Source organism: Stenotrophomonas sp. AN71 (genome assembly GCF_050435725.1).
Taxonomy (GTDB): Bacteria; Pseudomonadota; Gammaproteobacteria; order Xanthomonadales; family Xanthomonadaceae; genus Stenotrophomonas.
In genome coordinates this window covers 341754-399424 of the sequence record NZ_JBNDKU010000001.1, presented here as the reverse complement: position 1 = coordinate 399424, position 57671 = coordinate 341754, and the positions used below count along the sequence as shown (strand labels likewise).

Below are 57671 nucleotides of genomic sequence, written 5' to 3'. Positions count from 1 at the left end.
CACAGTGGAAGGCACCTGGACCGGCGAATCGCGCCTGGAGCCGTATGGGTTGGAGCGCATTGACGTATTGAAGGGCCCGGCCTCGGTCAACTACGGCGCGATGCCGCCAGGTGGCCTCGTCAACTTCGTCAGCAAGCGGCCGCACGCCAATCCCTTGCAGGAAGTGGAGCTGCAGGTCGGCAGCTACGGCCTGAAGCAGGCCGCCTTCGACATCGGCGGTGCACTCAATGACAGCGGCAGCGTTCTGTACCGGCTGGTCGGCCTGGCCCGCAACAGCGACAACGTGATCGACCAGGTTCATGACGACCGCTATTACATCGCCCCGTCGCTGACCTGGACGCCAGACGATGCCAACTCGCTGACCGTGCTGGCCCGCTACCAGAAGAACGACACGGTCGAAACCGGGGGCTTCCTGCCCTACCAGGGCACGGTGGTGCCCGGTGCCAACGGTCGCTACATCTCCCGCCATTTCTTCAGCGGCGAGCCGGGCGTGAACGACTACACCAAGGAAAGCGCTTCGCTGGGCTATGAGTTCCGCCATGATTTCGGCGATGGCACCGTGTTCAACCAGAACGTGCGCTACAGCTGGGCCGAAGTGGACGCCAGCCGCGGCAGCCTGGGTCTGTTCGGCCTGGCCTCGCCGGACAGCACCGAGCTGGTGCGTTACTACTACCCACGCTTGGACAAATCCGAAAGCGTGGCCATCGACAACAACCTGACCTTCCGCTTCCGCACCGGCCGAGCCGAACACACCGTGCTGGCGGGGCTGGACTACCGCCGCGCACGCGATGACTACGCCTCGGCGTTCCTGTTCGGCGCGCCCGGCATCGATGCCTACAATCCGGTGTACGGGGCGGCCGTGCAGGTGCCTGGCTACACCTCGCGCCAGGTGCAGACGCAGAGCACGCTGGGCTTGTACCTGCAGGACCAGATCCGCATCGACCGCTGGCTGGTGACCCTCGCCGGCCGCCAGGACTGGGTCGGCACCAATACCGAACAGCGCATCGGCAGCCCCAGCCGTGCCCACCAGAGCGATGACCGCTTCTCTGGCCGGGTGGGCGTGAACTATCTGTTCGACAACGGCGTGAGCCCCTACGTGAGCTGGTCGCAGTCGTTCCAGACCACCATCGGCACCGACTTCGCGGGACGTGCGTTCGTGCCGACCACCGGCGAGCAGTTCGAAGCCGGCGTGAAGTACCAGCCCGAGGGTGGGCGCCTGCTGCTGACCGCAGCGGCCTACCAGATCGAGCAGGACAACACGCTTACCGTCGACCCGCAGCACACGCTGTTCTCGATCCAGCAGGGCCAGACCCGCGTGCGCGGCGCCGAGCTGGAAGGCCGCTGGAACATCGGCCAGGGCCTGAGCATTTACGGCAGCTACACCCGCCTCGATGCGAAGGTCCGGCGCAGCACCGATGCTGCTTCGGTGGGCAAGCGGGTTGCGCTGGTACCGAAGGACAGCGCCTCGCTCGGCGCCGACTACACCTTCACTGCCGGCGCGCTGAGCGGGTTCGGCTTCGGTGCGGGCGTGCGCTACAACGGCGGCATCTACGGTGATGTCTACAACGACTGGTACACGCCGTCCTTCACCTTGATCGATGCCAGCGTGCACTACGACCGCGGACCGTGGCGCTTGCAGGTGAATGCTGCCAATGCCACCGACAAGAAGTACGTGTCGGCGTGCAACAGCGCGACCTGGTGCTACTACGGCTACCCGCGCATCGTCACCGCCAGCCTGCGGTACCAGTGGTGAATTCCGCTGCCCCGGGCGGCTGTGCCCGGGGCGCTGAGGGCGGACGTCCGCCTGCACCAACGGGCCGCAGGCGCTCGGCGCCCACGGCCCTTTCGACGGTTCACATGAAGTCGTAGCTGAGAGTGAAGCGGACATTGCGTCCCGGCTGCGACCAGCGACCGATGCCCTCCGGGCTGGTTGCGCCCTGGAAGATCGCGGTACCGGCGCCAGCGGTCCGCACACGGTTCCACAGGTAGTACTCCTTGTTGAACACGTTGTAGACGCCCGCCGTCAGGTTGATCCGGGGAGTGATGGCGTAGCTGCCGAACACGTCCAGCAGCGTGTATTCACGGGCCTTGTAGGCGTAGACCGGCACCACTTCAACGCCATAGCTGCCGTTGGTGATGCTCTTGCCGTAATCCGACGGATCCTTGCGCTGCTGGTGGGTGATGTTGGCGGTGACGCTCCAGCGCCGCGAGGGTGCGTTGTAGGTCAGGCCGCCCACGGCCTTGGCCGGGATGATGCTGGCCAGCGGCTGACCATCGTTGTCGGTGCCCTCGTTGTACGAGTAGGCCACGCGGGCCAACCAGTTGTCGGCCATCAGCCACATGCCTTCGGCTTCCACGCCCTTCACTTCCACTTCGCCGCGGTTGATCGGCATGGTGTAGGTGTAGCCGTTGCTGACAACGCCCCGGTTGTTGCGGTACCGGGTGCCTTCGTCGGCCACGTACTGCGCGGTGTCGATGAAGTTGCTGTACTTGTCACGGAACATCGAGACGCCCAGGCGCAGGCGGTCGCTCTGGAAGCGCCAGCCCAGTTCCAGATTGAGGCTGCGCTCGGCATCCAGGTCCGGGTTGCTCCTGCCGTCGGGCACAGTGACGGTGGCACCGTCGGACACGCGGGTGATCTCGGTGGTGGACGAGCTGCCATACATGTCATTCACGCCGGGTGCGCGGAAACCGCGGCCGCCCTGCATCCACAGCGACTGGGTGTCGGTGAACTTGAATTCGGCGCCCAGATTCCAGGTCGGCGAGGAGAACTTCGACACGCCAACGCTGCCGGCGCCGCCCTTGTAACCGGACTGGCCGTTGCCGCCGGCCGAGGTTTGCGGGGTGTACTTGTAGCTGTCGTAGCGCAGGCCACCGGTCAGGCTGAGACGGTCATCGAGCAGGCGCACGCGGTCACGCACGTAGGCGGTCAGATCGGTTTCGCGGGTGTCCGGCCACAGCGACGGGTCGGTTTCGCGGGTGAACAGGGTGCCGGTGTTGCCCCAGCGCGAGTCAACCGAGTTCCAGTGGATCTTTGCCTGCTGCCAGGCCGCGCCGTACACGATGTCATGGCGCAGGCCGGCGGCCTCGACGCTCTTGTCGAAATCCAGGGCAACGCGATTGCGCTTCTGCGTGTCCCAGCGGTTCTCCTGGCGCGAGCACAGCGCCGTGGCCGAGCATCGGGTGCCATAGGTCGCGGCCGTTCCGTTGGCCACCAGCACGTTGGTCTGGCCCTGGATGTAGTTCTTCTGATGGTCGGCGGTGGCTTCCATGCTGTCGAACAGTGCATTGCCGGCGCGCAAGGTGTACTTCAGGCCGTAGCGATCGCGGTCGCTGCGATCTTCGGCGCTGCGGAAGAAGTACGAACCCGTGCCGTCGCTGCGGGTCCAGTTGTCGACATCGTTGGTGGCGCGGGCCCGCTCGTAGACCACACCCAGGGTCTGGGTGTCGGTGGCCAGGAAGTTGACCTTGAACAGCAGGTTGTCGCTCTCGCGGTCGACCGGATCGGGCGTGCGGCGGCCCGGGCCGAGGCGGTTGAGGGTGGTGTCGTACCAGGATTCGGTCTCGTGGCCCTTCCGCTGGGTGTAGACCAGCAGCGATTCGAAGCGACCGGTGCGGTTGGCCAGGGTCAGCGAGCCCATGTTCTCATCGTTGGAGCCGGTGTAGCCGTACTTCACCGAACCGAAGCTGTCGTTGCCGCTGGCCTTGAGGAAGTCGGCCGGGTCCTTGGTGGTGAACATCACCGCGCCACTGAGCGCACCGCTGCCGGCGGTGATCGCATCGGCACCCTTGATGATCTCCACCGTCTTGACCGCTTCCAGGTCGACGCTGCCACGGCCGGAACGGAAGAACTCATACGGCTGGTAGCTGCCCGGGTCCATGCTCTGCGGGAAGCTGAGGCCATCGAGCGTGATGGAAACGCGGTCGGCTTCCAGGCCACGGATGTTGAAGCCGTTGAAGCCGGCACGGCCCAGGTCGACCATTTCGACGCCCGGCACGTAGCGGATGGCGTCTTCCATGCTCTGCGCACCTTGCTGCCGCAGGTTCTTGGCAGAGAGCGTGGTGACGTTCTGGTTGTCGGACTTCTTGCGCGTCTCGGTCACCTGGATGGTGTCCAGGGTGCTGTCCGCTTCAAGTGCGGCCGCGCGCGTGAGTGTTGGCAGGGCCAGGCTGGTGCCAATGGCCAGGGCCAGCAGTGAGGGTTTCAATTTCATCGGAGACTCCGCAGTGGTGGAAGGTGGTGTCGCCGCGGGTGGGTGGTTGCCCGGGGCGTTCCTGGCTGCGGAGCGCCGGGATGCGGCGCGGTCTGCGTTGCTGGGAGTACGTGGAAATGGATTCGGGTCAGGGCCTGGAGATCTGCACGGCACCGATCTCGCTGCTGCCCTGTGCGATTGTCGGCAGGCCCCTGCCCTGTCCGGTATCGATCGGCACGGACAGGAATTCGTGACCGCCGCCTTGGCGCGCGGCCTCGACCTGCACGCGGTAAGGGCCTGGCGGCAGGGCCCGACCGCGATCGTCGCGACCGTCCCACGCCACCGAATAGCGGCCCGGCATGCGGGTCGGGCGCGCGATGCCCTGGATGGCGGGCAGGTCGTCGCGGCCGTAGCGGCGCCACCACTGCGGCAGGTCCTGCAGATAGCGCGAGCGCTCGCCCAGCACCAGCAGCTGGCGCACCGGGCTGCCGTCCTCATGGCTGATCCACAGGGCCAGGTACGGTGCGTGGTAGCGCTCGCTGGGCAGGCTGGGCACCTGGTAATCGATGACCAGCTGTTCGGGCGCTGCGGCCTGGTCGCTGCCGGGTACCAGCAGTGCGGGCCAGCGCTGTGAAGCGAACGCGGTGCCGGTATCGCTGAGGATCAGCGCGGCGACCTCCGGCATCGCGTCGGCCAGTTCCAGGCCGGAGCGGATCGGCATCACCGACAGTGCGGTGGCCAACGCATCGGCGCTTGCGGCATCGGCGGCCACCACGGTGGCAGACGGTGCGAACTGCATGGGCCAGCCCGACCAGGGATCGAGGATGTGGCTGTAGTGGCGACGGCCCACCGTGTAGCCACGGGTAGCATGACCGCTGGAGGCGATCGCCTGCGAGCGCAGCGCCACGGTGGCCAGCGCGGGCGGGTTGTCGCGCGGCGCGCGCGCATCGGCCACACCCACCGGCCATGGCTGCCCTGCCCCGCTGGCCTGCCAGTAACGCGCATCGCCGCCGATATCCAGGCCGATGGCGGTGGCCGCAGGCGAGGCGGCGCGGGCCGCTGCCAGGGCGCGATCAATGATGTAGCCCTTGGCCAGGGCGTCCACGTCGAATACCACCGCCTGCGGACGTGTCGCCGGTTGATCGTCGTCCAGACTGATTTCCGCTGCAGCAGCGGCCGAGGCCAGCGCACGCAGCTCTTCGCGTGCTGGCAGCGCGCCACTGTCCTGCGCCTGCCGCCAACGCTGTGCCAATGCGCCCAGGCGGCAGCTGAAAAGCCCTTCGGTGCGCGCGCGCCATTCCTCGCAGAGGCGCAGCACGGCACGCAGGTCGCGCGACAGATCCTGCGGGCCGACGCTGGCATTGAAGCGGCTCAGCTCGCTGTCCCCGCGCCAACGGCTCAGCACGGCATCCAGCCGATCGATCTCGGCCAACGCCGCGCGCTCGCCGGCAGCGGCCTGGGCTGCCGGCGCATCGATGCGCAGGTCCAGCGATGTGCCCAGCACATCATCGCGGTGCAGTGCGGCTGCGCTCGTGGCGCCGGCATGCAGTCCGCTCAACGCCATGCCGGTCGCCAGCAGCAGGAGGGGAAATGGCTTCATCGAAGACTCGAGCAGGCACAGGGCCGCACGGGCGGCCCATTGCAGGCGGGCCGACCGGTATGCGGAATGGAAGGTGAGGCGATGGGCCACCCCATGTGGGCGGCCCCGACGTTCAACGACGTGGTTGCGGCGGCGGCAGCGTGGCGTCGGCCGCATCGACCACGCCATCCTTGTTGCGGTCGGCGGTCTCGAACAGACGCTTGCCCGATACCTGGTACTCGGCGAAGGTCATGTGGCCATCCTTGTCGGCGTCAAGCACACCAAAGCGCACGTGCACCTGGCGGTCGCCGCCCTGGTCCATCGCATCAATGCGGCGGTCCACGCGGGTCTCGAACTCGGCCAGATACTCCTCCAGGCTCAGCTGCCCATCACCATTGCGGTCGGTGCGGGCGAACTGCGCATCGCGCACCCGCTGGTACTCGGCGCGGTCCACCTTGCCGTCACCGTTCTCGTCGTACAGCTCCAGGAAGCCGGCAGCGGTATGGCTGGTCGGCATGCCCAGGCGGCTGCGCGGCTGGTTGTCGAAGCGCTGGGCGCCAGCGGCGGTCTTCGCTTCGCGCTGCGGCGCAGCTTTGGTTTCCGTCCCCTTGCTGGCCAGTGCCTTCTGTCCGCCCTGCCAGGTCTTCTCGCCGGCGGCGTCGAACTCGGCACGTGAGACCAGACCATTCCTGTCGGTGTCCAGCGCGGCAAAGCGCGCCTTGGTCTGTTCGACCTGGGCGGCACGCTCACGCTCGATCTCGGCTGCCACGCGGGCATCGAATTCGGCCACGTATTCGGCTTCTTCCACAGTGCCGTTGTTGTCGGTATCGGTGGCGTCGAAGCGGGTGCGGCGGAAGGTTTCGAACTCCTTCCACGTCACGCGGCCATCGCTGTTGTCGTCGTGCTCGGCAATGAAGGCCAGCACATTGTTACCGTGGCCACCCACCAGCGGGCGCGGGCCCGGCGCGGACTGTGCGGAAACAGCAGAAGAAAGCAGCAGCGCAGCAACGCACGCACTGGCAAGCACGGTGATTTTCATGTCGACCTCAAAGGCGGTGTTACGGGGAAATCAGGGATTCAGCACGCGGAATGAAAGCGTGACGCTGTTGCTGTACTCGGCCACCGGCGCGCCAGCCGGTGCAACCGTGCGGTAGCGGGTCAGCGCAATCCAGGTGCCGGCGGTAGAAAGTGGAAGCCGCACGTGCCCGGTGGCATCGCTTTTCAGGTTTGCCACCTGCGGCGTGCGATCCGAGCCCCACACCGCCTCGGTGATCTCCACGGCCTGGTCGGTCAGCGGCTTGCCGTCGTACTGCACGATGAAATCGAAGGCCTCACCCACGTACAGATCGTTGGGATGGGTGACCGGCACCAGCTCCAGGCCCTTGTTGCGTGGGGCCAGCGCGGTACGATCCGGGTTGCCCACGGTGACGTAGCTGACAGCCTGGGTGAGCGACTGGAAATCGGAAATGACCTTGGCACCGGCAGGAATCTTCACTGCCGGGTCGCGCGAGCTTTCGCGCTTGCCGTTCTGCTCCCAGGTACGGAACAGCGCGCCCAGCCGTGGGCCGGTGCTGATGCGGTAGGTGCCCGTACCCGCCGGCAGCGTGTACTCGGCCACGGTGCGGGTCTTCATCACCTGCGAGGGCAGCGGCGCTTCAGCGCCGTCCGGGCCGGTGACCGTGAACTGGCTTCCGTCGAAGGCCGCTTCCGGCACAAAGAAGGTTTCCGCGAATGACGCGTCCAGGGCGATGGTCTGGCCCGCCCGGGGAGCCACGTTGCTGGGCACCAGATAGGGGGTATGCGCGGATGCCGGCAGGGAAACAGCCAGTGCCAGGGCGGCAGTTGCCATCAGGAATGCAGTCTTCATGGGCGCCTTCGTGTCGGTGAGCGGGGCGCTGGCGAGACGAGGTCCGGGCTGGCGAGCGGAATGCTATGCCAAATGCGATTCGTTATCAATTGGTGAAATATGGCGGAATGTATCGCCTGGGGTGGGCGCCGTATCTGGTCGTTCTCCGGAACCAGCGCCCAGAACGGATCTTCAGCCCGACCCACCCACGTTATAGAATAGAACCAATTCCCATTCTCATCGCCCGGCGCGAACCGCTGTGGTGGCCCGCATTGAAGACTGCCATCGACACTTCGCGTGACCACGGACCGTTGGAAGCGATGTACCTGAGTCATGGGCGTTGGCTCACGGCATGGCTGCGACAACGAATGGCGGACCACCACGAAGCAGCCGATCTGGTTCAGGACACCTTCGTTCGACTCTGTCTGCGTGCGCGTGACCTGGAACTGGTAAGCGAGCCCAGAGCCTATCTGACCGTTGTCGCCAAGCGTCTGTTGATCAATCGATACCAGAGGCAGGCGCTTGAGCGGGCCTATCTCAGCTCGCTGCGCGAGAAGCCCGAATCGCATGCGCCATCTCCGGAGGAGCGGGCGGTGGTGCTTGAAACGCTGCTGGAACTGGACAGGATGCTGGATGGCCTTCCTCCGAAAGTCCGGCGCGCATTCCTGCTTTCGCAGCTGGATGGCATGAGCTATGCGCAGATTGCGGCGTCACTGAAGGTCAGTGTACGAACCGTCACTCGTTACATGTCCGATGCGTATGCACAGTGTCTACGGCTGGTGCTCTGCACCGATCAATGAACCAGAGCTCCCCGCCTGTCGACCCGGCGCTGATCGACGAGGCCGCCCAGTGGCTCGCGCGATCCAGGTCACCCCACTTCACCGAATCGGACGCCGAAGCGCTGCAACAGTGGCGCTCGACCAGTGCGACTCATGACTACATCTGGAATAGAGCCCTGGAGATCGACCAGAGCTTTGGTTCCGTGCCGGCGGACGTGGGCATGAGCGTTCTGGATCGGCGGCGTACAAGCTCGCGGCGGGGAATGCTCAAGATGCTTGGCGCTCTGACCCTGGCGCCTTCAGCGGGTTGGTGGCTGTATCGTTCGCCCACGGCTCAAGCCCTCCGCGCCGACCTCCGGACCGGCATCGGCGAGCGACATACGGTTCAACTGGACGGCACTACGCGCGTTGAACTCAACACCGCTTCGGCCATCGATGTTCAGGCGAACAGCCTGGCAATCAGCATCCGCCTCATCGATGGGGAAATCCTTCTGGACTCATCCGGAGCGGGCACTCGCACCCCGCCCCCCTGCGAAATCAACACCGCGCATGCAAGCGTGTCCAGCGTGGGCGCGCGCATCATGGTGCGCTGTGATGCCGGCTATACAGATCTTGCGGTGCTGGAAGGTATGGCAACGGCAGCGACTGCGTCGACGGCAGAGAGATTCACCGTACCGGCGGGCCAGAAGGTGCGGATCACCCCGGAAGGCACGGGGGAACTCACCCCCCTGCCCGACGGCGCGGACGGATGGGTCATGGGCGTTCTGTTCGCAGATCGGACGAGGCTCGACCCGTTCCTCGCCGAGCTGGCGCGCTATCGCCGCGGCATCATCCGATGCGACCCCGCCATCGCCGGCCTGCCTGTATCGGGCGCCTTCCAGCTGAAGGACCCGGATGAGATCCTGCGCCTGCTCGCACGAAGCCTGCCCATTCGGATACAGCAGCGGACGCCCTACTGGATCAACGTCACCGCCGCCTAGGTGCGCCTGGAATGTCCTGATTCTGCGCCTCGCCTGTCATGTAAGGAGAAGACGCCATCCACCTCAAGAAGGACACTCTCCCCCATGCCACGAAAGTCACTCCGGCGCGGCGCGCCCAGCCCTGGTGTCCGCCCACTCGTTCATGCCATGCAGATCGCCACATTCGCCCTGGCGAGCGCGGGCTGTGTGTCAGCGGCTTCTGCGCAGGCGATGACCGAGCCCTCCCCTCGCCAGGGAACAACAGAGGTTCGTATCGCGGCATCGCCGCTGGGTACGGCCCTGATGCGTTTTGCGGCGGCATCCGGCGTCAGCCTCAGCCTGGACCCTTCCCAGATCCAGGGTCTGCAGGCGGCGGGGCTCTCCGGACAGTTCACAGTAGAAGCGGGCTTCGCGGCCCTGTTGAAGAACACAGACTTTGAAGCCGTTCGCGCTGATCGAGGCAGCTACATTCTTCATCGGCGTAGCACCGATCAACCCTCCAGGCCCACTGCTCGCGTAGCAAAGGCCCGCCCAGACTCGCCGCGGGTCTCGGAGCTGTCGGCAGTCACCGTTACCGCACGAACCTAGAGTCCGGTGATGGCACCCACCCAGCCCGTGACGGTGCTCGATAGACAGGCGATCGAGACGCTTCGCCTCGGCTCGGATTCCATTGCAACCCTCATCAGCAAGGCAACGCCTGGCATGGCTGATTCAAGCCATACGGTGACCGACTACGGCCAGACGCTGAGGGGACGGAACATGCTCATCCTCATCGATGGCATCCCGTTGAACACCGGGCGCGATTCGTCGCGCAATCTTGCAAACATCAACCCTGCGGATATCGAGGAGATCGAGATCCTGCGCGGCAGTAGCGCCATCTACGGCAGCGGCGCGCCGGGCGGAGTGATCTCCATCCGTACCCGACGGCCGACGGGCGCGTTGCGGATGGAGTCGGCGTTTACCGCCAACAGTCCGCTCTCCCGACTTTCCGCAGCAGGCCTGGGCGGGGAGATGCAGCATTACTTCTCAGGAGGAAATGACCGTATCGACTATTCGTTCAGTCTTGGTGGACGATATACAGGGGCCTCCTTCGATGCGCGCGGGCACAGAATTGCGCCTGAGCCGAGCCAGGGCGACCTCTTTGATTCCACTACGATCAACGCAACCGGCAAGCTCGGCTTTCAGTTCGATGACGATCAACGGCTGCAGCTTTCGCTGAGCTATCTGGAGTCCAGGCAGGATAGCGACTATGCGTCGGACCCATCAGTCGCCCGTCTCCCTTCCGGGTCAACCCCCGCGCGCTCGATCAAGGGGCTCGAACTGGACAGGCAGAATCAAATCCAGAACAAGCTGGTCGGTTTCGACTACGAACATCGCGACATCCTTGGAAGCACGCTTGCAGCCCAGGTCTACTATCGGGACTTCTACACCCGGTTTGCGCCGTTCGACGCGCGCGCAGTGCCCGTGCGAGGCGCCAATATTGATCAGACAATGCAGCGCTCGGAGGTGATGGGAGGGCGACTGACCGTAAAGACGCCCTTTGGCGAGGGGGCAAGAACCCTGTTGATCTGGGGCAGCGACTTCAATCGCGAGCGTAGCGACATGCCCATCGATGTCTTTGATCCATTGGCATACGACGCAAGTGGTGGACTCATCTTCAGGAGAACCGGGCGACTCATCTACATGCCGCCCGTGACCACGCGGAACGTTGCGGCGTTTGGACAGTTCCAGCACAAGTTCAATGAGCATTTCTCTGCGGAAGCAGGCATCCGATTCGACAAGGCAAAGGCTCGATTCGACGACTTCATCCCCCTTTCGCAGTCGCGCGCAGCCAGTCCTCGGCCGGTCAAGGGTGGATCGGTCGACTACTCGTCGACGACCTACAACGCCGGCCTGATCTACACCCCGGTAAAGGGCCAGGAGATCTATGCCTCATTCCGGCAGGGCTTCGAGCTGCCGGACATTGGCGTCGTCATCCGTAACGCCACCCCGGCCTTCAGCATCTCGGCCTCCAGCCTGCAGGCCGTGAAGACGGACACCTTTGAAATCGGCTGGCGGGGCAGCTTTGATCGGGCCACAGCAAGCATCGCCGTATTTCAATCGCAATCAGACCTGGGAGCCGTACAGAGCTTCAACAATGGCTTGTCTCTGCTGCGTACAAAAGAAAAGATCAACGGCGTCGAAGCCAGCCTGGACTACTTTGATCCCAACTCGCCATGGACCGCAGGTGCTTCCATGGCCTGGCTCAAGGGCCGGGAGCGCCCGCAAACCGCCAGTGCCTACCAGGATATGACGGGGTACCGCATTCCACCGCTGAAGTTGACAGCCTACGTGGAGTATCGACCCACCGATGCCTGGACTCACCGCATCCAGGCTACGTCGTACTCGTCCAAGGACTACCGCCTGGACGGCAAAACCGGGTTCGGACGCTATGACACCCAGGGCTACACGACCGTGGACGTCATGACTCAATGGTCGATCAACTCAAACAGCCGGGTTTCCGGCGGAATAGAAAATCTTTTCAATCGCTACTACTACCCGCTGTATAGCCAGCTCCTCAGGAACAACAACAACACCAGCCACCTTCCGGCACCCGGTGCATCGTTGCGGGTCACGTACTCCCATTCCTGGTAGCCGGCACCTCCGTCGGCGGCAGTCGAGCAAGCTCGACCCTACACGGGGGGTGGGGCGAGGATTGCCGGCGTGTGGCGGGCACGATCCCGGCCCTGCTGCGTCCAAGGACGGGCTATTAATGTGATGCGTCACGCCGGGCCAAGCGCCTCGCGAGGCTCGGGACTCAACCTGCAGCCCCGAGCCCCTTGCCCGCCCCAATCATCCGCAGCGAAGCCAGATACCGGCAGTACTTGCCCACGAAGATGCCGGTGAATCCGCCCGACAACAGCAGGTAGGCGGCACTGAAGCCGGCATGGGCGGTCAGTGCCGGCGACACCGCAAAGGCTGTCTCGAAGCCGTACTTCACCAGGAAGGTGATCAGCAGCAGCGGCAGCAGGCTGAAGTCCGCACTGCGCCAGAGCTTGCCGGTGCTGCTGTCCACCGTCAGCTTCAACCGATGCAGCAGCAGCCAGCCAAGCGCGGCGCCCGCACCGATGCCGGCCAGCCACTCACCCCAGGCGCTCACTGACGCGCCAAAGCGATGACTGATCGACCATGCCCCCCAGACGGTGAACAGCGCAGGCACGATCGCCAGCTTCTGCAGCGAAGTCTCCCCCGGCTTCATGGCAGCAATGCCACGGGTGATCAGGAAGGCCAGGAGCAACCAGACCCAGATCGGCGTCTGCGAAGCGAGTTGCTGGAGCATGTTCATGAGCGGTCCCCTTGTTGAGTGGCGGCGAGGTGTCCTCGCCTTGGCGCTCACTATTCGCTTCCACCCGGATCGCAGCCAGTGACAGCTGTCAGGCGTCGCGTATTACGGGGCGGCGGGCCGGCCCGGGCGTCCGCTCATCGCCCGCCCGCCCGGGCCAGGCGCACCGCGGCCTCGAGCACGGTATCGCGCCCGCCACGATAGTCGGCCACGGTCGGATGCACCTCCACCTGCGGCATGATCCCCACGCCAACGAATTCCTTTCCATCAGGATAGGTGTCGCGCTTGGTGCAGATGAGCGCAACCACGCCGCCCGGCAGATTGAACATCATCGGGGAACCGGTGCTGCCGCCGGTCGGCTCTCCCACGATGCGCCCCCTGTGCATTGCATCGAAGGCGACGACAAAATCCTCTGCAGCCGAATAAGTGCGGGCACTGGTCAGTACCAGTACTGGTTTGGCGTAGTGACGCTTCCCATCGTGCGGCCATTCGCCCGCCCCCGCGTTGAAGTCGGGATTGCTGATGCTCCAGGCACGCAGCGCCGGCTTGTAGTCAGGCGTTCGCCACGCGGACGTCTGGAACGGCCGGTCGGTGAGCAGGGACAGGATGCGATACCCCACATTGCTGTTGCCGCCGCCGTTGTCGCGAAGGTCAAAGATGATCGCATCGGCGCGGGAAATCTGGCTGAAGGCGGCCTCGAACTGGTCGGCGGCCGTGTTGTCGGTGAACGAGCGCAACGTTACCTGGGCGACATTCCCGGGCAGCAGCTTCCACTCGAACGGCGCTGGCTCCTTCCTCGCCGCCGTGTACTCCTTGGACGGCATACGCCCGACCTTCACGACGTGCTCTTTGCCACGGGGGTCACTGAAGCCAATGCTCAAGGATTTGTCGAGCGCCCCCTGCAGCAACGAACGCTCATACATCTGGGAGCGCAGATCCTGCGGGGTCGATGCGGACGTATATGGCCGAAGCTCACGCTCGGCATAGACGGACACCGGTTCGCCGTCAATCGTGAGCAGTTCCCAGCCACGCTTGATGCCTGCGGCGCGAAGCGCCGGATCAAAGACATCCCGGACGAGAACCCGCCCTTCCACATAGGAGGTGCTCAGCCCGGGGCGTGCCTGGAAGCGATCCCTGACGGAGGCCGACCTCAGTACCAGCGTACTGTGTCCATCCTGCAATCGTGAGATGAATGCCTGCAGCTCCCGGTAGTAGGCATAGGTGTCAGGTGCGGCGCGCACCTTCGGCAAGGTCTCCAGGTACAGCGCATCCCAGTCCAGGTCCGGCACCCGATCGAAATTGGCGAAACTGAACTTTGCTTCGGACCACAGCCGGGATAGCCCGGCAACGCGCTGGTCTTCGCTGAGGGACTCGCTGTAGGCCACGGCGAAACCCGGGCTGTTCCAGATCTTGTCGCTGCGTGCCTTTCTGGTCGCAATGTCCGTCAGCAGTGCTTCCAGGCGAGGATCCCCTTGCAGGGAGGCCAGGCTGGCATCGTGGCGGATGCGGTCTGCCTGCATGAGCCCGGCCTTGACCGCCCGCTCCAGGAAATCCAGCGCCTGGTCCCGGTTGCCGGCCATCGCAGCGGCGCTGGCGCCACTGTAGAGCAGCTCCTGCTCGAAAATGCCGCCATTGTCGGCGAGCGAGCCTGCGACTTCCCCGTAAATGCCTGCACTCGCACCATAGTCGCCCGCCTGATAGGCCAGTTGAGCACGTGCGACCTGCTGCTTTGCGGGCTCACGGACTGCCGCCTGCCCTGTGGCCGTGAACAGAAGAAGCGACAACAGCAGAGCTTTCTCTTTCATGCATGGGTTCTCAGGTAATGGGTGCTTGCAGGCATGCCGACATTGGCTGCCATTCCAAAGCGCCGACTCCTGGCCGGGCTCCCGGCAGATGAGATGCAGCGTGCGTGCTGAAGGTTTAAACGGAAGCTCCGATCAGGGAGCGTAATGTTTGGAAGTGGCCACCCGCTCCCGGTACTGCTCCACCCATCCCAGCGATGGCGCAATACCGCCGAACGGGAAAAGGTGAGGGCTGACCTGGCCATGGGCCTCCGTCAGCCCCTGCACCAGGCGATCCACGAACACCTCCGGCCCCGCCGTTCCGAGCAACCGGCCGATGGAGATGCCGTACCTGGCCAGCATGGATGCACTGGCACCCACGCCACACATCGCGGCGTAGCGCACCAGCCGTGCAATGCTTGCCGGCCCCGGCACGCCAACCAGCACCGGCACGCTGATGCCACGGGTGCGCAGTGCATCCAGCCACGCCAGAACGAGATCGGCATCGAATGCGAACTGGGTGACGATCCACGGCGCCATGCCGTGTGCTTCGATGCCCTCGCATTTGCGCTGAAGCACCTGCCAGCGCTCGTCACTGTTCATCACCGGGTGGCCCTCCGGATGCCCGCCGATGCCGACGACCTTGATGCCGCAGCGCTCAAGAAGGCCGCTTTCGATGATGGAGGCACTGTCAGCAAACGGCCCGGCAGGCGCAGCCAGGTCGCCGGCGATCAACAGGCAGCGCTCAACCCCTGCTTCGCTGGCGGCACGCTCCATGAAGCGTTCAAGTGTTGCGCGCGATGCGATGCGGCGCGCGGAGAGATGTGGCATCGGCTCGAAGCCAAGTTCGCGCACCGCACGCGTGGCGGCCAGTCGCGCGTCGTCGTCCTCGTTTGCCAGGTAGGGAATGGAGATGGTCGTGCCGCGCGGTATGCGGGCGGCTTCGGCATGCAGCGCGGGCATGGCCTTCGCGCTGACTTCCAGTGAAAAGGCATTGATGAAGGTTGCCGCCCGCGCTGAAGTACGTGCGGACATCAACGCGCCCCGCGCGTGTTGCCAGCAAGCGGCGAGCTGTTCCGGGCCAGTTCGATGAAGGCCTGCAGGTAGTCGATGCCGGTATCGGCCTCGCGCGCGCCCAGATAGATCTGTTTGGGGATGCCCTTCGCGCCCAGGCGCACCGGCACCACGTCCATGCGGGCTGCATACTCCTCCACCAGCCAGCGCGGCATGGCCGCCACACCGCGGCCGCTGGCCACCATCTGCATCATGATGTCGGTGGTTTCAATGGCCTTGTGCCGCCGCGGCGTGATGCCGGCCGGCAGCAGGAACTGGTTGTAGATATCCAGGCGCTCGAACGGCACCGGGTAGCTGATCAGCACTTCCTGGCTGAGCTGGCGCGGCTTTACGTGGTCCACCTTGGCCAGGGCATGGTCCTTGGCCACCACCAGCACCTGCTCGTAATCGAACACCGGGATGAACTTCAGGCCTGGCTTCAACAACGGGTCGGGCGTGACCAGCAGGTCGATCTCGTAGCCGAACAACGCGCCGATGCCGCCGAACTGGAACTTCTGCTTCACGTCCACATCCACATCCGGCCACGCGGCAAGATATGGCGAGACGATCTTCAGCAGCCACTGGTAGCAGGGGTGGCATTCCATGCCGATGCGCAGCGCGCCGCGCTCGCCCTGGGCGAACTGGCCCAGCCGCTCCTCGGCCAGGTCCAGCTGCGGCAGCACCCGGTTGGCCACGGCCAGCAGGTACTGCCCGGCCTGGGTCAGCCGCAGGCTGCGGCCCTCCCGCAGCCAGACATCGGTGCCGAGCTGCTGTTCCAGCTTCTTCATGCTGTGGCTCAGGGCCGACTGGGTCAGGTTGAGCACGCCGGCAGCGGCGGTGAGCGACCCCTGCTGCTCGACCTGCTGCACAATGCTCAGGTGGATGCGTTCCAGCATGACGATGAATCCCGCTCATGGATTGGTGAAGTAATACCATTTTACGTCATGGAAGGGCATGACTAGCATCGGGTCATGCTTTCGACCACCCGCCCCCTCCGTATCGTCGCCGTTTCCGGTGGACTTCAGCGCCCGTCACGCGCCGCCACCCTGTGCGAGCACCTGCTTGAGCTGATCGGCGAACACGCACCCAGTGACCCGCACCTGATCGAGCTGGGCCAGCTGGCGCCACAGCTGGCCGGTGCGCTGTGGCGTTCGCAGCTGCCCGATGCCGCGGAACGCGAACTGGCCGCCGTTGAACGGGCCGACGTACTGGTGGTGGCCACCCCGGTCTATCGCGGTTCGTACACCGGCCTGTTCAAGCACTTCTTCGACTTCATCGACCAGGATGCGCTGGTCGACACGCCCATCCTGCTGGCCGCGACCGGCGGCAGCGAGCGCCACGCCCTGGTGATCGACCACCAGCTGCGGCCGCTCTTCAGTTTCTTCCAGGCCCGCACCCTGCCCCTGGGCGTCTACGCCACCGACCGCGATTTCGTCGACGGCCGCGTGCACAACGAGGCGCTGATCCAACGGGCGCGGCTGGCGGTGCAGCGGGCAATGCCGTTGCTGGCGCTCTCCCATCGCACCGCGCCGATCACCGCCATCGAGGCGACCGAAGCCCTTTAAATGCCGAATGCCGCTGACCCGCATTTGGATGCAACCCCCGCAAACCGGAACACCGCCCATGACGACCGACGCCTTCACCTTCAGCATTACGCGCATCCCCTTCAACGAGGACTACCAGCCTGCCGAGGGCACGCGCATCACCACCAACTTCGCCAACCTGGCTCGCGGTGCGTCCCGGCAGGAGAACCTGCGCAACACGATCAGCATGATCAACAACCGCTTCAACGATCTGGCGCACTGGGACAACCCGAGCGCGGACCGTTATGCGGTTGAGCTGGACATCATTTCGGTGGAGATGCACATCGACGGCGGCGACGGCAGTGATCCGTTCCCGCTGATCGAGGTGTTGCGGCCGACCATTGTCGACACGCACACCGGCGCGCGCAGCGAAGGGATCGTCGGCAACAACTTCTCCTCATACGTGCGCGACTACGATTTCAGCGTTGTGCTGCCGGCCAGCAACGAGGGCAAGGCCACCTTCGGCATTCCGGAGGGCTTCGGCGACCTGCACGGCAAGCTGTTCAAGCACTTCCTGGACTCGGACGCCTACCACGCCAATTTCAGCAAGGGACCGGTGATCTGCATCAGTGTCTCCAGCAGCAAGACCTACCATCGCACCGAGAACCACCACCCGATCCTGGGTGTGGAGTATCGCCAGGGCGAGTTCTCCCCCACCGACCAGTACTTCGACAAGATGGGCCTGCAGGTGCGCTACTTCATGCCGCCGGGCAGCGTCGCGCCGCTGGCGTTCTACTTCCAGGGCGATCTGCTGGGCGACTACTCGAACCTGGAACTGATCGGCACCATCAGCACGATGGAGGCCTTCCAGAAGATCTACCGCCCGGAGATTTACAACGCCAATTCGGTGGCCGGCAAGGTCTACCAGCCCAGCCTGAAGCACCAGGATTATTCCTCCACCCGCATCGTCTACGACCGCGAAGAGCGCAGCCAGCTGGCGGTCAAGCAGGGCAAGTTCACTGAAGAGCACTTCATCCGGCCATACCGCGCCGTGCTTGAACAGTGGGCTTCCCGCTGATCCCTCCCCTCCCCCAATCCCCAGGACACAAGACCCGATACCGATGAAGAAACTGCTCCCTACCTCCACCGCCGGCAGCCTGCCCAAACCCGCCTGGCTCGCAGAGCCCGAAAAGCTCTGGTCGCCCTGGAAGCTGCAGGACGAAGGCCTGATTGAAGGCAAGCAGGATGCCCTGCGCCTGTCCCTGCAGGAACAGCAGCACGCCGGCATCGACATCGTCAGCGACGGCGAGCAGACCCGGCAGCACTTCGTCACCACCTTCATCGAACACCTCAATGGCGTCGATTTCGAGAAGCGCGAAACCGTCCGCATCCGCAACCGCTACGATGCCAGCGTACCCACCGTGGTTGGCGCGGTCAGCCGCCCCAAGCCGGTGTTCGTCGAGGACGCGAAGTTCCTGCGCCGGCAGACCGCGCAACCGATCAAGTGGGCCCTGCCCGGCCCGATGACGATGATCGACACGCTGTACGACGCGCACTACAAGAGCCGCGAAAAGCTCGCCTGGGAATTTGCGAAGATCCTCAACGAGGAAGCACGGGAGCTGGAGGCCGCCGGCGTGGACATCATCCAGTTCGATGAGCCGGCCTTCAATGTGTTCTTCGATGAAGTGAATGACTGGGGCGTGGCCACCCTGGAGCGGGCGATCGAAGGGCTGAAGTGCGAGACCGCGGTGCACATCTGCTACGGCTACGGCATCAAGGCCAACACCGACTGGAAGCAGACGCTGGGTTCGGAATGGCGCCAGTATGAAGAGTCGTTCCCGAAACTGCGGACCTCCAGCATCGACATCATCTCGTTGGAGTGCCAGAACTCGCACGTGCCGATCGACCTGATCGAACTGGTGCGCGGTAAGAAGGTGATGGTGGGTGCCATCGACGTGGCATCCAATACGGTCGAAACACCGGAAGACGTGGCCAATACCCTGCGCAAGGCACTGCAGTTCGTGGATGCCGACAAGCTGTACCCGAGCACCAACTGCGGCATGGCGCCGCTGGCGCGTGATGTGGCCCGGGGCAAGCTGCGCGCGCTCAGCGAAGGGGCAAGGATCGTGCGCGAGGAGCTTTCAGCGTAAGGCGGGGAGAGGTGGAGAGGGCCTGCATCGCGCGGCCCTCACTCCGCGTCGCGCGGGGATGCGTCCACGCTACGGAGGTTCACGCCCGGGGTGCGCCTCTCGCGCGCCAGCCGCTGGCAGAAGTACGCGATCACCACCACCCCCATCGCCGAAGGCAGCATCTGCGACCAGGGCTGCCCCACGCGGACGACATTACCAGTCAGGGCCGAGAGCATGGCGAACACCGAGGCGATCATCTTGTAGATGTGCTCGTATCGCCAGAGCGACGCATGCCAGCGCCTCGGGAACGTCCATTTGATCGCGTCGTATGCCAGCACCATCCACAGCGTCACGACAGCGGCGTAATCCACTGTCGCCAGCCGGCCCGGACCCGCCAGTATTTCCATTGACAGCGGCAGTGCGATTGCCATCGCCACCACCAGCGCGACGCCGTCGATCATCGCCGGTCCTGCACCCTGTGTACGCGCCACGCGCCAGCCGCCCAGCAGCTGGTACGGCACCAGCAGGCTCAGGACGGCAAATACGGGAATGAAGCGGAAGAAGATCGTGCCGATGATGGCGGTTGCGCACACCACCAGGCTGAGCCAGACGAATGTCATGCCCAGCCGCTTGTGCGTGGCGGTTCCCTTTTCCTTGAACAGGATGAGGAATCCCGCTGCCAGTGCGGCGGCGCCTGCCATCACGTGAATCGCGATATTTGCCAGATGCACTGCGTACCCCCCCGGAAGGTGCCGGATCTGAAGGAGGGCCATCCCGCCCCTTCCCCACTCACTTTCGTGCTGCTTCCAGGCCAGCCGCAACGGGCGTGCGACGAAGCGCGACTGGGGGCGACGAAACGCCCCCCCGCCGGCACAAAGAGCACCGGCTGCAACGCATGTGGTCATGGCATCCCCCTGATGCACGGGCATCGTGGGGATCGATGCTCAGCGCCGGATCATGGGCATGGGCACTGTCTTGCGCACCGCCAGCGCCTGCTTGATCCGTGCCACCTCCCCTGCCCCGGCGTCGGCAAGGCGGCGGGCCTGCTGCCGTTGCTCCCGCGACAGCGTGGGGGCCGGGCTGCAGGCTTCGGGCGCCGTATCCACCAGGCGTGCCACCGCATCGCGCAGCGGCAGCTGCGGGCAGAGCCGTGCGGCGCACCAGCGTTCGGCGTAGCGCCGGGCCTGCCGTGCATTCGCTGCGGCCACCACCTTGGTCTGGGACATCTTGCGTGCGTCCAGGTACACCCGGAAACCGAGCATGGCGTGCGGCACGATGTTCGCCACGGAGCGGCCATTCCACCACAGGTCCCAACGCTCGCCACTCTGCACCCAGCCCGAGGGCCGGGTGACAGTCATGAAATCAGGAAGGTCGAAGGGCGAATGCATGGCCGGAAGAATACGATCGGGCGTCGCACAGGCTGAGAATGCGAAAGCGCTGCGGCCGCCGACCATGAATCGTTCAAGAAGGCATCAGATGCCGGCCTCTGCGAGACGCTACCCTGTCCATCATGTCCTCTGCGCTCAATGTTCTCCGTAGCGACCTGGCGGCTAAGGTCGCGTCGCTGCCCCGGCTGCCGGGCGTGTATACCTTCCATGATGCGGCGGGCGCCGCGCTGTACATCGGCAAGAGCGTGGACATCCGGCGGCGGGTGCTGGATCACCTGCGGGCGCCGGACGAGCAGCGCCTTGTCGGCCGGACCACGCATTTCTCCTGCATCCGCACCGCAGGCGACATCGGTGCGCAGCTACTGGAAGCACGGCTGATCAAGCAGACCAAGCCGCTGTTCAATCAGCGGCTGCGGCGGAACAAGCGCCTGTGCACGATTGTGCTGGCGGGCGATGAGGTCCGCATTGAGGATGTCCACACAGCCGACCCATTGCAGGCTTATGGCCTCTTCCCCAGCCGCCATGCGGCCGTCGCCGCGCTTGAGCGCGTGGCGGATGAGCAGCAGCTCTGCCTCGGCCGGCTGGGCATCGAATCCGTCCGCGCGGGCGCGCCCTGCTTCCGCCATCTGCTCAAGCGTTGTTCGGGTGTCTGCACTGGCATTGAGTCCGCACCTGCGCATGACGAGCGCCTGCGCACCGGCCTGGCCGGTTACCACCAGCGGGCGTGGCCCTACGCCGGCGCGATCGGCATCGAGGAACGCTCGGGGAATCTGAAGCAGATCCATGTGGTGCGCAACTGGACGTACCTGGGGTCGGCGACGACGATCGCGGGCGCCCGGCGGCTCGACACGCCGGCCATCGGATTTGATCGCGACGGCTACAGCGTGCTTGCAAGACCGCTGATCGGCGAATCGGTGAAGGTGATTTTCCTGTAGCGGCTGGGTCGGCCGTGACCGTCATGCTGGTGCCGTTCGCGAATCAGAGTCATCAACGAATCGACCAGCGCAGAGGCCACAAAGGCATCATGAGGCCGGGTCTCTTCCGGCGCCCGAAATGCGCGAGGAGCCAATTCTGCCTCGTCGGCCCGCAAATCAATGGCGGCAAGGAGTAACCAAGCCCCTCCCGTCCCGTTACCCAGGTCAATCAGGTCAATCAGCCGAGCGCTTGCTCTGGCCACGTCCCCGCCTCAAGCCACAAAGCGACGCGCTGTGGATCAGAGACACTTCGTCCGAGGTCAGACCCATAAGCATTGGGCGTCATTCATAGCACCGCCCACAGCGTCTCAAGACACTCGTTACACCCCGCTCTCGAGCAGGTGAGAATTCAGCGACTCCAACAACTCCATCAGTAGATGCCAGCCATGATACGAATGTAGTCGTCGAGCGAATCCACTTTCTTGTCGATCGCAACGCCACGCCGCTTTGCCAGTGATTGAAGCTCGAATATCAGAATCCCATATCCCGAGTCCCAGCCAAGAGCTTCGCTAAGCAACAGTTCCTTCGAGAACCGATCTGAGGGCCGGAGCTTCCCGGGGGGGGGAGTCGAAGCTCATCTGCAACGTGCTTGAGCAGCTCGACTACGGTCTCCCGATCGAGGCCACTTTCTACATAGTATTGGTCATAGAAGTCAGGAGCCGATAACTCCTCTCGATCTCTTAGGATATCTGTCATTTTTATTCTCCTTTATTCACCACCTGCACTACAGCCACAATAAACCATGGAGCCGATGTCCCAGAATCCCCCCCATGCAGTCGTCACCACAGCCACGCGACCCAATAGTCTTCCTGCCGAACTCCACGAGGCTTGAACAGGGCCGAATCGACGACCATTGGCCGCCAGCTGCATCGCTTGCCCAGCCCGGGAGCCCGCAGCATGCTGCCACGTCGTTGCATGGGGAGCCGCACTGATTCCAGAGCCTGTACTCCCAACTGCAGTATTGGCAGCGGCGTTTGTCACCTGCGCCCCAGATATGACTTCATCGGTTGTTGACATATCTTCCGCACCACTGGCACCAAGCTTGCCCCAGCCCCTTCGCCTCTCCGAAACGCAATCTGCAAAGGTCGCCCGAAGCCCATACGGATCGCTCAGGGAAAGTGACGCGGACTGAACATAGGAGTAGGTGCTCATCCCGCCCTCCAACCCAATCGGATCACTCTGCGAGTACCGCCCCACAGCCGGGTCATACTCGCGCTGATAGTTATAGAACAACCCACTCGTATCCGTCGCCTGCTGCCCCGGGAAGCGCAGCGCCAGCTCGAACGCCACGCCATCACCATCCGGGTCGGCACTCGGGATCTGGCTGCCGAACACCTCGCTCTTGTTGCTTCACTCCCAGATCGCGACGTCGCGCACCGGGTCGATCACCACGCGCGGCGTACCCAGATGATCCGCCTGCACGTAGGCCAGTTCAGGCACTCCTGCGCTTGGCAGGCTGATCAGCGCCACCGGGTAGCTGTCCAGCCAGATCGCATGCTGCTGCGCCTGGCCCGTGGCTGAGTAGTTGCCCAGCCACTGCCCCGCCTCGTCATACAGGGTGATCTGCGCTGCGCCACCAGCCGGGGAGCGCAGCACGCGCTCACCGCGATGGTTGTAACCGTAGCTTTCCAGCACGGCATTGCCCTGCTTCACCGCATTCATGCGGTTGGCATCGCTGTAGGTGAAAACCTTGCTGCCGATGCTGATGGTATTGCCCGCCGCGTCATGGCTGCAGGCCTCGCCGTCCGCTGCAGTCAGCCGATGACTGGTCGCCGGACAGGTATAGCTGGCGGTACCTGCCGAGGTGGTCAGCGCGGTGCGATTGCCGCTGGCGTCATACGCATAGGTTTCAATCGGCGTGCCGGTCGTACCGTCCTGGGTCTGGGTCAGGCGGCCCAGCGTGTCGTAGGCGTACTTGGCCAGCACCGCTGAGCCTGCGCCATTCTTCAACCAGGCGATCGAACCCACACAACCAAGGCAACAGCTCAGCGGCAGAGCAACGGAAAACGAGCTCGATCACCGCATGATCCAGATCACAACCACTGGAATCAGTACGGCAAGATACATAACGAATGAGAGCCAGAACAAAACAAGAAGCAACCTGCGCGCCCCTGAGGCCTCTTTGTACACTCGCCTCCCTCCGCGGAACGGATACTTACTCAGGAAGTGATCTCGCTCCAGAATCGCCGGTCCGCCAAGTGACTCCCACAGCTTAGGCGAATTTCTTTTCAACTCCCAAACCAACAGGAACCGCGAAAATATCGCCACCACCAACGTTGCGACGGCAAGCATGCAAAGCGTTTCGAAAGTTGATTCTAACGACATCCGCAATCACTCCAAGTTACTTTGTTTCCAAAAATTCTGCTTCGACCCATAAGGAAGCTCGCCGAGGCGTCCCATCCGCCTTGCCCACCAATACCGACCGACGAGACTTCGCCAATTTTCAATGTTGATAGAGACAGCCCACCCCCAACCGCGACCCCTAACGAAAGGATGGAGGAAGCCCCAAGCAGTTCGCCTGGATCAACATACATTAGATTTCCTCCGGAGAGAGTGACATTAGATACCGTTGCGGAAACAGGAGATCCAGCCCCGACGCCGACTCCAGCAAAGTTAATTTCAACGAACGCTTGGCGGCCATTGAGACATTCGGACGTAAGGCTCAGCTTTGCACCACCCACACCACCTACGAGCCCTACACCAGTACCCGCAAAGGTCATGGTTCCGGTCCATGTAGCCAATCCGAGTGGGTCGGACCTGTCTTGAGGAGCGAGATCTGCATAACTGAAGGTTGACACCCCCCCCATCAACCCAATCGGATCGCTCTGCGAATACCGCCCCACAGCCGGGTCGTACTCGCGCTGATAGTTGTAGAACAGCCCACTCGCATCTGTCGCCTGCTGCCCCGGAAAGCGCAGCGCCAGCTCGAACGCCACACCATCCCCATCCGGGTCGGCACTCGGAATCTGGTTGCCGAACACCTCGCTTTTGTTGCTCCACTCCCAGATCGCGACATCGCGCACCGGATCGATCACCACGCGCGGTGTGCCCAGATGATCCGGCTGCACGTAAGCCAGCTCCGGCACGCCGGCGCCCGGCATGTTGATCAGCGCCACCGGATAGTTGTCCAACCAGATGGCCTGCTGCTGCGCCTGGCCCGTGGCCGAGTAGTTGCCCAGCCACTGCCCTGCTTCGTCATACAGGGTGATCTGTGCATCACCACCGGCCGGCGTGCGCAGCACGCGCTCCCCACGATGGTTGTAGCCGTAGCTTTCCAGGAAGGCGTTACCCTGCTTCACCGCGTTCATGCGGTTGGCATCGTTGTAGGTGAAGGCCTTGCTGCCAATGCTGGTGGTATTGCCGACTGCGTCATGATCGCGCGCTTCGCCATCCACTGCGGTCAGGCGATGGCTGGTTGCTGGATAGGTGTAGCTCTCCGTTCCTGCCGAGGTGGTCAGTGCGGTGCGATTACCGGTGGCGTCATACGCGTAAGTTTCAATCGGCGTGCCGGTCGACCCGTCCTGAGTCTGGGTCAGGCGACCCAGCGTGTCGTAGGCGTACTTGGCCAGCACGGTTGAGCCCGCGCCGTCCTTCAACTCGGTGATCGAGCCGACCGGGTCATAGCCGTAGCCCAGCGACAGGCCACCTGCGGCTGCGTCATGCACAGCCTGCGGGCGGTAGTCCAGGTCCAACGGACGCTGCAGCTGGCGGCCATTGCCGTAGGTCCAGCCCGTTGCCGGGCCGAAGGCCGCATAGGTCACGTTGTTCACCACGATCTGGCGCGCCTGGCTGGGCCGGGTCAGGCCGACCTGGCTGATCCGCCCTTGGGTGTCACGGACATAGTCGGCCACGCTGCCATCGGGGTAAGTCAATTCGGCCAGCCGTCCCGACTTGCTGTAGGCATAGCGCAGGGTGCTGGCGACACCATTGACGGTCTGCACCTTGCGGGTGACCTGGCCGAAGCGGTCGTGGCAGTACTGGGTGCTGCCATTGGCATGCAGCACCTGACCCAGACGGCCCTTCGCGAAGCGCTCGTCGGCGGCACAAGCAGTAGGCGCCACGTCATAGCTATAGCCCACATCCAGATTGGGGTCCGGATAGGCGATGCCGATCAGGCGGCTGAGCGAATCGTAGTGATAGGTGGCGGTGACGCCGCGCGCATCGGTGGCGGTCCTGCGGTTGCCTGCCGCATCCACGGTGAAGCTGCTGGCGCCGCTGTCCGGGCTGACCTGTCCAGTCAGATCACCGAACCCGTTGTAGGCATAGGTGGTCTGCAGCCCCTTCGGGTCGGTGACCTGGATGACCTGATCCAGCGCGTTGTACTGGCTGCGGATTTCGGCCGCCACACCATCCACGTCCTGCAATATCCTGGCCAGGCGATTGAGCGGGTCATACTCGAGTTGGGTCCTACGCCCGAGAGCGTCGGTAAGCTGGGTGGCATTGCCATTGGCATCGTAGCCAATGTCGGTGGGGTCACCGCTGGAGGTGGCCTGTGTGGTCAACTGGCCGAGCTGGTTGTAGATCCGCGACAGCGTGTGTGTGAGTACCCCGGCATCATCCAGGGTGTCTTCCTTCACCCGATTGCCCGCATTGTCCAGGGTGTAGTGACGCGTGTTGCCGGCATTGTCGGTGATGAGGGTCAGTCGCCGCGCCGCGTCATACGTGAACACGACAAACGCGCCGTCAGGCTGGGTCACCTGCTTGACCAGACCATTGGGCCAATAGTCAAAGCGCGTGCTTTGATCATCAGCCTGGCTTGAATCATCCGCCCCCCGAACGGTACGTGCAGCGAGCCAGCCGCGTGGGTGGTAGCGGTAATCGGTGATCACACCATTGGCATCCCGCACCGACAGCACCCGACCCGCACCATCGTAGGCCAGGTACTCGGTGACGTGCCCCAGTGCATTGCTGACCTTCCACAGATCCCCCTTCCGATGCGGGCAGGTTGTGGATGCGCTGGCACAGGCAGCGTCGTCGGCGGCGTAGTACTGGTAGGTGGTCGTGTCCGCGACGTCGGTGCGGGGCCCGTTGATCGAGGCCACCAGGCCTACATACGGGCAGCTGCCCGCGCTGACGCCGGCCGGCTCGCAGTAGGCCGTCGTCGTGGTCCGTGCCGCGTTGGATGCCGGATCGAGCGATGTTGCACTGACCACTTGCCCGCGGGCGTTGTAGGCCCAGCTCCAGCCTGAGACCAGTGCGCCTGTTGCATCGTAGATGCGGCGCTCAGCGGGTACCCGGAACTGCGGGTGCCAGTCGGTCTGTACGGTCCGCCGGTATCCTTGGGTATCGTTGGCTGCACTGATCTGCTGGGTCAGCAGGCCCCGGGCACCATAGTCCTCGTCGGTGGTGACCCCGTTGAAATCCGTCACGACATCGGGATATCCGTTGGCGTCGTAGCTGCGCTGGCTGATCTGCGAGGCCCCGCACTGGCTGCACAACTGGTCCACCGAGGTCTGCTTGGCCCGGCCCAGTGCAAAGGTATAGGCGTACGTAGTGGTGTTGCCCAGCGCATCGGTGACCTTTGACTGCTGCGAGCCGTAAGACACCGACACACGATCAGCCGAGCTGTTCAGGCCGCCATGCCAGCTTGCGATGGCGCGACCCTGGGCGTCGTACTCCCAATTTGCATAGGTCTGGCCGGTTTCGTCCACGATTCCGGTCAGCAACAGCGGATCGTGGCTGTCGGTGTAGGCATAGCTGACCGTGGAAAACGTCGCGCTTGCCGCTTCCGTGGTGTCGTACCGCACCCGGCTCAGATTCTGTTGGGCGTAGACATACTTGACGGTGCGGCCATCCGGACGCGTCACCGTGCTCAGACGTCCAGAAGAGTAGCTCATGCTCAAGCGACGCCCGCGCAGGTCGGTGACGTCCCGCAATGCGCCGGCCGTGGTGTAGCGCAGGCTCAGCACGTCGCCGTCAACGAAGCTCATGCGTACGAGCTTGCCGTCCAGATTGAACTGGTAGCGGGTATCGTCGCCATCGATGACCTGCCAACCGGTCTGCGCGCCATTCTGCCGCACGACACTCAAGCGCTCACGCACGTCCGCATCGGGTTGCCATGTATCCTGGCCCTGGTCGACAAAGCGATAGCTGTCGCCGCTGGGCAGGTTGAGCCGGCGCACCGCCGTGCTCCCCTCATCTGCAGTAACCAGCGCGATCTGGAAGCTGTGGCGCCAGCGCGGCCCCAGCTCGTTGCCGGGATTGCTGTCGATGGACAAACTGTTGTAATGGCGCTGCAACGACAGGTGGCCCGACCCGTCCGCCACATCCGTCTCGCTCTGAACCTTGATGCCCAGTAGTGCATTGATCGGATTGCCCACCTGCGTAGAGCCGGTGGTCACGTCGCACTGGTTGTTCTTGCCGGTATCCCACAACGGCAGCGCCGAACCGCCGCAGTACTCATCAACGAGTTGAGGATTTTCGCAGTGGTAGGTCCCGAGCCCCACCAGCGCATTGGATGCATCATCCCGGCACGTCTGCGCACCCGGAATCGCGCCCGCCTCCTGATACACCTGCACACATTCGGGGGGAACTTCGGCCCATGCCGGCACCGAGGCCAGGCACGCGAACACACCCATCCATGCTACTCGACCCATCCTGTGGTCTCCTGGCAATCCTTTGAAGCGGCAGAATCCGCATCAACGCGGCATCCCTCCGGCGTCGGCCACCGCTGCGTCAGTAGCAGGTGAACGCGACCGAGTCTAAGTGCCAGTGGGCGGGCGCGCGTTAGGGCGGAGTGAAGACTTCTCCGCCTGACAATCATTCGACACGGCGATCGTGCCATCGGGTGCGCGGTCGAACCAGGCCGACTACTACGGATGGTGGAGGATCAACTATTAACGTGACGCGTCACGGCCGTTCGCACGCCCCGTCGCCCTCGCACATCACGCGCTCGATCCAGCTGATATAACGGGACACGCGAACGTTGTAGACCATCTGCCCATAGAAACCGGCCTCAAGCGCATGCTCGGGAACGGCGGTGATCCAGGAGCCGAGACCCACCAGCTGCCAGGTACCGCGATCGTCGATCACAAGTGGACCGCCGCTGTCGCCGTTGCCGAGCACGCCTTCCAGCGGCAGCCCCTGCGGCGGTGGATCGAACCGGTACCAGAGATAGCGTTCGTTGCCGCCGGTGATCGCGTTGTACGCCCGCCGCAGAGTCGTACGATGTGACCCGCCGGGCACCAGTCCAACCGCACCGTTGCCGGTAGCCCCCTTCCCTATCAGCACTGCGACCTGCGTGACCTCGGCGGCGTCACGGTAGAGCGCCACTGAACTGACATCGCTCACGGGCGTGGCAAGCTTGATCAACGCGATGTCATCCGACGCTGCCAGAAACGCATGGATTTTCGACGCACTCCCCGTTGCCATGGCCTCCTTGCCCAGGGCCTCGGGCATCCTGCGGTAGCCGGGGTGCAGGAAGACACGCTCCACGCCGTAGGCCTTCCCATTGATGGCGATCACGGCGCCCATTCCTTCCATCGGCGCCGCGTGCGCGGCAGTCACCACCCAGCGCGGGGCAATGAGCACACCGTGCCCTTCTCCTGGCATATCGGCCAGTGCCGGGAAGACCGATGCATCGATCTGGTACCTGGCATCGTCGACGTCATCGCGGATGACCACGGCGCCGACTGCGAACGGAAGGGCCGTAAATGTCAGGAAAAGCCAGCGGTTCATGGATGCCTTCACCCTTGCCTTCAGTCGGGCCAGCCTAGCCGAACACATCCGGTACGGGGATATCGGCCGACCAAGCCAAGGAGCTGGCCGATGAAGCGGCAGAAACGGGACATGAAGCCCGAGGCGGTGCACGAGTCGTCCCTGCGCATCAACGCAGGGACGGCCCACGAGCGGTTAGGATCGGGCCGGGCCAACGTCGCTGATGCCATTGTTGTCGCAGAGCTCAACAACCTTGCCTGGCTCCTTCACCTCGTTGCATGACACCCATGTCGGGCGCAGCCCCAGCACATGCTCGACGCGATCATGGAACAACTTCAGATCGGCGATGCCCTGGCGGCCGTCCAGCGGAAGATCATGGCGGAAGCTTCTGTGAATGGCCGGGATAGCGGAGTTGGCCCAATACGAGGCTTGATCGTCGGCACGCGTCTGCAGCGCAAATCGGGCCCGCGTACCGCCAGCCTCTTCGGAAAGAGCAACGGTATACCAGCTGACCGCCGTCATGCTGACGTTGTAGAACGTCGTCATGGTGCCCTGGTAGCCCATGCGTCGTTCGACATACCCGTAGGTGCGCTTTGCTGCGATACCGGGTCCGTCAGCATCGAATTCCATCTTTCCAGGCGCCAGAAGATTCAAGACCTCGGTTGAAGCGGCCCTGACCTGGTCGATCGATTTTCCAGGATAAAAGCGGGATGCCGCCACCGTCTGCCCGGGCGTTTCCTTCTTCGGAAGCATCCCACATCCACTGATGGACAGCGCCAGCACCACAACAACAGTAACTCTCACAGAACTACATCCTTATATCTGGATCGGAAGTGCACAATCGAGTGGGCCACATGCCCGCTCCTGCGCATTAGCGGCCGTCGCGTGCAATTCTTGATGACCTCCGGTGAGGTGCCGTCAGCCGTACTGCGCCAGGATCCGCGGGCGGCGGCACCCATGAATTCGCGCAACCGTCCTTTGCCTGTATCCGCCCACTGAGCAGATACAGGCATCCATGCTCAGCGCTGGTAGCCCTTCAGGAACAACCAGGTGATCAGCGTGGCATCCGGCCCCTTCGGGTCGGTGAACGGCAGGCCCGACTGGCTGCCACTCCACGCATGCCCCATGCCCTGCACAACATAGTGCTGCACCAGCGTCCTGCCGCCGTAGGCATAGGTGTCGACCGTGTACGCGCGCCCGCCCGGCACCTGCCCGTGGTAGGTGCTGGTGGGCACGTACTTCACCGAGTCGTTGTCCAGGCCGTCATCGGCCAGATCATTGGTCTGCAGGAACTGGCGCACGGCCTGCTCACCGTTCACCGGGTTGACGGTGAGATCGGCGCTCCCATGGAACACCAACACCGGCAGCGGTCGCGGTGATGGCGAGCCCGAGCACTGCCAGGCCAGCCGTCCGTTGCTGTCCGGTGAGTAGATGCTGCCAGCCAACAGTGCGTAGGCGCTGCCGGAAATCGTGGTCGCACCCTTGTACATGCCACCGGAATGGATGGCGCCCGCGGCAAACACATCCGAGTAGCAGGCCAGCATGATCGAGGTCATCGCACCACCGGCGGAAATGCCGGTTACATAGACCCGGTGCGGATCGATGCTGTAGCCGGCCTTCACCTTGTCCACGATGCCGGCCAGGAGCGAGGGCTCGCCACTGTCGCGCGCCTGGTTGATCGGCAGCTGCCAGTTCCAGCAGCGTGCGGGATTGGAGGTGACGTTCTGGCGCGGGTAGACCACGATGAAGCCCTCACTGTCGGCCACCTCATTGAAGCCTGACGCTTCGCCCATCAGGTTCGGGCCGGTCACGCAGCCGTGCAGCACCAGCAGCAAGGGCAGCGGCTGTGTGCCGTCATAACCGGCGGGAACCCACACCTGGTACTCGCGGGCGCCGAAGAGATTGCCGTACAAGCCAATATCCCAGTGCCCCGAGGTGTCCGCGGCGAAGGCGCCGCCTGCCGCTGCCAGCCAGGCACACAGCCCAAGCAATAGCGTCCTGATCGAATCGATTCCGGAATTCATGGCCAGATCCTCATGGGTGAGTCGTGGATGAAGGGGTACCGGGTAGCGCTTGCAGGTGGGGCGCGCCCAGTATCCGCATCCGCGCGGCGCTGCCGACTGGACCTAGGTCCACTCGCCGCCGCCCGATGACACCGCTAGCCTTGGCTGCAGGGTGGCATTGGGCCATCTGCAATGGACATGCCTTGGGGGAGGACTGAATGCAACGGAATTGTTTGAGCCTGATGATCGGCGCGCTGCTGGCTTCCGGGCCGGTACTGGCACAGGAAGCGCCACAGGCCGCATCGGCGGCAGGCAGGACCGCTTCACCCACCAACCTGGACAACATCAAGGTGACCGCGCGCAAGCGCGAGGAAACCCTGCAGGAAGTGCCGGTGGCGGTGACTGCTTTCACCTCCGAGGCACTGGACCGGATGAACATCCAGGACATCAGTGATCTGGATGCACAGGTACCCAACCTGACGATCTACGCTGCACGCGGCGCCAGCAGTACGGTCACAGCTTACATCCGCGGCGTGGGCCAGTCCGACCCCACCTGGGGCGCCGACCCGGGCGTGGGCATCTACCTGGATGACGTCTACATCGCACGCCCGCAGGGGGCGCTGCTGGATGTGTTCGATGTCTCGCGCATCGAGGTGCTGCGCGGCCCGCAGGGCACGCTGTACGGCAAGAACACCATCGGCGGCGCGATCAAGTACATCTCGCGCGGCCTGCCAACCCAGACCGAGGGCTTCGCCCAGATCACCGTGGGCAATTACAGTCAGCTGGACGCCAAGGCGGCCATTGGCGGCCCCATTGGCGGCGCCGACAGCGGCCTGCGTGCACGCGTGGCGGTGGCCAGCATGAACCACGATGGCTTCGGCGAGAACACGTTCAATGGCCAGCCAGTCAGCGACAAGCAGATCAATGCGGCGCGCCTGAATCTGGGTGCGTATGCCGGCGACGACTTCGATGTGCAGTTCGCGCTGGACTGGATCGACGACCAGTCCGGCATGCGCGGCTCGAAGATGCTGGCGCCCAATCCCTTCCTGCGCGCCTACCCGCCGATGGACAGCCGTTACGACATCCGTTCCGGCATGCGCAATCTCAACAACGTGGAAACCAAGGGCGCGTCGGCCACGGTGAACTGGCGGCCGAACGACGACATCGCCGTGAAGTACGTGGTAGCCAAGCGTGAGTCGGACAGTGAGGCCAACATCGACTTCGACACCACACCGGTGAAGCTGGCCGATGTAAGTGGCACCTACGACGACAACCAGGTCAGCAACGAGGTGCAGCTGAACTACGATGCCGGCGGTCGGGTGCGCGGCGTAGTGGGCCTGTACCAGTTCAGCGGCGAAGCCGGTGGGCAGATCCAGAACAATTACTTCAGCGCGCAGTTCGCCGACAACCAGGGCAAGGTGCTGACCGACAGCATCGCGCTGTATGCCGACTGGACCTTCGACCTGACCAGCAGGCTGAAGCTGGATGTCGGTGCCCGCTACACCGACGAGGACAAGCGCGCGATCGTGCTCAACCGCCTCTACGCCGACCCGGGTTTCAGCCGCCCGGTGGCCGTGACCGCGGACTTCGACAAGACGACCAACTTCAAGAACGTCTCACCCAAGGTGTCGCTGGACTACCAGATCACCCCGGACGTCATGGTCTACGGGCTGGCAACACGCGGCTTCAAATCCGGCGGCTACAACATCCGCGCCAATGCCGTGGCGGTGCCGCGCTCGGCCGAACCGTTCGATGATGAGACGGTGGACAGCTTCGAGGTCGGCAGCAAGATGGCTTTCCTCGATCAGCGCCTGTTCCTGAACCTGTCGGCCTTCTACAACAAGTACAAGGACATCCAGCTGTCGGTGTTCACCGGGCTGGATACCAACGGCGATGGCATCGACGATTCGTTCTTCGGCGACTTCACCAACGCCGGCGCCGGCACCGTCAAGGGACTGGAGGTCGAGTATCAGTACCTCCCCAGCCAGCATTGGCTGATCTCCGGCAACCTGGCCTGGCTGGATACCAAGTACGACGAGTACATCGACCGCGGAGTGAACGTGGCCAGGCAGATGAAGTTCACCAACGCGCCGGAGTTCTCGGGTGCGGTGAATGTGGAATACCGCACCGACCTGGCCAACGGCAGCAACCTGTCGGCGCGGGTGAGCTACAGCTACCAGAGCGAGGTGTGGCCGACCACCGACCTGAGCCCGGTGATCCGCCAGGACGGCTATGGACTGGTCAATGCCGGTGTGATCTGGCGACTGGATGACGCATGGACCTTTTCGCTGCAGGGCACCAACCTGACCGACAAGGAGTACCGCACCACCGGCTACAACATCCCAGCGGTGGGCACGCTGATTGGCTTCTACGGGCCGCCGCGCCAATATAGCCTCAGCGTCCGCTACGATTTCTAGGAAGCCCCTGCATGACGCAGTCTCATGAAGACCTGTACTGGAACAGCAGCGATGGCCTGCGCCTGCATGCACGCGACCATGCGCCGGATGCGGGCCAGGTGCCGCGTGGCACGGTGGTGTGCATTCCGGGCCTGACCCGCAATGGCGCCGACTTCGATGCGCTTGCCGATACATTGACCGCCGTGGGCTGGCGCGTGATTGCCGTGGACCTGCGTGGCCGCGCCGGCTCGGAACGCGCCAAAGACCCGTCCAGCTACAACCCACGCACCTATGCCGACGACATGGTGGCGCTGCTGCGCTCGCAGAACATCGACAAGGCGGTGTTCGTCGGCACCTCGCTGGGCGTGCTGGTCACCATCACCCTCGCCTCGCGTGCCCCGGCGCTGATCGCCGCGGCCGTGCTGAACGATGCCGGCCCCAAGGTGCCGCGTGAAGCACTGGCGCGGATCGGAACGTATGCCGGCAAGCCAGTGCCGCCGATGGATCTGGCGCAGGCCACGGCCTACGTGGCATCCATCGGCAAGGGCGCCTTCCCACGCTTCGGTACCGACGACTGGCGGCAGATGGCGGTGCGCACCTTTCGCACGCGCGACGACGGGCTGCTGGAACTGGACTATGACCCGGCGGTGATCCGCACCACGCGGCCGTGGGTGTTGTGGCTGCTGCGTCCGGTGCTGTGGCGCGCAGTGCGCGGACTGACCGCGCGGGTGCCGGTGCTGGTGGTGCGTGGCGCGCTGTCGGACATCCTGCCCGCCGACGTTGCGCGACAGATGGCGGCGACCTCGCCCAGTGCACGCCTGGTGGAGGTGCCGGAGGTGGGCCATGCGCCGATGTTGAACGAGCCCGAGGCGCGCAATGCGATCCTGGCGTTGCTGGACGACGTGCGGTGAGCGCACCGCGCGCGAGCGAAGCGCTGCCGGCCGCCCTGCGCCCTCTCCAGCACTGGGCGGCCGGCGAGCGGCTGGGGACCCCCATGCCGATCGCGCAGGCGCGTATCGATGCCTTCGCCGACGCCACCGGCGACCACAACTGGATCCATGTCGACCCGGCCCGTGCGCAGGCACAGCTTCCGGGCGGGCAGACCATCGCGCATGGGTTCCTGCTGCTGTCGCTCACCGTGCAGGACGATGTGGCCGCCCTGGCCGGATTTTCCGGCATCGCCCACGTGCTCAACTACGGCTTGAACAAGGTGCGCTTCCTGGCGCCGGTGCCGAGCGGGTCCGAGGTGCGGGTGCGCTCACGGCTGCTGTCCCTGGAACAGCGCCAGCCCGGGCAGTGGCTGCTGACCCAGCACAAGACGGTGGAGCGCGAGCCCGATGGCGAAGTGGCAGTGGTGGCTGAGCAGCTGTCACTGATCGTGGTGGCCGGCTAGCGCCACCCGACCCGGCTTCTCTCTACACTGGAGCGATGTTGACGCCCTCCGTCGTCCTGTTCGCCTGCCTTGCGTGGACCGTACTGCTGTTTGGCGTAGCCCTGTGGGGGGAACGCCGGGGGCATCGGCTCTCGAAGATATGGCCGGTCATCTACGCACTGTCGTTGGCCGTGCATTGCACGGCATGGACCTATTACGGGGCCGCCTCGCAGGGCGTGCAATGGGGCTTCCCGATTCCGCCGACGCTGGTGGGCATGGCGCTGATCTTCGCCTTCGGCCTGCCCTTCCTGGCGCGCCTGGGGCGGTTGGCCAAACAGCACAACAGCGCCACCATCGCCGACCTGGTGGTCGCGCGGCTGCGCGCGGACCAGGGGCTGGGCATCACCATCACCCTGGTGGCGCTGTTCGGCATCATTCCCTACATCGCCCTGCAGCTCAAAGCGGTGAGCCAGGGGCTGGGTGTCCTGCTCGGCGATCGGTTTGCTCCAGCGGGCTGGCAGCTGGACATGTCGTTCTGGTTCGCACTGACGATGGCGGCGTTCACCCTGCTGTTCGGTGCACGCAAGGCATCGGCCACCGAACACAACCGGGGCATCGTGGTCGCACTGGGACTGGAATCGGTGTTGAAGCTGGCGGCACTGTTGGCCATCGGCCTGTATGCCGGGGTGTCGGTGCATCGGGCAGGCGCGCCGCTGCTGGAAAAAATGGCGCAGCTGCCGCCGCCGGCCGTCATCCCGGACTACCTCACCATGGTGGCACTCGGTGCGATCTCCGCGTTCACCCTGCCCCACCAGTTCCACGTGGGCGTGGTGGAACTGCGCCGAACGTCGGATCTGAAGACGGCGCGCTGGCTGTTCCCGATCTATCTGCTGCTGATCGGCCTGCCGTCGGTACCGATGGCGCTGTACGGTGCTGCGCAGCTGCCGGCGTCGGTGTCGCCGGATCTGTACGTGCTGGCGCTGCCTCAGGCGGGCGGCCACCATCTGCTGGCACTGGTGGCATACCTGGGCAGCCTGAGCGCAGCCACCGGCATGATGATCCTGTCCGGGTTGACGCTGTCGATCATGCTCGGCAACCACGGTGTGGGGTCGCGCCTGCTGGGGGGCATCGATGGTGGCGTGGCTGCCGGCGACCTGCGCCCGCGCGTGCTGGCCTTCCGCCGCGCCGGCATCCTCGCCGTATTCCTGATGGCCTGGCTGTACAGCCGTGCGATGAGCGATACCGAGGCGCTCAGCGACTTCGGCCTGATGTCCTTTACCGCGCTCTCGCAGCTCGCACCGGCGGTGTTGCTGGCGGTGTACCGCCCGCGCACACCCTCGCCGGCGATCATCACCGGCATCGTGGTGGGCTCGCTGGTCTGGCTGTGGCTGGTGCTGCTGCCGACGATCGTGCCCGCCGCGCCGGCCTTGGTCCGCCCCGACGGGCTGCACTGGCTGTCGCTGCTTTCGATGCGCCTGCAGCCGGGGCACATCGCCATCAGCATGGGCGCCAGCCTGGCCGCGAACCTGGTGGCGGTAGTGCTGGTGTCACGTGCAGTACGTCCGTCAATGCCACGCCGACGCGATGCGGTCGCCACGGCCTCATTGCGCAAGACGGCCGGGCGCTTCCTCGGCCAGGAGCGCGCGCGACAACTGCTGGACGGACACGCTGGGCAGATGCTGGATGACGACCGTGTCACTGCCATCGAACGCGAACTGACGGCGGTGGTCGGCGCCGGGATGGCGCGGCTGCTGGTGGAGGCGGCGCGCGATGGTGGCGCGGCGCCGCTGGATGCGGTCACCCGCGCCGTCGGCGAAGCGACCCAGGTACTGCGTTTCAACCAGCGGCTGTTGGAAGCTGCGTTGGAGAACATGAGCCAGGGCATCAGCGTGGTGGATGCGCAGCTGCAGCTGGTGGCCTGGAACAGCCGCTATGCCGCACTGTTCAAGTTCCCACCGGACCTGCTGCAGGTCGGGCAGCCGGTGATCAACCTTACCGCCTGGGCCTTGGGCCAACTGAAGATCGGCGACAGCCCCGGCGACTCTCCGGACCGGGCCTTGCAGCGCCGCGTGGCACATATGCGGCGCGGCACCCCACACCTGTCCGAGCGGATCTTCCCCGACAACACCATCGTGGAGATCCGCGGCAATCCGATGCCGGGCGGCGGCTATGTCGCCACCTTCACCGATGTCACCGCCTTCCGCCAGGCCGAGGACGCACTCAAGCGCAGCAATGAAACCCTGGAGCGGCGCGTGCAGGATCGCACCGCCCGGCTGGAGCAGGCAATGCACGAGGCCGAACGCGCGAACGTGGCCAAGACCCGGTTCCTGACGGCGGTCGGCCATGACCTGATCCAGCCCCTGCATGCGGCCCAGCTGCTGACCGACGCCATGTCGCAGCACATCGAATCGGAGTTCCTGGACAGCTTCCTGCGGCAGATCCGTGGCGCGCTGGATTCCACTGATGACCTGTTGTCGGGCCTGCTCGACATTTCGCGACTGGAAGCCGGAGGACTGGTCGCCGATCCGCGCCCGTTCGCGTTGTCCACCGTACTGGACCCACTGGCGCAGGAATTTGCGGTATTGGCGGCGGCGCGTGGCCTGCAGTTCAAGCATGTGCCGACCCACGCCTGGGTGCACAGCGACCCACTGCTGCTGCGCCGGGTGCTGCAGAATTTCCTGGCCAATGCGATCCGCTACACCCGTCACGGCGGCGTGCTGTTGGGCGTGCGTCGCCAGGGCGGGATGCTGTCGATCGGCGTACATGACAGCGGCCCCGGCATCCCCCCGGAGCAACAGGCGATCGTATTCGAGGAATTCCATCGCGGCGATCGCAGCAACGGCCAGGGGCTGGGCCTGGGCCTGACCATCGCGCACCGCATCGCCGATCTGCTGCATGCGCCGCTGCACCTGCGCAGCGTGATCGAGCGTGGCTCGACCTTCTCCATCAGCGTGGCACAGGCTGCGCCGCCTGCAGCACCGCGCACCGAAACGCTCGCCGGTGGCACCAGCACTGTCAAGGGCATCCGCGTGCTGGTGGTGGACAACGATGTGGATGCGCTGGAGGCGATGCGCCAGCTGCTGCTGTCCTGGGGTTGCGATGTCACCACGGCGTGCGATGCCGGTGCGATCGGGGCATCGGCGGACGAGGCGGCGCTGTGGTTGTTCGACTACCATCTTGACGATGGCGATACCGGTGTCGGGCTCTGGAAGCGCCTGGTGGCCATGCACGGGCAACGACCGACGGTGATCCTCAGCGCCGATACCGGCCGCGATACGCGCGAGGCGGTCCGCAGTGCCGGGCTGTCGCTGCTGAACAAGCCTTTCAAGCCGCTGGCGCTGCGCTGGGCGATCAACCACCTGTTGGCCACGCCGGGCCCGGCAAAGGGCTGAAGGTTCAGGCGTCCGGTGCGTCTTCGATCTGCCGCGACGGATCGGCCAGCCCCATTTCGTGCAGCACGCGGATGGCTTGTGCACGATTGCGCACGCCCAGCCGCTCCATGATGCGGGTCATGTGTGCCTTGACCGTGCGCAGCTGCACGCCCAGCCGATCGGCGATCTGCTTGTTGAGCAGCCCTTCGGCCACCAGGCCCAGTACCTTGTACTGATGCGCGGACAGGCTGGCCAGGCGTGCGGCCAGGTCGGCATCCTTGCTGAAGGTCCCCACCCGCGCCACCGGCTCGCGCAGCAGTGCCGGGATCCAGCGCTCGCCTTCAAGCACCGATTGCAGTGCGGATTGCAATTCGCTCAGCCCCGAACTCTTGGGCAGATACCCGGCCGCGCCCAGGTCGATGGCCCGGCGGATCACCTGCGGCTCTTCATTGGCCGAAACGATGATGATCGCCAGGCCTGGCTGCGACGCACGGATGGTCGCCAACCCGGCAAGCCCGTGATTGCCCGGCATGTGCAGGTCAAGCAGCATCAGATCGATCGACTCGCGCTCGAGCGCTTCGAGCACGCTGTCCAGTGAATCGGCCTCGCTGATCTGCAGATCGGCCACCGCGTCCTCGGCCGCGCGATGCAACGCCGCGCGGAACAAGGGATGGTCATCGGCGATAAGGAGGCTTGGCATGTGCAAGTGAGATTAGCAAATCGGCCGCGGACGGGTACGGGTACCTAGGTACGCTGGCGCGATTCGTATCAACGGCTAGTGTGGGCAGTAACCACCGGCGATCAACGCGCCGCCCACGAGGAGCCCCCATGCCATTCGCCCCCGCCGCCGATGCATCCGCCTATCCGTTGCTGATCAAGCAGCTGCTGCTCACGCCGTTGGCGGTGAACCCGGATCAGGAGATCGTCTACGGCGATACGGTGCGCTTCGACTACCGTACCCTGCAGGAACGCATCGGCCGGCTGGCAGGGCTGCTGACCTCGCTGGGCGTCAGCCACGGCGACACCGTGGCGGTGATGGACTGGGACAGCAACCGCTACCTGGAAGCCTATTTCGCTGTGCCGATGATCGGCGCGGTGTTGATGATGGTGAACATCCGCCTGGCACCCGAGCAGATCGCCTACACCCTGAATCACAGCGGCGCGCGGGTGATCCTGGCCAACCGCGAGTTCCTGCCGGTGCTGGAAGGCCTGGCTGAGCAACTGCCGGACCTGCGCACCCGGATCTTGTTGGACGATGCGACCGGTCCGCTGCCGGCGGGGTTCACCGCCGAGTATGAAGCCGGGCTGCGCGAGGCCACGCCGATCCGCCATTTCCCGGACTTCGACGAGAACACCCGCGCCACGATGTTCTATACGACTGGTACCACCGGCCTTCCCAAGGGCGTCTACTTCAGCCATCGGCAACTGGTACTGCATTCACTGGCAGCGATGGCCGCGCTGGGCAGTGCGGCCAGCCAGGGCCGGCTGCATCGTGGCGACGTCTACATGCCGATCACCCCGATGTTCCATGTGCATGCCTGGGGCGTGCCATACGTGGCGACGTTGCTGGGTATCAAGCAGGTCTATCCCGGCCGTTATCTGCCGGCACAGCTGCTGGCGCTGATCGCCCGCGAGAAGGTGACCTTCTCGCACTGCGTGCCGACCATCCTGCACATGCTGCTTGAACACCCCGCCGCTGCCGGGACCGATCTGCACAACTGGAAAGTGATCATCGGCGGCGCGGCCCTGCCGCGGGCGTTGGCGCAACGGGCGCTGGCCCGTGGCATCGATATCTTCGGCGGCTATGGCATGTCCGAAACCTGCCCCCTGCTCACCCTCGCGCAGGTCGATGCAGAAGCGCTGGCCGGCACGGAAGACGCGTTGGCGCTGCGCACCAAGGCCGGCATCCCGGTGCCACTGGTCGACCTGCGCATCGTGGACACCGCGATGAACGATGTCGCCCACGATGGCGTCGCCACCGGTGAGGTGGTGGTGCGCGCGCCCTGGCTTACGCAGGGGTATCTGCACGACCCCACCGCCTCCGCGGCCTTGTGGTCGGGTGGCTACCTGCATACCGGCGATATCGGCACCATCGATGCCGGTGGCTACCTGCGGGTGACCGATCGCATCAAGGATGTGATCAAGACCGGCGGCGAATGGATCTCCTCGCTCGCGCTGGAGGACATCATCGCCCTGCATCCTGCGGTCAATGAAGTGGCCGTGATCGGTATCGCCGACGCCAAATGGGGCGAGCGACCGCTGCCGCTGGTGGTCAGGCAACCCGGCAGCGAGGTGAGCGAAGCGGAGATCATCGAGCTGGTCGCAGCCCGCAGCCGCTCGGGCGACATCTCCCGTTACGCGATTCCGGACCGGGTCACTTTCGTTGATGCGATAGAGCGCACCAGCGTCGGCAAGATCAACAAGAAGAAGCTGCGCGGGCTGCATGATCCAGGCGCCGGCGTGATCGGCAGCTGAGGCCACTGCAAGCCGTTGAAGAGAACCATCAGCGCAGACTGACTCAACATGTCCGAGGCCATTCCGGGGCCAGACACCTGCGACCGTAGCGTGATCGCAGGTGGCCATGGTTTTCAATCGCAGCGGGTATCAGTGCAACGGCACCTTCAACACCGAAGGCGAACCCGCCGGCGAACTGAAGGTCACCGTCCCGCCCAGCTGACTGATGCCGGCATAGCGCAGATCCACGGTATCCACCACCAGAGTCAACCGGCTGCCGGCCGGAATGTTCCAGCTGCTCGCCTCAAGCCGCAGATCGATGGTCTTCGCCTGCCCCGGCGTGGCATCGCGCAGGGTGTACGGCTTGTGGCTGATCAGCTGGCCGTTGCCCAGTACATCTTCGGCGTACAGATAGGCGTACAGCGTGGTGTTGGCGCGACTGGGAGTCACGGTAATCCGCGCTTCCGGTGCACCATCCAGGCGCCGCGGGCTCCAGTAGATCGGGCCCTGCCACACACCGGCGGCATTGCGGCCGACGAACGGCACATACGCACCTGGCGGCAGGTTGAACATCTGCAGCGCGCCGGAAGCCATCGCCACGCCAGAGTTGGCGGCGGTCAGCAGGCCGCTGCCGATGCGGTAGTTCCAGCCGGTGCCGGCACCGTTCTCCGCCAGTCCGCCGGTCGGCAGCAGCAGGCCGCCCGGTGCGGTCAGCCCGTAGCTGACCGCACCGGTGTTGGTGGCCTGCCAGTTCGGATAACGGCTCCAGCTGCCCTTCTGCGACTTCAGCTGCACTGCCGGCTGGCGGTCGATGCCGTTGGCGGCGCCCTTCAGGTAGTGGTCGAACCAGTCGCCCACCGAGTCGTAGACTTCATTGGGGATGCCCAGCGCACCCAGGGCTTCGTTGAGGGCGTGGTCGCCATGGCGCAGCTGCAGCTGCTTGGGGCCCTTCAGGCGGTTGAAGAAGTCCACCAGTTGACCCGGCGGGAACAGGCTGTCGTTGAACGCGTTGGCCAGGAACACCGCCGGCTGGTTGGCATTGATCTCATCGATGCTGCTGGCCGGGCTGCGCTGCGCGGCCACCGGCAGCAGCGAATCGACCGCACCCTGGTAGTTGCCGAGCAGGACGTTGCTGTTGATGGTGGCCAGTTCCGGCCCCGGTCGCCCGGTCACCAGACCAGCCGCCACCAGCAGCGCGATGCCCTGCGCACTGGGCGTCTGGTTGCTGTATAGCGAGGCCTGCAGGTCGGCCCAGCCACTGAGTGCGGCCACGGCCTTGATGCGCGGGTCACGCGCCGCTGCCAGCAGGCTGGTACCGGCGCCATAGGAAATGCCGGAGACGCCGATCCGCGCAGGATCGGCCCGGGTGTTGTCCAGCGCCCAGTCGATCAGGGCGCTGACATCCTCGACCGTGGCCGGACCTGCGACGTCGATGCTGCCACCCGATTCCCAGAAGCCGCGCGAGCTGTAGCTGATGACCACATAGCCACGGCGTGCCAGTGACTGCGCCACCCCCACGTACTCCACGCTGGGCACCGCCCAGCTGCTGGGCATCACCAGCAGCGGATACTTGCCGCCGCCGGCGTCCTGCGGCTCGATGATGAAGGCCCCGAGGGGCGTGCCATCCCAGCTGGGAATGGTGGTGTGGGTGGTCTTGACCGTGGCTGCCCAGGCGCTGGGCACCAGCCCGGTCAGCAGGATCAACAGCAGCAATACCTTGCGCATCGTCGTCTCTCCCCGTTGGTGGTGGTGCAACGGGTCGGACCGTACCAGTGCGAATGGTGGGTGGCACCTTGCGACGCAACATGACGTTTGCAGCATGTTGACCGCGATTGCCGGCTGAACAGGGGGCAATCTACGCCCCCTGCCCTGTCAGCCTTGCCTACAGGTCCACGCCGAAGCCCATGCCTGCGGACTTCTCGCCGTTGCTGAAAGCGCCGCCCAGCGAGAACGACGCGCGCTCGCCGATGCGCTTGCCGTAGCCGATCGACAGCGCCTGCTCGCCACCCTGGAAACCTGCGCCCACGGCGATGCGGCCGCGCGGGCTCTGCGACCCGGCGGCATTGATGGCCATGTTCAACATCGCCGAACCCATCGCTCCCATGCGATCAATGCGCTGGTCCTGGTGACGCAGGCGACGGTCCATTTCCTGGCGCAGGCCGTTGTTGTCCAGGGCGAACTGGGCCAGGCGTTGATCGGTGTAGGCATTGGCGGTGGTCACTGCCTGCGCGGACCTGGTATCGGTATAGCCATTGGCCGAAGACAGCGTCGCGGCGCTGCTGGCATCAGTGTAGGTCTTGGAGGTGTTCACGGCGGCCGCCGTCTTGTTGTCGGTGTAGCCATTGGCCGAGGACAGCGTGCTGGCGCTGCTGGCATCGGTGTAGGCGTTGGCCGAGCCGATCGCAGCCGTGGCCCGCGCATCGGCGTAACTGTTGGCCGAGGACAACGTGCTGGCGTTGGCGGAGTTCATCTGGTTGAGGTTGACGGCATCGGTGCCCTGGGTGGCGGCAGCCACGTTGGTCAACTGCCGCTCGTTGCCCGAACTCCCGATCGACACTGCATTGGCGCGATCGGCGACCGAGCCATTGCCCAGTGCCACGCTGTTGTTGGCCGAGGCCAGTGCCCCGTTGCCGAGCGCGCTGCTGTTGTTGCCACTGGCTTCGGACAGGCTCCCGATTGCGGTGCTGTTCGCGCCGCTGGCGGTGCTGCCCGCACCCGAGGCGGTGGAGAACGAGCCGGTGGCCGAGCTGCCTGAGCCGCTGGCACTGCTGAAATCACCGCTGGCCGTGCTGCTGTCACCGATCGCCGCGCTGTTGGCGCCGGAGGCGGATGCGCCTACGCCAACGGCTGCGCTCTGGTCGCCAGAGGCACTGCTGGCCGCGCCGATGGCGGTGCTGCCGGTGCCGCTGGCGCTTGCGCCGGTGCCGACAGCCGCCGACAGATCGCCACTGGCATCAGCGCCACTGCCGCACGCCACCGAGGCGGCGCCGCCGGCGCTGGCGCCGCCGTTGGAAACGCCACCGAAACCGTCGTCCAGCTGGCAGGTATCACCGGCCCACGCCGGTGCAGTTGCCATGGCCAGCGCCACAGCAAGGATGTGCTTGTGCATCGTCTTCACGGTACCCCCGAGGTCCTTCAAGGAAGGTTTCCGGCAGCCGCCGGAAACGCTGGATGCCGGGCCGGCTCCTGTGCGGAACCGGCCCGGATGCTGCGCATGCGCTAAGGCGTGACAGTCAGTGCAACGCGAACGGCGGTCTTCGGCGTACCCGGATCGTTGCTGCCCACGCAGACGAAACCGGAGTAGTTGCCCGGAGCAAGCCCGCCTGCGTTGATCTGCACCTGCGTGGTCTGATTGCCACCGGCCACGATGCGACCCAATGCACGCGAGGGCGTGCCGATCCAGCCGGCGCCGCAGGCATTGCTGCCACCCAGGCCATAGGCCAGGCCCGGAGCGCCGGTGGTGGCGACCCATGCACCGCTGCCATCGGGATTGATGATCGCTGTGCGATAGACGGCGTCACCGCTGGTGGCGTTGAACCAGAACCAACTGGTGGCCAGCGGCGCACGCACCGACACCACCAGCCAGTAACGGCCTGCGGACAGGTTCACGTTCTGCCCCGCTGCGGCCATATCCAGGTTGATGCTGGCCAGGGTGGAGGACGTGCTGACGCCGGTGCTGCCAACCGTAGCGGTGTACGTCCACACGGCCAGCTGCGGTGACGATTCCGGATTGCCCTCCGGATTGCCGCCGACGTCCCGGAAGATCGACCAGTTGATGTTGGTCGATGTAGCCAGGCTGCCGCCGTTGATGAAGCCATCGGCAACGATTCGGGTGATGCCGGTGGTTTCACCAAGGGTGAAGTCATCGGCGGACAACTGCGCACGTGCACCGACTGCGGCAGCATCGGTGAAGCGGGTGGAGCGCCGCCCGTTGGCATTGTTGGGTGCCTGCGCTACCAGCGTACGCGTGCCGACGCCGGAATTGTCGATCTGCCATTCCAATGGAGACCCGCCGGTGTTGCTGATCTGCAGGTTGACCGAACCGCTCCCGCCCGTCGGCAGCGTCAGCGAGCTGGACGGCGGCGTGGCAGCGATCTGCGGCGGCGGCACGGAAACGGCGATCGGCAGGCGCAACAACGGCTGGCTGGTATCGCCGCCCTGCGGCGCCAGGGTCAGGCGGGCGAAGCGCCAGCTGCCATCGTTGGGCACCGCGCCGGTGGTGACGATCACCCGCACCGCTTTGCTCTCGCCCGGGGCCAGGGTGAACACCGATGGTGAAACGACCGCGGTGAGCCCGGTGACCTTCGCGGTCCAGGTCTGCCGGGTCGGCAGCACGTTGCGGAACACGCGGGTGAAGCTGCAGCTGTCCGGGCACTTGCGCTTGCCCATGCTGGCGATGTTGAGCGAAGCGACGTCACCGCCGTTGGCCGGATTGGCCGCCAGGAAGTTGGCCTTGGTCTCGTTCAACACCAGACCGGCACGCAGCGCCTGGTCTACCTGGATGCGACCGGCGCCCATCGCGAAGGCATCAGCCGGGGTGACACCATCTTCCTTCAGCACTTCCTGGCGTGCGGTCATCATCAGCGCCGAACGCGCTTCCTGCACCGTCCAGTCCGGTCGGGCCTGGCGCAGCAGCGCTGCTGCACCGGCGTGATGCGGCGACGCCATCGAGGTGCCATCCATCAGGCCCACGGCATTCTCCGAGCCGGTCACGCTGGTGCCGGCAACCACCGCCAGCACGCGCACGCCCGGCGCCGTCACATCAGGCTTGACCAGATCGAAGATGCCAGCCGGGCCACGCGAGCTGAAATCACCGAGCACGTCCGGCGTATTGCTGACCTTGGTGGCCGGATAGGCAATGCCACCGGTGGCGGCGTTGCCGACGCTGTTGACGAAGGTCCGCAACGCATTGGCATCGGCCTGGTCGATGGCGAACGCCGGGATGGTGGCGCCAGCCACGTTGGGCAGGATCGGCGTGGGCTGGTTGTTGCCGATCAGCACCGCGATGGCACCGGCGGCGGCCGCGTTGTTGACCTTGTCGCTGAAGTTGCAGGAGCCACGGCGGACCACCGCGATCGCGCCCTGGAAGCTGTTGGCCGGGAATGCCGCACAACCATCATTGGCCGTATCGATACCGGCACTGACCCGCAGCGGCGTGGAGGCCGGAATCGGCGTAGTGAACGGCACGCCGCCCGAGCCCTCGGTGAGCAGGATCACGCTCAATGCCGGCGGCACCACACCGGGGCCGCTTACCGCGGCGTACAGCTCGATATCGCCGCGGCCGTGTGTGGCGGCCGCGGTGCTGCCGGTCCACGGTTCCAGATGCCCCATCGTGTTCGGGCCCGGGCCGGAATTGCCGGCCGAGGTGGCCACGTAGATGCCGGCATCGGAGGCATTGAGGAAGGCCAGCGAAACGGCTTCACCCCACGGGGCGGTGCCACCGGCAATGGAGTAATTGATGACGTCGACCACACCGTCGGCCAGCGCCTGGTTCACCGCTGCCAGCGTGGAGGTATTGGGACAGAAGCCCCGCCCGGTGGACACCTCGGTATAGCAGGCGTCATAGGCGATGATGTTGGCGCGCGGGGCCACGCCGGAAATGTGGATCTGGTTGCCACGGTAGGAGGCGGTATGCGGATTGCCCGCTGCCGTGGACGCGGTGTGGCTGCCATGCCCGTTGGTATCGCCGAAGCCGGGCTCCTCGCGCACATCGGCCACGCCGCACTGGTTGCCCGGCGCGGCGCAGACGAAGTCGTAGCCACCAATCAGCTTGCTGTTGCAGCGCCCTTCGTCGACGCCGCCGGATGCGCAGGTTCCCAGGTAATTGCCGGCACCCAGCGGATTGACGTGCTCGTAACCATCTTCGGCACGTGCGGTGAATGCCGGGCTGCCGAAGTTGATGCCCGAGTCGATGACACCGACCACGATGCCCTCACCACGGTACGGCGTGGGCGCGCCATTCCATACCGCCGTTGCGCCGATCAGGCCCGGGCCGACGTCGGTGTCCTGCTCGTACTCGCGGTATTCCTCCACCAGTTCCACATCCGGCAACTGGCGCACGCGTTCGGCCTCCTGCGGGTTCATCTGCAGCACTGAGGCGTTGATCGCGTGCTGCATACGCCGCTCGACGCGGACACTGCGGCCCAACGTGGCGTTGATGCGCGCCTCATGCTGTACCTGGCGATCGGACAGGAAGCGCACATAGTCACGCGAGCGAGCCCCCTGCACTGCAATGCGTGGCGTGGGCGCATTGCCGGTGGCGGCAGCGGCACGGGCCGCACTGGCCGACGGGCGCAGACGTTCCGGCGCGGCCAGGCCCTGGATATCGCCCTTGTAGGTGGCCAGCGGCTCTTCGCGGTAAACCACGATGTAACGGTTGGAGAGCTCCCCCAGGCTGCTGCCGGGCCCGGAGCCCGCCGGTCCAGCCGGGTTGCCGGCACGCGCATCCAGCGAGGGATTGCCGGTTTTTGATTGGGTTGCGGAACTGCGCACCCCCACTGCAGCGGCGGCCAGTGCGGCCCCTGCCAGCAGCGTCAGTGCGATCCATGTGCTTCGTTTGATCCATGCATTGCGCATCGAATACCCCTTCAATGAAAGCCCGAGATGCGCGCCGACGCAGCGCCGGCGCTGTGTTGTCTGGTGCTTCAATGGCAGGTGCGGCGCGTAGTACCCAACGCCGTACACCGTGCTGCCTCCCCGGCAGCGACCCCGACACTACCCTAAAATTTGACGTGGCGCACACTTTTCCAGTTTCGTGTTGCCTGCGCCGGGCAGTACGGGCCGGTACGGACTGCGCCAACGCGATCCCAGTGGCGATCGGCCGCAACCGATGCTATGAGTGCACGCCACACGCCACACGCCAATGCAGGGATGCCATGGAGTTGCGACGCGCTGTACTGATCTGCCTGGTGCCCTGCCTGACCGCCCTTGCAGCGGCTGCTGAAACGGCTATACCCGATGCCGCTGCGCGTGCCGTCTTCACCGAGGCCGACACGCTGTGCCGGTCGGATGCGGGTGTCTTGTGGGGCGCATCGCTGTGCGGGCCAATGATGCTGGTCGATGCCTCCAGCCGCGAGCTGGCCGCTTCGCATCCGGACACACAGGGAGTACTGATCGCGCGTGGCGGGGTCTTCGTCGGCCAACTGCCCGCCGATGCGATGGTCGCCAATACCGCAGTCGACTGGTCGGGCACCCGTTGGACGCAGCTGCGGTGGCCACTGCCACAGGATCAGGCGCGCCGCCACACGCTGCTGGCGCACGAGATGTTCCATCGCCTGCAGCCGACACTGTCCATCGCACGGACTACCGAAGGCGGCAATGAACACCTGGACACACTCGACGGGCGCTACCTCCTGCAGCTGGAATGGCGCGCACTGGACGCTGCCTTGTCCGCCACCGATGCCGGTGCGCAACGCACTGCCGTAACCGACGCACTCGCGTTCCGTGCCGCACGTCATGCCCGCTTCCCGGCTGCGGCGGGTGAAGAAGCCGCACTGGAGTTGAACGAGGGCCTGGCCGAGTACACCGGCGTGGTCGTCGGCAATCCGACACCGTCGGCGCGCATCGACGCCGCACGACGCGATCTTCGCGCCCACGTCGATGACCGCAGCTTCGTGCGCTCATTCGCATACGCTACCGGCCCGACCTATGGCCTGCTGTTGGACCAGGCATTTCCGCGCTGGCGCGACGATCTGGGCCAGCGCGTCCGCGATCTCGGCACGCTGCTGGCTGAGGCGACACGGATCGCCCCTGCCATCGACGAACCGGCGTTGCTCGCTGCCGCGGCACGCTACGACGGCCCCACGCTGCGCCAGGCCGAAACCCTGCGCGAGCAGCACCGCCTTGCCCAGCTGCAGCACAACCGGGCGCGATTCGTGACCGGACCGGTACTCCGGCTGGATCTGCGCAGCATGCGCATCCAGTTCGACCCCAACACCCTGCAGCCGCTACCGGGCAGCGGCACGGTGTATCCGACGATGCAGCTGAGCGATGTCTGGGGCACCCTGCGCGTGACCGGCGGCGCCTTGATGCAGAGCGACTGGAAAGCCGTATTCGTACAGGCCCCGGCACCGGAGGGGCCGCTGTTGCAGGGCGACGGCTGGTCGCTGAGCCTTGCGCCGGGCTGGTCGGTGGCTGCGGGCGCACGCCCCGGCGACTACGTGTTGAAGACGCAGCCCTGACCCAGGCAGCAGACGTCGCCCCGCCTTAGCACGCGCGCATTTCACCCACCCATCGCGTGATCTGACACATCGCCAGTGCTTGCGCACTGTCACAGCTTCGCCTTTTCGTCGTTGACCGAAAGGCGACAGCTTGTGACGCTTGCGACACCGCACGGCCTTGATGGCCCGCCCGTCGCGGTCCGCTCCATCGCACTCCGCATCACCCGTATCCGCACTGCCCACCCATGGCACAGGCCCGGCCTGGTCGTGGCGGACAGCTGCGTCCTGATCCCTTTGCTGGAGAATCGCAATGCGCCTTGCAAGCTTCGTCTTCGCCTTCGTTCTCAGCGCCTTCGCCGGCGCTGCGCAGGCCCAGGTAGTCACGCTCAACAAGGGCGGCTTCGTGCTGACCTACGACTGCGACATCCACAGCGCTACCCGCTACGAATACACGCTTACCGCCGACACCGGCTCGGCCGCGCGCCCGTCCAGCTTCTACAAGGACCCGGACCTGCCGGCCGGCTGCCTGGGCCAGAACAGCACGGCGTCCTATGCCAGTATCAAGTCCGGTTATGACCGCGGTCACCTGGTCACCTCCAACCACATGGACTACAACGCGACCTATATCCGTCGCGCCAACTACATGACCAACATCGTCCCGCAGGTCTCCAGCTTCAACCAGGGCATCTGGGTAAAGGCCGAGAATGTGGCCGAGTGCTACCGCGACATCGCGCCGGTGGACGTCTACGGCGGCGTGGTCTACGGCGATGCGTCCAATGATTACTTCCTGACCAGCCACGGCATCCCGACGCCGGAGTTCTTCTGGAAGACGATCATCACCCGCGACCCGAACACCGGAACCGCCAAGGCGATCAGCTGGATCATTCCCAACGAGGCCAACCTGGGCAGCCTGGACAGCTACCTGGTGACGATTGCCGATCTGGAGGAGCTGCTGGGCGCCAGCTACGTGGCAATCAACGCTCCGGCCTCGCTGAAGAACATGCTGCCGGCCACCACCTGGCCGCAGCCGGCCGGGTGTGACCTGAGCTGAGCGACCGGCAGAAGACCGTCATGATGCCTGTACGCGCAGCCATCGTGACGCCAGCACTCTGGTAAACAGGAACTGCAATGCGGCGCCGACGACCATGGCAAAGGCAAGCCCGCGCCATATCGTCGGCGCCGCACCGGACAGTGTTCGCATCAGGTACGCCACGCTGGCCAGGATGATCAGCAGGGTCGTGGCAAGCAGGATCAGCGACACCACCGTCCTGCGCACTGTCGATGCGGGTTTCGGCGACGGCGCACCGGCCCATATGCCGGCAAACGTGGCCAGCGCGCAGGCCACCAGCAGGGTCAGGCTCGCAACCTGCAGCTGCTCGGCACCGTCGGCAACGGGCATGATGAACTCGCCAGGCGAGATTCCCACAGGCAGCTGCAACGCCAGGGTGGGGAGCAGGCAGCTGCCGGCCACCAGCGCCAACGCGCCGGCCATGCTGGCACTGATGAGGTGATGGTGCCCGCCCTCGGCATGTACACGCCGCTGCATCAGCAGCGCTGGCACCAACGCCAGCAGCGTGAGGACCAGTGCATGCACAAGCATGGCCAGACTGATGGCTGCGCCGCTGTGGACTGGAAACGGCAACTGCGCCAGCGGAATGCGCATCGCGCGATCCAGCACGATGAGCAACCCGAAAAAGGCGATCGAAGCGATCAGTGGGCGGCGGATCCACAGTGCACCGTGGCGCCCGAACAGCAGCATCGACACCAGCACCGCTGCGCCGGCGAAGCGGCACAGCCGAAAGCCGAGGTCCGCCAGCGCATAGCCGACTTCACGTGATGTTTCGGGCGGACCCAGACGGAACCCGAACTCGACCAGGCGCGCGGCTTCGGGCAGGTACAGGCACAGGACAAACAGTTTGGCCGCCATCGCAAACAGGATGGGATAGGCGCTGAAGAACGATCGCAACCGGTTCAAGACGTCATCCTCTGCTGCCAGGGGGCGCACGGAACTGCGCGCCAGTGTAGCGGCCGGTCCGGCCAAGTGCCGCTAGAATCGTAGCCTCCCCTCCCGCCCCCATTCCGGCATGCGCCTGCTCCTGGTCGAAGATTCCGATGTACTTTCGCAGACGCTCAGCCGCGACTTCCAGACGGAGGGGCATGCCTGCGACCTGGCCCAGGACGGTGAGACGGCACTGGGCTACCTGCTGGCCTACGACTATGACGCGGTGGTGCTGGATCTGATGCTGCCCCGCCTGGATGGCGTGACCGTACTGCAGCGCTATCGGGCACAGGGCGGTGGTGCCCCGGTGCTGGTGCTGTCCGCGCGCGACCATGTGACCGACCGCATCCAGGCATTGGATGCCGGCGCCGACGACTACCTGGTCAAGCCGTTCTTCCGCGACGAGCTGATGGCGCGCGTGCGCGCCCTGTTCCGCCGCCCCTTGCAGACCCTGCCCATCCAGCTGCAGGTCGGATCACTGCTGCTGGACCCACGGACCCGTTCGGTGCTGGTCGCCGGGCAACCTTTGCCGTTGACGCCGAAGGAGTATGGCCTGCTGGAACTGCTGCTGCGCAACCGCAGCCGGGTGATGTCGCGGCAGATGATCTTCGAGCGCCTGTACGACACCCAGAGCGAGGCGTCGGACAAGGTCGTGGAGGTGATCGTCAGCACCCTGCGCACCAAGCTTGAGCGCGCCGGCGCGCCCGGGCTGATCGAGACCCGGCGCGGTTTCGGCTACTGCATCGCATGAGTTCACGCACGCGCGGCAGCGGTTCGATCTATCGCAGCGTGGTGCTGAGTACCCTGCTGGCGATCGGCGGCGCGGTGGGCGCACTGTTCTTCACCATGGACTACTGGGTGGACCGCGAGGTGCACGCCCACCTGGACCGTGTGCTGCTGGAGCGCGCGCGGACATTGCAGGGGCTGCTGCCACTGACCATGGCCCGCCACCGCGATGGCCACCAGGCCAGCGACGCCGGCAGCATCGATCTGGACGTGGAGTTTTTCAGCCTTTACGGTGCCGATGGCCACCTGTTGCGACAGTCCACCCGCAATGCGGGCCGTTCGCTGCCGTTCCCCGGCCTGTCGGCCGCGCGACAGCCCCAGTACTACGATGCGACCCTGCCTGATGGGCGGCATGGACGCGCGGTCGCCATACCGGTACAGGTATTTGCCGACGGTCGTACACGCGAGGCCATGCTGGTGGTGGCCAATGACCGCGAAGGCTGGGACAAGGCCGAAACCCGTATCCATACCGCATTGCTGTTCGCCACCGTGCTGATCTCGGTCCTGGTTTCGCTGATGGCCATTGGCCGGGTACGGCGCGCGTTCGCCTTCCTGCGGCGGACCGCTGCGGAGGTGTCGCGGCTGGATGTGAATGAGCCGCTGCGGCCGATCGGCGAGCAGTTCCCGGTGGAACTGGCACCGTTCGCCAAGGCCTTCAATACCGGTGTGCAGCGGCTGTACCAGGCGGTGGACCGCGAGCGTCGCTTTGCCTCCAACGTGGCGCATGAACTGCGCACGCCCCTGGCGGAGATCCGCAGCAGCGCCGAGTCCGCGCTTGCCGCGGATGCGCCGGCGCAGTCGCGCCTGGCGCTGGAGGAGACCCTGGAGGCCACGCTGCGCATGCAGCGCAGCGTGGACGCGCTGCTGCAGCTGGCACGCCTGGAGTCCGGCCAGGACGTCCCCTTGAGCGACCCCCTGGATCTGCAGGCGCAGCTGGCCGAGGCGGTGCGTGGCGCGCAGCGCTCGCCGGCGGGCGACGCGCGCTCCCTGCTGCTGCGCGCTGGCGGCGCGACCTGGGTCACCGCAGACGTCGCCATCCTGGAGCGCATTTTCGCCAATCTGCTGGCCAATGCTGTCGAGTACGCCGAGGGTCCTGGCGACATCGTCTGCGCGATCGATGCCGACGCCACGGCCGTGTGGGTGGTGATCAGCAATCCGGCCCCGGCCCTGCGCGAGCACGATCTGCTGCACTTCGGCCAGCGCTTCTGGCGACGCGATCCGCAAGGTGGGACCGCGCGCCATGCCGGATTGGGCCTGGCACTGTCGCTGGGCCTGGCGCAGGCCCATGGCTTGCAGCTGCTGTTCCAGGTCGATGCCGGTCGCCTGCAGGCGCAACTGGGCCCGTTCGCCGCGCTGTAAGCCACTGCCAAAGCGTTTCCAAAGGTTCGGCTGGCACCGTGGCCGGGTTGCTCTACAGGACCTGCTTCGATGCCCTCCCCTTCCTCCCCCGCGACCGGTCGCTCGCTGCTGACGCGGCGCGTACTGCTGGTGGTCATTCCATTGTTGTTGACTGGCCTGCTGGCCCTGTGGCTATGGCCGGCACCGCCGGCGCCGAGTGTTGCACCCTCGCGCGACGCAGCCTCAGGTCCATTGACGCTGACCGCCGCGCAGATGGCGGCCCAAGGCATTGCCAGTCAACCGGTTGCGGCGGCCGAGACCTATCCGCTCCCCGGGCTGGCAGCCGAGGCCAGCGCGCCGCTGGACGCCAGCGCCCGCGTGGTAGTGCCTTATGCCGGCGTAGTCACGCGCCTGCTGGTGGATGAAGGTGCGATGGTCGAGCGCGGGCAGGCATTGGCCAGCATCCAGAGCCGTGAGGCACTGGCAGCCCAGGCGGCCTTGATCAGTGCGCGCAGCGATGCCATGGCGGCGGCCAGCCAGGCCCGCCGTGACCGCGAGCTGCTGGCAGCCGGCGTGGTGCCCGCCGCACGCGATGAACAGAGCCGGGCCCGTGCAGCGGCGGCACAGGGCGTGCTGCAACAGGCCGAGGGTGCGATGGCCCACCTGCGCATGGCCCAGGACGGCATGCCCGGCGAATACATCGTGACCGCGCCGATGGCCGGCCAGGTCCTGCGCCGCGACGTCGACACCGGCCAGGCCGTGGATGCACTGGCCTCGGCGTTCCTGATCGCGCGCCCCGGCCCGCTGGATGTGCGCTTCACCCTGCCAGTGCAGTATCGCGCGGTGATTGCCAACGGCCAGACACTGCAGCTGCCCGAGGGTGCCAGTGCGGTGGTGCAGGCCATCGGCGCCGATACCGACGCGGCCACCCAGAGCCTGCGCGTGCGTGCCCGACTGGAACAACCCGGCCGTGTAGTGGCCGGCCAGCAGTTCGCAGTGACGCTGCAGGTGCCGGCGCCGCAAGGCAGTCTGCGAGTGGCCGGCTCGGCGTTGTTGCCATCCGGCGGTGGCCACATGGTCTACCGCATCGACGGCGGCAGGATCGAGCCGGTGCCGGTCCAGCAGGTGCTGGGCAGCGAGGGTGACTACGCGGTGATCCAGGCCGCGGGCCTGCAGGTGGGGCAATCGGTGGTCAGCCGTGGCACCGCGATGCTCAAGGCCATGGTTCCGGCCGCTGCGCCGCGCGGGGAGTAAGCCATGCTCTCGCGATTGATTGAATTCTCGCTGCGGCAGCGGGTGCTGGTGCTGCTGCTGTCGGCCGCGATCGCGGTCGCCGGCGCGATGGCCTTCCTGAAGCTGCCGATCGACGCCTACCCGGACATCTCGCCAACCCAGGTCAAGCTGATCCTGAAGGCACCGGGCATGACGCCGGAGGAGGTCGAGGCACGGGTGATCACGCCGTTGGAAATGGAACTGCTGGGGGTGCCACGCGGCACGCTGCTGCGCTCTACCGCCAAGTACGCCATCGCCGATATCACCATCGATTTCGCCGAGGGCACCGACATCTACTGGGCGCGCCAGCAGGTGGCAGAGCGCTTCGGCAACGTCTCCGCAGATCTGCCGCCCGACGTCAATGGTGGCCTCGCACCGATCTCCACCCCACTGTCTGACGTGTACATGTTCACCCTGGAGGGCGGCGGCCTGGACCTGGCTGAAAAACGCTCGCTGATGGACTGGACGCTGCGTCCTGCGCTGCGCACGCTGCCCGGCGTGGCCGACGTCAACGTGCTGGGTGGGTATGCGCACAGCGTGGTGGTGGTGCCCGACCGGGCCCGGTTGGCCTCGGCCGGCCTGGACTTCCGTGACCTGGTGGAGGCGCTGGAACGCAACAACCGCAATGACGGTGCCGGCCGCCTCGATGCCGGCGAAGAAGCGTTGATCGTGCGCATCGAAGGGGCACTGCGGACGCTGGAGGATGTGGCTGCGGTGGTGGTGAAGCCAGGCCTGCCGCCGGTGCGCATCGGCGACGTGGCCCAGGTACGCGCCGAAGCCCGCACGCGCTACGGCGCGGTGTCGCGCGATGGGCAGGGTGAGGCCGTGCAGGGCATCGTGGTCGCCCTGCGTGGCGCCGATGCGTCGGCACTGGTGCGTGCCATCCGCAGCAAGCTTGACTCGCTGGCGCCCAGCCTGCCACCCGGGGTGCGCATCGTACCGTTCTATGACCGCAGCTCATTGATCACCCGCGCCGTGAGCACGGTGCAGAACGCACTACTGGAGGCGACAGTGCTGGTCGTGGTGTTGCTGCTGGCCTTCCTCGGTGGCCTGCGCCCGGCACTGGTGGTCGCGCTGATGCTGCCGTTCGCTGCACTGGGCACATTCCTGCTGATGCGCCTGACCGGCATGAGCGCGAACCTGATGAGCCTGGGCGGCCTGGCCATTGCCATCGGCATCCTGGTGGATGCAGCGGTGGTGGTGGTGGAGAACGTGGTCAGCCGGCTGGACCCGGATGGGCCGGGTGCGCGGTTGCCGCGCCTGCACCGCGTGTTCGTGGCGACCCGCGAAGTCGCCACGCCGGTGGCCTCCGGCATCCTGATCATCTGCCTGACGTTCATGCCCCTGCTGACCCTGGAGGGATTGGAGGGAAAGATGTTCGCGCCGGTCGCCTTGACCATCGTGTTCGCGCTGGCGTCGTCGCTGCTGCTTTCGCTAACGCTGGTGCCGGTGCTGTCCTCGCTGCTGCTGAAGGAACAGGCCCATCATGAACCCTGGTTGATGCGGCAGATCCTGCGCGGCTACACGCCGTTGCTGGCCATCGTGCTGCGTCGGCCGGCCCTGGCCTATGGCCTTGCGGCAGCAGCACTGCTGCTGGGCGCCGGCGGCTACCTGGTCACCGGCAAGACTTTCATGCCGTCGATGGATGAGGGCGACCTGCTGCTGCAGGTGCAGAAGCCGGCCTCGATCAACCTGGAGCGATCCCAGGCCATCGATGGTGCCATCGAGCGCGCGTTGATCGCCGGCCTTCCGGAAATCCGTCATGTGGTCACGCGGGTGGGTTCTGATGAACTCGGACTCGACCCGATGGGGCTGAACGAAAGCGACCTGTTCATTGAACTGGCACCGCGTGACAGCTGGCGCGTGGCCAACAAGGAATGGCTGATCAGCGAGGTGCGTTCGATCATGCAAGCCTTCCCCGGCGTCGAGTACGGCTTCACCCAGCCGATCGAAATGCGCGTTGCCGAGATGCTCACCGGCAGCCGCGGCGATCTGGCGATCAAGATCTTCGGCCCGGACCTGGAGGTGCTGGCCTCCTTGGCGCAGCGGACCCAGGCAACGCTGGAAAGCGTTTCCGGTGCCGAGGATGTGCTGACCCAGGCCGCCGATGACGTGGCTTACCTTCAGGTGAAGGTCGATCCGCTGGCCGCCGGCCGCGCCGGGTTGGCTGTGACCGATGTGCAGGACGAACTGCGCGCGCAGGTGGAAGGTGTCTCGGCCGGCCAGATCATCGAGCCAGATCGCCGGATTCCGCTGCTGGTGCGTGGCGATGGCGAAGTGCGCGGTTCGGTGCAGCGCTTCGGCCTGCAATCGTTGTCGACACCGGGCCAGGGCAGCATTCCATTGACCGCCCTGGCCCGCGTAGCGCAGACCAGTGGCCCGGTGATGGTGCGTCGCGAGGCCGGCTCGCGCTACGTGCTGTTGCAGGCCAACGTCAACGGACGCGACCTGGTCGGCTTCGTGGAAGAGGCGCGCGCCGCCGTCGAACGTGATGTTCCGCTGCCGCCTGGCTACAGCATGCAATGGGGCGGCCAGTTCGAGAACCAGCAACGTGCTGCAGCGCGCCTGGGCGTGGTGGTGCCGGCAGCGGTCGCGCTGATCTTCGTCGTGCTGTTCATGACCTTCGGCTCGGTGCGCCAGGCCGCGTTGATCCTGGGCAACGTGCCGTTCGCGATGGTCGGCGGAGTGTTGGCGCTGTGGTTGTCCGGGCAGTACCTGTCGGTGCCGGCCTCGGTCGGCTTCATCGCCCTGATGGGCATCGCCGTGCTCAACGGACTGGTGCTGGTCTCCTGCTTCAACCAGCTGCATGCACTGGGCCATTCCATGGACTACGTGGTGCGCGAAGGCGCGCTGCGCCGCCTGCGCCCGGTGATGATGACCGCGACCATTGCCGCCTTCGGGCTGGTGCCACTGCTGCTGGCCACCGGCCCCGGTTCGGAGATCCAGCGCCCGCTGGCCATCGTGGTGATCGGTGGGCTGGTGACCTCCACCGCGCTCACCCTGCTGCTTCTTCCCCTGCTCTACCAGCGCTACGGCCAGCCAGCCGCTACGCGCGAGGTGTCCCCATGACTGAACTCGTCCGTTTCAACCTGGTGTTTCCACCCACATTGGAAGATGCCATCACCGAATGCCTGATTGCCGCGCCGGGCATGCCAGGTTTCACCCTGCTGCACGCGGAAGGCCACACCAGTGACTTCAGCGCTGCCCAGGTACCAGAGCAGGTGCGTGGCCGGGTCGAGCGCCGCGTGCTCTGGATGGTGCTGCCTTCCACGCGGGTGGGCGAACTGCTGGTGGCGCTGCGCAACGAGGTGGCCTCCGGCGATGCACGTTGGTGGACCG

40 protein-coding genes and 1 pseudogene (2 of these 41 cut by a window edge) are annotated in these 57671 nt (G+C 65.4%); 21 read left to right on the top strand and 20 right to left on the bottom strand.

Going from position 1 to position 57671, the window contains the following annotated elements:
* Positions 1–1753: the 3' portion of a TonB-dependent siderophore receptor gene (locus ABH900_RS01710; protein ID WP_429620695.1), read on the top strand. It extends 242 nt beyond the left edge of the window; only the last 1753 of its 1995 coding nucleotides appear in the window; its start codon lies off the left edge, out of view; it ends in the stop codon at positions 1751–1753.
* A gap of 100 nt (positions 1754–1853) precedes the next feature.
* Here the strand turns inward: ABH900_RS01710 and ABH900_RS01705 are convergent, their stop codons facing one another.
* The 4 genes from ABH900_RS01705 to ABH900_RS01690 all read right to left on the bottom strand — a co-directional run bounded on the left by ABH900_RS01705 (position 1854) and on the right by ABH900_RS01690 (position 7639).
* A complete protein-coding gene (locus ABH900_RS01705; RefSeq protein ID WP_429620693.1) occupies positions 1854–4214 on the bottom strand; it encodes a TonB-dependent hemoglobin/transferrin/lactoferrin family receptor in 2361 nt (786 codons plus the stop codon).
* A 127-nt stretch (positions 4215–4341) separates the two neighbouring features.
* Positions 4342–5793: a DUF2271 domain-containing protein gene (locus ABH900_RS01700; RefSeq protein WP_429620691.1), complete on the bottom strand. Its 1452-nt coding sequence runs from the start codon at positions 5791–5793 to the stop codon at positions 4342–4344.
* 112 nt (positions 5794–5905) lie between these two features.
* Positions 5906–6811: an EF-hand domain-containing protein gene (locus tag ABH900_RS01695; protein WP_429620689.1), complete on the bottom strand. Its 906-nt coding sequence runs from the start codon at positions 6809–6811 to the stop codon at positions 5906–5908.
* A gap of 30 nt (positions 6812–6841) precedes the next feature.
* The gene (locus ABH900_RS01690) at positions 6842–7639 is read right to left on the bottom strand and encodes a DUF4198 domain-containing protein (RefSeq protein ID WP_429620687.1); all 798 of its coding nucleotides are present in this window, start codon (positions 7637–7639) and stop codon (positions 6842–6844) included.
* A 65-nt stretch (positions 7640–7704) separates the two neighbouring features.
* Here ABH900_RS01690 and ABH900_RS01685 point away from each other — a divergent pair, with 65 nt between their 5' ends.
* The 4 genes from ABH900_RS01685 to ABH900_RS01670 all read left to right on the top strand — a co-directional run bounded on the left by ABH900_RS01685 (position 7705) and on the right by ABH900_RS01670 (position 11990).
* Positions 7705–8418 carry a sigma-70 family RNA polymerase sigma factor gene (locus tag ABH900_RS01685; RefSeq protein ID WP_429620685.1) on the top strand — a complete coding sequence of 238 codons (714 nt, stop codon included), beginning with the start codon at positions 7705–7707 and terminating at the stop codon, positions 8416–8418.
* Positions 8415–9377, top strand: a complete 963-nt coding sequence (locus ABH900_RS01680) for a FecR domain-containing protein (RefSeq protein WP_429620683.1) — start codon at positions 8415–8417, stop codon at positions 9375–9377. Before ABH900_RS01685 ends, ABH900_RS01680 begins: the two co-directional genes overlap by 4 nt.
* 84 nt (positions 9378–9461) lie before the next feature.
* Positions 9462–9944 carry an STN domain-containing protein gene (locus ABH900_RS01675; protein WP_429620681.1) on the top strand — a complete coding sequence of 161 codons (483 nt, stop codon included), beginning with the start codon at positions 9462–9464 and terminating at the stop codon, positions 9942–9944.
* Positions 9945–9953: 9 nt separating this feature from the next.
* Positions 9954–11990, top strand: a complete 2037-nt coding sequence (locus ABH900_RS01670) for a TonB-dependent receptor (RefSeq protein WP_429620679.1) — start codon at positions 9954–9956, stop codon at positions 11988–11990.
* Between the two features lie 163 nt (positions 11991–12153).
* Here ABH900_RS01670 and ABH900_RS01665 read toward each other — a convergent pair whose 3' ends face one another.
* The 4 genes from ABH900_RS01665 to ABH900_RS01650 form a co-directional block, all read right to left on the bottom strand.
* The gene (locus ABH900_RS01665; protein WP_429620677.1) at positions 12154–12681 is read right to left on the bottom strand and encodes a DUF6622 family protein; all 528 of its coding nucleotides are present in this window, start codon (positions 12679–12681) and stop codon (positions 12154–12156) included.
* A gap of 134 nt (positions 12682–12815) precedes the next feature.
* Positions 12816–14483 (bottom strand): S41 family peptidase, encoded by a 1668-nt coding sequence (locus ABH900_RS01660; RefSeq protein WP_429620675.1) that lies wholly within the window; start codon positions 14481–14483, stop codon positions 12816–12818.
* Between the two features lie 132 nt (positions 14484–14615).
* Positions 14616–15494 carry a methylenetetrahydrofolate reductase gene (locus tag ABH900_RS01655; protein ID WP_429620673.1) on the bottom strand — a complete coding sequence of 293 codons (879 nt, stop codon included), beginning with the start codon at positions 15492–15494 and terminating at the stop codon, positions 14616–14618.
* Positions 15494–16408 carry a LysR family transcriptional regulator gene (locus ABH900_RS01650; protein WP_429620671.1) on the bottom strand — a complete coding sequence of 305 codons (915 nt, stop codon included), beginning with the start codon at positions 16406–16408 and terminating at the stop codon, positions 15494–15496. The genes ABH900_RS01655 and ABH900_RS01650 overlap by 1 nt, the downstream gene beginning before the upstream one ends.
* Positions 16409–16483: 75 nt before the next feature.
* On the opposite strand from ABH900_RS01650, the gene msuE reads away from it, so the two are divergent.
* Genes msuE through ABH900_RS01635 form a run of 3 tightly spaced genes read left to right on the top strand, consistent with a single transcriptional unit; the run spans position 16484 to position 19185 of the window.
* Positions 16484–17077, top strand: coding sequence for an FMN reductase (gene msuE / locus ABH900_RS01645; RefSeq protein ID WP_429620669.1), 594 nt, complete (start codon positions 16484–16486; stop codon positions 17075–17077).
* 58 nt (positions 17078–17135) lie between these two features.
* A complete protein-coding gene (locus tag ABH900_RS01640; protein ID WP_429620667.1) occupies positions 17136–18113 on the top strand; it encodes a DUF1852 domain-containing protein in 978 nt (325 codons plus the stop codon).
* 43 nt (positions 18114–18156) lie between these two features.
* On the top strand, positions 18157–19185 hold the full coding sequence (locus ABH900_RS01635; RefSeq protein WP_429620665.1) for a methionine synthase: 1029 nt from the start codon (positions 18157–18159) through the stop codon (positions 19183–19185).
* A 38-nt stretch (positions 19186–19223) separates the two neighbouring features.
* Here the strand turns inward: ABH900_RS01635 and ABH900_RS01630 are convergent, their stop codons facing one another.
* Both ABH900_RS01630 and ABH900_RS01625 read right to left on the bottom strand, forming a co-directional pair.
* Positions 19224–19937: a hypothetical protein gene (locus tag ABH900_RS01630; RefSeq protein ID WP_429620663.1), complete on the bottom strand. Its 714-nt coding sequence runs from the start codon at positions 19935–19937 to the stop codon at positions 19224–19226.
* A 171-nt stretch (positions 19938–20108) separates the two neighbouring features.
* Positions 20109–20552: a hypothetical protein gene (locus ABH900_RS01625; RefSeq protein ID WP_429621402.1), complete on the bottom strand. Its 444-nt coding sequence runs from the start codon at positions 20550–20552 to the stop codon at positions 20109–20111.
* 122 nt (positions 20553–20674) lie between these two features.
* On the opposite strand from ABH900_RS01625, the gene ABH900_RS01620 reads away from it, so the two are divergent.
* On the top strand, positions 20675–21487 hold the full coding sequence (locus tag ABH900_RS01620; protein WP_429620661.1) for an endonuclease: 813 nt from the start codon (positions 20675–20677) through the stop codon (positions 21485–21487).
* Positions 21488–22609: 1122 nt separating this feature from the next.
* On the opposite strand, the pseudogene ABH900_RS01615 reads toward ABH900_RS01620, so the two are convergent.
* The 5 genes and pseudogenes from ABH900_RS01615 to ABH900_RS01595 form a co-directional block, all read right to left on the bottom strand.
* Positions 22610–23494, bottom strand: a pseudogene (locus ABH900_RS01615) (RHS repeat-associated core domain-containing protein); the annotation flags it as partial.
* A gap of 347 nt (positions 23495–23841) precedes the next feature.
* Complete coding sequence (locus tag ABH900_RS01610) at positions 23842–28104, bottom strand: RHS repeat-associated core domain-containing protein (RefSeq protein ID WP_429620659.1); 4263 nt, start codon at positions 28102–28104, stop codon at positions 23842–23844.
* Between the two features lie 271 nt (positions 28105–28375).
* A complete protein-coding gene (locus tag ABH900_RS01605; protein WP_429620657.1) occupies positions 28376–29203 on the bottom strand; it encodes a S1 family peptidase in 828 nt (275 codons plus the stop codon).
* A gap of 174 nt (positions 29204–29377) precedes the next feature.
* Positions 29378–29935: a hypothetical protein gene (locus tag ABH900_RS01600; RefSeq protein ID WP_429620655.1), complete on the bottom strand. Its 558-nt coding sequence runs from the start codon at positions 29933–29935 to the stop codon at positions 29378–29380.
* Between the two features lie 266 nt (positions 29936–30201).
* Positions 30202–31206 carry an extracellular catalytic domain type 1 short-chain-length polyhydroxyalkanoate depolymerase gene (locus ABH900_RS01595; protein ID WP_429620653.1) on the bottom strand — a complete coding sequence of 335 codons (1005 nt, stop codon included), beginning with the start codon at positions 31204–31206 and terminating at the stop codon, positions 30202–30204.
* Positions 31207–31427: 221 nt separating this feature from the next.
* On the opposite strand from ABH900_RS01595, the gene ABH900_RS01590 reads away from it, so the two are divergent.
* From ABH900_RS01590 to ABH900_RS01575, 4 genes are read left to right on the top strand one after another with little or no spacing between them, the layout of a single operon-like run.
* Positions 31428–33602 (top strand): TonB-dependent receptor, encoded by a 2175-nt coding sequence (locus ABH900_RS01590; RefSeq protein ID WP_429621400.1) that lies wholly within the window; start codon positions 31428–31430, stop codon positions 33600–33602.
* 11 nt (positions 33603–33613) lie between these two features.
* Entirely contained in the window at positions 33614–34492 is an 879-nt protein-coding gene (locus ABH900_RS01585) for an alpha/beta fold hydrolase (RefSeq protein ID WP_429620651.1), read from the top strand.
* Positions 34489–34974 carry a MaoC family dehydratase gene (locus ABH900_RS01580; RefSeq protein WP_429620649.1) on the top strand — a complete coding sequence of 162 codons (486 nt, stop codon included), beginning with the start codon at positions 34489–34491 and terminating at the stop codon, positions 34972–34974. Before ABH900_RS01585 ends, ABH900_RS01580 begins: the two co-directional genes overlap by 4 nt.
* A gap of 35 nt (positions 34975–35009) precedes the next feature.
* The gene (locus tag ABH900_RS01575; protein ID WP_429620645.1) at positions 35010–38345 is read left to right on the top strand and encodes a hybrid sensor histidine kinase/response regulator; all 3336 of its coding nucleotides are present in this window, start codon (positions 35010–35012) and stop codon (positions 38343–38345) included.
* A gap of 4 nt (positions 38346–38349) precedes the next feature.
* Here the strand turns inward: ABH900_RS01575 and ABH900_RS01570 are convergent, their stop codons facing one another.
* Entirely contained in the window at positions 38350–39024 is a 675-nt protein-coding gene (locus ABH900_RS01570) for a response regulator (RefSeq protein WP_429620643.1), read from the bottom strand.
* Positions 39025–39152: 128 nt separating this feature from the next.
* Between ABH900_RS01570 and ABH900_RS01565 the strand changes: the two genes are divergently transcribed.
* On the top strand, positions 39153–40799 hold the full coding sequence (locus tag ABH900_RS01565) for a fatty acid--CoA ligase (RefSeq protein ID WP_429620641.1): 1647 nt from the start codon (positions 39153–39155) through the stop codon (positions 40797–40799).
* 129 nt (positions 40800–40928) lie between these two features.
* On the opposite strand, the gene ABH900_RS01560 is transcribed toward ABH900_RS01565, so the two are convergent.
* The 3 genes from ABH900_RS01560 to ABH900_RS01550 form a co-directional block, all read right to left on the bottom strand.
* Positions 40929–42503: a S15 peptidase family protein gene (locus ABH900_RS01560; protein ID WP_429620639.1), complete on the bottom strand. Its 1575-nt coding sequence runs from the start codon at positions 42501–42503 to the stop codon at positions 40929–40931.
* A 157-nt stretch (positions 42504–42660) separates the two neighbouring features.
* The gene (locus ABH900_RS01555; protein WP_429621397.1) at positions 42661–43887 is read right to left on the bottom strand and encodes a YadA family autotransporter adhesin; all 1227 of its coding nucleotides are present in this window, start codon (positions 43885–43887) and stop codon (positions 42661–42663) included.
* Positions 43888–43997: 110 nt separating this feature from the next.
* A complete protein-coding gene (locus ABH900_RS01550; protein ID WP_429620637.1) occupies positions 43998–47354 on the bottom strand; it encodes a S8 family serine peptidase in 3357 nt (1118 codons plus the stop codon).
* Between the two features lie 299 nt (positions 47355–47653).
* Between ABH900_RS01550 and ABH900_RS01545 the strand changes: the two genes are divergently transcribed.
* Together ABH900_RS01545 and ABH900_RS01540 are read left to right on the top strand one after the other, a co-directional pair.
* Positions 47654–48958, top strand: coding sequence for a hypothetical protein (locus ABH900_RS01545; protein ID WP_429620635.1), 1305 nt, complete (start codon positions 47654–47656; stop codon positions 48956–48958).
* A 289-nt stretch (positions 48959–49247) separates the two neighbouring features.
* Positions 49248–49988 (top strand): DNA/RNA non-specific endonuclease, encoded by a 741-nt coding sequence (locus tag ABH900_RS01540; RefSeq protein ID WP_429620633.1) that lies wholly within the window; start codon positions 49248–49250, stop codon positions 49986–49988.
* An 18-nt stretch (positions 49989–50006) separates the two neighbouring features.
* Here ABH900_RS01540 and ABH900_RS01535 read toward each other — a convergent pair whose 3' ends face one another.
* Positions 50007–50912 (bottom strand): hypothetical protein, encoded by a 906-nt coding sequence (locus tag ABH900_RS01535; RefSeq protein WP_429620631.1) that lies wholly within the window; start codon positions 50910–50912, stop codon positions 50007–50009.
* A gap of 109 nt (positions 50913–51021) precedes the next feature.
* On the opposite strand from ABH900_RS01535, the gene ABH900_RS01530 reads away from it, so the two are divergent.
* From ABH900_RS01530 to ABH900_RS01510, 5 genes are all read left to right on the top strand, one after another.
* Positions 51022–51687 carry a response regulator transcription factor gene (locus ABH900_RS01530; protein WP_429620629.1) on the top strand — a complete coding sequence of 222 codons (666 nt, stop codon included), beginning with the start codon at positions 51022–51024 and terminating at the stop codon, positions 51685–51687.
* A complete protein-coding gene (locus tag ABH900_RS01525) occupies positions 51684–53081 on the top strand; it encodes a histidine kinase dimerization/phospho-acceptor domain-containing protein (protein ID WP_429620627.1) in 1398 nt (465 codons plus the stop codon). Before ABH900_RS01530 ends, ABH900_RS01525 begins: the two co-directional genes overlap by 4 nt.
* Before the next feature lie 69 nt (positions 53082–53150).
* A complete protein-coding gene (locus tag ABH900_RS01520; protein ID WP_429620625.1) occupies positions 53151–54314 on the top strand; it encodes an efflux RND transporter periplasmic adaptor subunit in 1164 nt (387 codons plus the stop codon).
* A 3-nt stretch (positions 54315–54317) separates the two neighbouring features.
* Positions 54318–57401 carry an efflux RND transporter permease subunit gene (locus ABH900_RS01515; RefSeq protein ID WP_429620624.1) on the top strand — a complete coding sequence of 1028 codons (3084 nt, stop codon included), beginning with the start codon at positions 54318–54320 and terminating at the stop codon, positions 57399–57401.
* Positions 57398–57671 carry the 5' portion of a DUF3240 family protein gene (locus tag ABH900_RS01510; protein WP_429620622.1) on the top strand. 32 nt of this gene lie beyond the right edge of the window, so 274 of the gene's 306 nt are visible here — the first part of the coding sequence; the start codon lies at positions 57398–57400; the stop codon falls past the right edge of the window. The genes ABH900_RS01515 and ABH900_RS01510 overlap by 4 nt, the downstream gene beginning before the upstream one ends.

Bases quoted from the DNA above. Each gene is read 5' to 3' on its own strand.
- ABH900_RS01525 (WP_429620627.1), top strand. From the start codon at position 51,684: ATGAGTTCACGCACGCGCGGCAGCGGTTCGATCTATCGCAGCGTGGTG.
- ABH900_RS01595 (WP_429620653.1), bottom strand. From the start codon at position 31,206: ATGAATTCCGGAATCGATTCGATCAGGACGCTATTGCTTGGGCTGTGT.
- ABH900_RS01585 (WP_429620651.1), top strand. From the start codon at position 33,614: ATGACGCAGTCTCATGAAGACCTGTACTGGAACAGCAGCGATGGCCTG.
- ABH900_RS01655 (WP_429620673.1), bottom strand. From the start codon at position 15,494: ATGTCCGCACGTACTTCAGCGCGGGCGGCAACCTTCATCAATGCCTTT.
- ABH900_RS01690 (WP_429620687.1), bottom strand. From the start codon at position 7,639: ATGAAGACTGCATTCCTGATGGCAACTGCCGCCCTGGCACTGGCTGTT.
- ABH900_RS01575 (WP_429620645.1), top strand. From the start codon at position 35,010: ATGTTGACGCCCTCCGTCGTCCTGTTCGCCTGCCTTGCGTGGACCGTA.
- ABH900_RS01665 (WP_429620677.1), bottom strand. From the start codon at position 12,681: ATGAACATGCTCCAGCAACTCGCTTCGCAGACGCCGATCTGGGTCTGG.
- ABH900_RS01670 (WP_429620679.1), top strand. From the start codon at position 9,954: ATGGCACCCACCCAGCCCGTGACGGTGCTCGATAGACAGGCGATCGAG.
- msuE (WP_429620669.1), top strand. From the start codon at position 16,484: ATGCTTTCGACCACCCGCCCCCTCCGTATCGTCGCCGTTTCCGGTGGA.
- ABH900_RS01705 (WP_429620693.1), bottom strand. From the start codon at position 4,214: ATGAAATTGAAACCCTCACTGCTGGCCCTGGCCATTGGCACCAGCCTG.
- ABH900_RS01695 (WP_429620689.1), bottom strand. From the start codon at position 6,811: ATGAAAATCACCGTGCTTGCCAGTGCGTGCGTTGCTGCGCTGCTGCTT.
- ABH900_RS01515 (WP_429620624.1), top strand. From the start codon at position 54,318: ATGCTCTCGCGATTGATTGAATTCTCGCTGCGGCAGCGGGTGCTGGTG.
- ABH900_RS01625 (WP_429621402.1), bottom strand. From the start codon at position 20,552: ATGCATTCGCCCTTCGACCTTCCTGATTTCATGACTGTCACCCGGCCC.
- ABH900_RS01605 (WP_429620657.1), bottom strand. From the start codon at position 29,203: ATGAACCGCTGGCTTTTCCTGACATTTACGGCCCTTCCGTTCGCAGTC.
- ABH900_RS01560 (WP_429620639.1), bottom strand. From the start codon at position 42,503: ATGCGCAAGGTATTGCTGCTGTTGATCCTGCTGACCGGGCTGGTGCCC.
- ABH900_RS01540 (WP_429620633.1), top strand. From the start codon at position 49,248: ATGCGCCTTGCAAGCTTCGTCTTCGCCTTCGTTCTCAGCGCCTTCGCC.
- ABH900_RS01630 (WP_429620663.1), bottom strand. From the start codon at position 19,937: ATGGCCCTCCTTCAGATCCGGCACCTTCCGGGGGGGTACGCAGTGCAT.
- ABH900_RS01565 (WP_429620641.1), top strand. From the start codon at position 39,153: ATGCCATTCGCCCCCGCCGCCGATGCATCCGCCTATCCGTTGCTGATC.
- ABH900_RS01675 (WP_429620681.1), top strand. From the start codon at position 9,462: ATGCCACGAAAGTCACTCCGGCGCGGCGCGCCCAGCCCTGGTGTCCGC.
- ABH900_RS01610 (WP_429620659.1), bottom strand. From the start codon at position 28,104: ATGGGTGTGTTCGCGTGCCTGGCCTCGGTGCCGGCATGGGCCGAAGTT.
- ABH900_RS01550 (WP_429620637.1), bottom strand. From the start codon at position 47,354: ATGCGCAATGCATGGATCAAACGAAGCACATGGATCGCACTGACGCTG.
- ABH900_RS01650 (WP_429620671.1), bottom strand. From the start codon at position 16,408: ATGCTGGAACGCATCCACCTGAGCATTGTGCAGCAGGTCGAGCAGCAG.
- ABH900_RS01620 (WP_429620661.1), top strand. From the start codon at position 20,675: ATGTCCTCTGCGCTCAATGTTCTCCGTAGCGACCTGGCGGCTAAGGTC.
- ABH900_RS01600 (WP_429620655.1), bottom strand. From the start codon at position 29,935: ATGCTTCCGAAGAAGGAAACGCCCGGGCAGACGGTGGCGGCATCCCGC.
- ABH900_RS01570 (WP_429620643.1), bottom strand. From the start codon at position 39,024: ATGCCAAGCCTCCTTATCGCCGATGACCATCCCTTGTTCCGCGCGGCG.
- ABH900_RS01635 (WP_429620665.1), top strand. From the start codon at position 18,157: ATGAAGAAACTGCTCCCTACCTCCACCGCCGGCAGCCTGCCCAAACCC.
- ABH900_RS01640 (WP_429620667.1), top strand. From the start codon at position 17,136: ATGACGACCGACGCCTTCACCTTCAGCATTACGCGCATCCCCTTCAAC.
- ABH900_RS01590 (WP_429621400.1), top strand. From the start codon at position 31,428: ATGATCGGCGCGCTGCTGGCTTCCGGGCCGGTACTGGCACAGGAAGCG.
- ABH900_RS01520 (WP_429620625.1), top strand. From the start codon at position 53,151: ATGCCCTCCCCTTCCTCCCCCGCGACCGGTCGCTCGCTGCTGACGCGG.
- ABH900_RS01700 (WP_429620691.1), bottom strand. From the start codon at position 5,793: ATGAAGCCATTTCCCCTCCTGCTGCTGGCGACCGGCATGGCGTTGAGC.
- ABH900_RS01545 (WP_429620635.1), top strand. From the start codon at position 47,654: ATGGAGTTGCGACGCGCTGTACTGATCTGCCTGGTGCCCTGCCTGACC.
- ABH900_RS01680 (WP_429620683.1), top strand. From the start codon at position 8,415: ATGAACCAGAGCTCCCCGCCTGTCGACCCGGCGCTGATCGACGAGGCC.
- ABH900_RS01660 (WP_429620675.1), bottom strand. From the start codon at position 14,483: ATGAAAGAGAAAGCTCTGCTGTTGTCGCTTCTTCTGTTCACGGCCACA.
- ABH900_RS01530 (WP_429620629.1), top strand. From the start codon at position 51,022: ATGCGCCTGCTCCTGGTCGAAGATTCCGATGTACTTTCGCAGACGCTC.
- ABH900_RS01555 (WP_429621397.1), bottom strand. From the start codon at position 43,887: ATGCACAAGCACATCCTTGCTGTGGCGCTGGCCATGGCAACTGCACCG.
- ABH900_RS01685 (WP_429620685.1), top strand. From the start codon at position 7,705: ATGCCAAATGCGATTCGTTATCAATTGGTGAAATATGGCGGAATGTAT.